The sequence below is a fragment of the Rhodococcus sp. KB6 genome (genome assembly GCF_001445685.1).
Classification (GTDB): Bacteria; Actinomycetota; Actinomycetes; order Mycobacteriales; family Mycobacteriaceae; genus Rhodococcus_F; species Rhodococcus_F qingshengii.
Window position 1 is genome coordinate 745,154 of sequence record NZ_LNAK01000043.1, and the last position, 56,381, is coordinate 801,534.

General features: G+C 62.7%; 55 protein-coding genes (2 of these 55 running past the window's edge). 31 read left to right on the forward strand and 24 right to left on the reverse strand.

What is annotated here, in order from left to right; all coding sequences use genetic code 11:
* The 4 genes from ASU23_RS10640 to ASU23_RS10655 all read left to right on the forward strand — a co-directional run.
* On the forward strand, positions 1-195 hold the final stretch of the coding sequence (locus ASU23_RS10640; protein ID WP_030534908.1) for a class I adenylate-forming enzyme family protein. The gene continues 1,527 nt to the left of window position 1, outside the view; the window shows 195 of its 1,722 coding nt (coding positions 1,528-1,722); the start codon falls outside the window, past its left edge; it ends in the stop codon at positions 193-195.
* On the forward strand, positions 192-593 hold the full coding sequence (locus ASU23_RS10645) for a nuclear transport factor 2 family protein (RefSeq protein ID WP_021345212.1): 402 nt from the start codon (positions 192-194) through the stop codon (positions 591-593). The genes ASU23_RS10640 and ASU23_RS10645 overlap by 4 nt, the downstream gene beginning before the upstream one ends.
* On the forward strand, positions 574-1,578 hold the full coding sequence (locus tag ASU23_RS10650; protein WP_231917386.1) for an LLM class F420-dependent oxidoreductase: 1,005 nt from the start codon (positions 574-576) through the stop codon (positions 1,576-1,578). The genes ASU23_RS10645 and ASU23_RS10650 overlap by 20 nt, the downstream gene beginning before the upstream one ends.
* Positions 1,579-1,643: 65 nt before the next feature.
* Positions 1,644-2,444 (forward strand): crotonase/enoyl-CoA hydratase family protein, encoded by an 801-nt coding sequence (locus ASU23_RS10655; RefSeq protein ID WP_037125543.1) that lies wholly within the window; start codon positions 1,644-1,646, stop codon positions 2,442-2,444.
* 46 nt (positions 2,445-2,490) lie between these two features.
* On the opposite strand, the gene ASU23_RS10660 is transcribed toward ASU23_RS10655, so the two are convergent.
* Both ASU23_RS10660 and ASU23_RS10665 read right to left on the reverse strand, forming a co-directional pair.
* A complete protein-coding gene (locus ASU23_RS10660; protein WP_007727683.1) occupies positions 2,491-3,792 on the reverse strand; it encodes an MFS transporter in 1,302 nt (433 codons plus the stop codon).
* Positions 3,793-4,059: 267 nt separating this feature from the next.
* On the reverse strand, positions 4,060-5,247 hold the full coding sequence (locus ASU23_RS10665) for an ROK family transcriptional regulator (RefSeq protein WP_003946405.1): 1,188 nt from the start codon (positions 5,245-5,247) through the stop codon (positions 4,060-4,062).
* A gap of 194 nt (positions 5,248-5,441) precedes the next feature.
* Here ASU23_RS10665 and ASU23_RS10670 point away from each other — a divergent pair, with 194 nt between their 5' ends.
* The 3 genes from ASU23_RS10670 to xylB all read left to right on the forward strand — a co-directional run bounded on the left by ASU23_RS10670 (position 5,442) and on the right by xylB (position 7,481).
* Positions 5,442-5,672 carry a DUF3263 domain-containing protein gene (locus ASU23_RS10670; protein ID WP_020970382.1) on the forward strand — a complete coding sequence of 77 codons (231 nt, stop codon included), beginning with the start codon at positions 5,442-5,444 and terminating at the stop codon, positions 5,670-5,672.
* A gap of 69 nt (positions 5,673-5,741) precedes the next feature.
* Positions 5,742-6,059 (forward strand): WhiB family transcriptional regulator, encoded by a 318-nt coding sequence (locus tag ASU23_RS10675; RefSeq protein WP_003946343.1) that lies wholly within the window; start codon positions 5,742-5,744, stop codon positions 6,057-6,059.
* A 24-nt stretch (positions 6,060-6,083) separates the two neighbouring features.
* The gene (xylB, locus tag ASU23_RS10680; protein ID WP_058037866.1) at positions 6,084-7,481 is read left to right on the forward strand and encodes a xylulokinase; all 1,398 of its coding nucleotides are present in this window, start codon (positions 6,084-6,086) and stop codon (positions 7,479-7,481) included.
* A 7-nt stretch (positions 7,482-7,488) separates the two neighbouring features.
* Here xylB and ASU23_RS10685 read toward each other — a convergent pair whose 3' ends face one another.
* A complete protein-coding gene (locus ASU23_RS10685; RefSeq protein WP_007727677.1) occupies positions 7,489-8,205 on the reverse strand; it encodes an HAD family hydrolase in 717 nt (238 codons plus the stop codon).
* 142 nt (positions 8,206-8,347) lie between these two features.
* On the opposite strand from ASU23_RS10685, the gene cycA reads away from it, so the two are divergent.
* The 7 genes from cycA (at position 8,348) to ASU23_RS10720 (ending at position 16,554) form a co-directional block, all read left to right on the forward strand.
* Positions 8,348-9,811, forward strand: coding sequence for a D-serine/D-alanine/glycine transporter (gene cycA / locus ASU23_RS10690; RefSeq protein ID WP_030534902.1), 1,464 nt, complete (start codon positions 8,348-8,350; stop codon positions 9,809-9,811).
* A gap of 122 nt (positions 9,812-9,933) precedes the next feature.
* Complete coding sequence (locus tag ASU23_RS10695; RefSeq protein WP_003946431.1) at positions 9,934-10,704, forward strand: M23 family metallopeptidase; 771 nt, start codon at positions 9,934-9,936, stop codon at positions 10,702-10,704.
* Between the two features lie 125 nt (positions 10,705-10,829).
* On the forward strand, positions 10,830-12,335 hold the full coding sequence (locus tag ASU23_RS10700) for a glutamate-cysteine ligase family protein (RefSeq protein WP_050654664.1): 1,506 nt from the start codon (positions 10,830-10,832) through the stop codon (positions 12,333-12,335).
* A gap of 141 nt (positions 12,336-12,476) precedes the next feature.
* On the forward strand, positions 12,477-13,370 hold the full coding sequence (locus ASU23_RS10705) for a universal stress protein (protein ID WP_007727672.1): 894 nt from the start codon (positions 12,477-12,479) through the stop codon (positions 13,368-13,370).
* 176 nt (positions 13,371-13,546) lie between these two features.
* Entirely contained in the window at positions 13,547-14,587 is a 1,041-nt protein-coding gene (locus ASU23_RS10710; protein ID WP_007727670.1) for an LLM class F420-dependent oxidoreductase, read from the forward strand.
* Positions 14,588-14,945: 358 nt separating this feature from the next.
* The gene (locus ASU23_RS10715) at positions 14,946-15,839 is read left to right on the forward strand and encodes a universal stress protein (protein WP_003946389.1); all 894 of its coding nucleotides are present in this window, start codon (positions 14,946-14,948) and stop codon (positions 15,837-15,839) included.
* A 76-nt stretch (positions 15,840-15,915) separates the two neighbouring features.
* Positions 15,916-16,554: a response regulator transcription factor gene (locus tag ASU23_RS10720; protein ID WP_003946380.1), complete on the forward strand. Its 639-nt coding sequence runs from the start codon at positions 15,916-15,918 to the stop codon at positions 16,552-16,554.
* A gap of 3 nt (positions 16,555-16,557) precedes the next feature.
* On the opposite strand, the gene ASU23_RS10725 is transcribed toward ASU23_RS10720, so the two are convergent.
* From ASU23_RS10725 to ASU23_RS10745, 5 genes are all read right to left on the reverse strand, one after another.
* Entirely contained in the window at positions 16,558-18,249 is a 1,692-nt protein-coding gene (locus tag ASU23_RS10725; protein WP_042921348.1) for a GAF domain-containing protein, read from the reverse strand.
* Positions 18,250-18,276: 27 nt separating this feature from the next.
* Entirely contained in the window at positions 18,277-18,972 is a 696-nt protein-coding gene (locus ASU23_RS10730) for a hypothetical protein (protein ID WP_003946413.1), read from the reverse strand.
* 19 nt (positions 18,973-18,991) lie between these two features.
* Positions 18,992-19,324 (reverse strand): cupin domain-containing protein, encoded by a 333-nt coding sequence (locus ASU23_RS10735; RefSeq protein WP_003946336.1) that lies wholly within the window; start codon positions 19,322-19,324, stop codon positions 18,992-18,994.
* A gap of 84 nt (positions 19,325-19,408) precedes the next feature.
* Entirely contained in the window at positions 19,409-19,900 is a 492-nt protein-coding gene (locus ASU23_RS10740) for a dihydrofolate reductase (protein WP_003946393.1), read from the reverse strand.
* A gap of 2 nt (positions 19,901-19,902) precedes the next feature.
* Positions 19,903-20,703: a thymidylate synthase gene (locus ASU23_RS10745; RefSeq protein WP_003946427.1), complete on the reverse strand. Its 801-nt coding sequence runs from the start codon at positions 20,701-20,703 to the stop codon at positions 19,903-19,905.
* 87 nt (positions 20,704-20,790) lie between these two features.
* Here ASU23_RS10745 and cobF point away from each other — a divergent pair, with 87 nt between their 5' ends.
* The 4 genes from cobF (at position 20,791) to ASU23_RS10765 (ending at position 24,900) form a co-directional block, all read left to right on the forward strand.
* Positions 20,791-21,531 (forward strand): precorrin-6A synthase (deacetylating), encoded by a 741-nt coding sequence (gene cobF, locus ASU23_RS10750; RefSeq protein WP_003946376.1) that lies wholly within the window; start codon positions 20,791-20,793, stop codon positions 21,529-21,531.
* Positions 21,532-21,607: 76 nt separating this feature from the next.
* Positions 21,608-22,774, forward strand: a complete 1,167-nt coding sequence (locus ASU23_RS10755; protein ID WP_223304416.1) for a GGDEF domain-containing protein — start codon at positions 21,608-21,610, stop codon at positions 22,772-22,774.
* Positions 22,775-22,817: 43 nt separating this feature from the next.
* The gene (locus ASU23_RS10760; RefSeq protein ID WP_007727655.1) at positions 22,818-23,993 is read left to right on the forward strand and encodes a diguanylate cyclase; all 1,176 of its coding nucleotides are present in this window, start codon (positions 22,818-22,820) and stop codon (positions 23,991-23,993) included.
* 40 nt (positions 23,994-24,033) lie between these two features.
* A complete protein-coding gene (locus ASU23_RS10765; RefSeq protein WP_050655571.1) occupies positions 24,034-24,900 on the forward strand; it encodes an Fpg/Nei family DNA glycosylase in 867 nt (288 codons plus the stop codon).
* On the opposite strand, the gene ASU23_RS10770 is transcribed toward ASU23_RS10765, so the two are convergent.
* A complete protein-coding gene (locus tag ASU23_RS10770; RefSeq protein WP_007727651.1) occupies positions 24,893-25,768 on the reverse strand; it encodes a LysR family transcriptional regulator in 876 nt (291 codons plus the stop codon). The genes ASU23_RS10765 and ASU23_RS10770 overlap by 8 nt on opposite strands.
* Positions 25,769-25,840: 72 nt before the next feature.
* Here ASU23_RS10770 and ASU23_RS10775 point away from each other — a divergent pair, with 72 nt between their 5' ends.
* The gene (locus ASU23_RS10775) at positions 25,841-27,073 is read left to right on the forward strand and encodes an MFS transporter (RefSeq protein WP_058037867.1); all 1,233 of its coding nucleotides are present in this window, start codon (positions 25,841-25,843) and stop codon (positions 27,071-27,073) included.
* Positions 27,074-27,103: 30 nt separating this feature from the next.
* Here the strand turns inward: ASU23_RS10775 and ASU23_RS10780 are convergent, their stop codons facing one another.
* The 6 genes from ASU23_RS10780 to ASU23_RS10805 all read right to left on the reverse strand — a co-directional run bounded on the left by ASU23_RS10780 (position 27,104) and on the right by ASU23_RS10805 (position 33,066).
* Positions 27,104-27,883 (reverse strand): DUF427 domain-containing protein, encoded by a 780-nt coding sequence (locus tag ASU23_RS10780; RefSeq protein ID WP_047272578.1) that lies wholly within the window; start codon positions 27,881-27,883, stop codon positions 27,104-27,106.
* A gap of 57 nt (positions 27,884-27,940) precedes the next feature.
* A complete protein-coding gene (locus ASU23_RS10785) occupies positions 27,941-28,417 on the reverse strand; it encodes a nitroreductase/quinone reductase family protein (protein WP_003946395.1) in 477 nt (158 codons plus the stop codon).
* 199 nt (positions 28,418-28,616) lie between these two features.
* On the reverse strand, positions 28,617-30,425 hold the full coding sequence (locus ASU23_RS10790) for a DEAD/DEAH box helicase family protein (protein WP_058037868.1): 1,809 nt from the start codon (positions 30,423-30,425) through the stop codon (positions 28,617-28,619).
* Positions 30,425-31,285 (reverse strand): SDR family oxidoreductase, encoded by an 861-nt coding sequence (locus ASU23_RS10795; protein WP_058037869.1) that lies wholly within the window; start codon positions 31,283-31,285, stop codon positions 30,425-30,427. The genes ASU23_RS10790 and ASU23_RS10795 overlap by 1 nt, the downstream gene beginning before the upstream one ends.
* A gap of 59 nt (positions 31,286-31,344) precedes the next feature.
* Entirely contained in the window at positions 31,345-32,247 is a 903-nt protein-coding gene (locus ASU23_RS10800) for a dihydrodipicolinate synthase family protein (RefSeq protein WP_058037870.1), read from the reverse strand.
* A gap of 33 nt (positions 32,248-32,280) precedes the next feature.
* Positions 32,281-33,066 carry an aldolase gene (locus ASU23_RS10805; RefSeq protein ID WP_030534888.1) on the reverse strand — a complete coding sequence of 262 codons (786 nt, stop codon included), beginning with the start codon at positions 33,064-33,066 and terminating at the stop codon, positions 32,281-32,283.
* Positions 33,067-33,232: 166 nt separating this feature from the next.
* Here ASU23_RS10805 and ASU23_RS10810 point away from each other — a divergent pair, with 166 nt between their 5' ends.
* Together ASU23_RS10810 and ASU23_RS10815 are read left to right on the forward strand one after the other, a co-directional pair.
* A complete protein-coding gene (locus tag ASU23_RS10810; protein ID WP_003946400.1) occupies positions 33,233-33,823 on the forward strand; it encodes a helix-turn-helix domain-containing protein in 591 nt (196 codons plus the stop codon).
* On the forward strand, positions 33,820-34,245 hold the full coding sequence (locus ASU23_RS10815; protein WP_003946354.1) for a hypothetical protein: 426 nt from the start codon (positions 33,820-33,822) through the stop codon (positions 34,243-34,245). The genes ASU23_RS10810 and ASU23_RS10815 overlap by 4 nt, the downstream gene beginning before the upstream one ends.
* Positions 34,246-34,252: 7 nt before the next feature.
* Here ASU23_RS10815 and ASU23_RS10820 read toward each other — a convergent pair whose 3' ends face one another.
* The 3 genes from ASU23_RS10820 to ASU23_RS10830 are packed head-to-tail and all read right to left on the reverse strand — an operon-like array spanning position 34,253 to position 38,690.
* Positions 34,253-35,725 (reverse strand): carboxylesterase/lipase family protein, encoded by a 1,473-nt coding sequence (locus ASU23_RS10820; RefSeq protein WP_058037871.1) that lies wholly within the window; start codon positions 35,723-35,725, stop codon positions 34,253-34,255.
* Positions 35,722-37,251: a carboxylesterase/lipase family protein gene (locus ASU23_RS10825; protein WP_058037872.1), complete on the reverse strand. Its 1,530-nt coding sequence runs from the start codon at positions 37,249-37,251 to the stop codon at positions 35,722-35,724. The genes ASU23_RS10820 and ASU23_RS10825 overlap by 4 nt, the downstream gene beginning before the upstream one ends.
* Positions 37,252-37,280: 29 nt before the next feature.
* Complete coding sequence (locus ASU23_RS10830; RefSeq protein ID WP_042449247.1) at positions 37,281-38,690, reverse strand: NAD(P)/FAD-dependent oxidoreductase; 1,410 nt, start codon at positions 38,688-38,690, stop codon at positions 37,281-37,283.
* A gap of 82 nt (positions 38,691-38,772) precedes the next feature.
* Between ASU23_RS10830 and ASU23_RS10835 the strand changes: the two genes are divergently transcribed.
* Positions 38,773-39,525 (forward strand): SDR family oxidoreductase, encoded by a 753-nt coding sequence (locus ASU23_RS10835; protein WP_019744767.1) that lies wholly within the window; start codon positions 38,773-38,775, stop codon positions 39,523-39,525.
* Positions 39,525-40,847, forward strand: a complete 1,323-nt coding sequence (locus tag ASU23_RS10840; RefSeq protein WP_003946361.1) for an NAD(P)/FAD-dependent oxidoreductase — start codon at positions 39,525-39,527, stop codon at positions 40,845-40,847. Before ASU23_RS10835 ends, ASU23_RS10840 begins: the two co-directional genes overlap by 1 nt.
* Before the next feature lie 3 nt (positions 40,848-40,850).
* Here ASU23_RS10840 and ASU23_RS10845 read toward each other — a convergent pair whose 3' ends face one another.
* Entirely contained in the window at positions 40,851-41,354 is a 504-nt protein-coding gene (locus ASU23_RS10845; RefSeq protein WP_007727629.1) for a hypothetical protein, read from the reverse strand.
* A gap of 125 nt (positions 41,355-41,479) precedes the next feature.
* On the opposite strand from ASU23_RS10845, the gene ASU23_RS10850 reads away from it, so the two are divergent.
* From ASU23_RS10850 to ASU23_RS10860, 3 genes are read left to right on the forward strand one after another with little or no spacing between them, the layout of a single operon-like run.
* Entirely contained in the window at positions 41,480-41,950 is a 471-nt protein-coding gene (locus ASU23_RS10850; RefSeq protein WP_058037873.1) for a MarR family winged helix-turn-helix transcriptional regulator, read from the forward strand.
* Between the two features lies 1 nt (position 41,951).
* Entirely contained in the window at positions 41,952-42,803 is an 852-nt protein-coding gene (locus ASU23_RS10855) for an ABC transporter ATP-binding protein (RefSeq protein ID WP_058037874.1), read from the forward strand.
* On the forward strand, positions 42,763-43,581 hold the full coding sequence (locus ASU23_RS10860; protein ID WP_058037875.1) for an ABC transporter permease: 819 nt from the start codon (positions 42,763-42,765) through the stop codon (positions 43,579-43,581). The genes ASU23_RS10855 and ASU23_RS10860 overlap by 41 nt, the downstream gene beginning before the upstream one ends.
* A 26-nt stretch (positions 43,582-43,607) precedes the next feature.
* Here ASU23_RS10860 and ASU23_RS10865 read toward each other — a convergent pair whose 3' ends face one another.
* Both ASU23_RS10865 and ASU23_RS33920 read right to left on the reverse strand, forming a co-directional pair.
* Complete coding sequence (locus tag ASU23_RS10865; protein WP_003946341.1) at positions 43,608-44,051, reverse strand: helix-turn-helix domain-containing protein; 444 nt, start codon at positions 44,049-44,051, stop codon at positions 43,608-43,610.
* A gap of 566 nt (positions 44,052-44,617) precedes the next feature.
* Positions 44,618-44,764 carry a hypothetical protein gene (locus ASU23_RS33920; RefSeq protein WP_156423122.1) on the reverse strand — a complete coding sequence of 49 codons (147 nt, stop codon included), beginning with the start codon at positions 44,762-44,764 and terminating at the stop codon, positions 44,618-44,620.
* Positions 44,765-44,973: 209 nt separating this feature from the next.
* On the opposite strand from ASU23_RS33920, the gene ASU23_RS10870 reads away from it, so the two are divergent.
* Positions 44,974-45,786 carry an FAD:protein FMN transferase gene (locus ASU23_RS10870; RefSeq protein WP_007727618.1) on the forward strand — a complete coding sequence of 271 codons (813 nt, stop codon included), beginning with the start codon at positions 44,974-44,976 and terminating at the stop codon, positions 45,784-45,786.
* 1 nt (position 45,787) lies between these two features.
* On the opposite strand, the gene pgi is transcribed toward ASU23_RS10870, so the two are convergent.
* Complete coding sequence (gene pgi, locus ASU23_RS10875) at positions 45,788-47,443, reverse strand: glucose-6-phosphate isomerase (protein WP_007727615.1); 1,656 nt, start codon at positions 47,441-47,443, stop codon at positions 45,788-45,790.
* Between the two features lie 92 nt (positions 47,444-47,535).
* On the opposite strand from pgi, the gene ASU23_RS10880 reads away from it, so the two are divergent.
* Positions 47,536-48,990 (forward strand): NAD-dependent succinate-semialdehyde dehydrogenase, encoded by a 1,455-nt coding sequence (locus tag ASU23_RS10880; protein WP_007727613.1) that lies wholly within the window; start codon positions 47,536-47,538, stop codon positions 48,988-48,990.
* 74 nt (positions 48,991-49,064) lie between these two features.
* On the opposite strand, the gene ASU23_RS10885 is transcribed toward ASU23_RS10880, so the two are convergent.
* Entirely contained in the window at positions 49,065-49,391 is a 327-nt protein-coding gene (locus tag ASU23_RS10885) for a chorismate mutase (RefSeq protein WP_003946362.1), read from the reverse strand.
* Positions 49,392-49,707: 316 nt separating this feature from the next.
* On the opposite strand from ASU23_RS10885, the gene pcrA reads away from it, so the two are divergent.
* Positions 49,708-52,200, forward strand: a complete 2,493-nt coding sequence (gene pcrA, locus ASU23_RS10890; protein ID WP_003946394.1) for a DNA helicase PcrA — start codon at positions 49,708-49,710, stop codon at positions 52,198-52,200.
* Between the two features lie 78 nt (positions 52,201-52,278).
* On the opposite strand, the gene ASU23_RS10895 is transcribed toward pcrA, so the two are convergent.
* Entirely contained in the window at positions 52,279-53,301 is a 1,023-nt protein-coding gene (locus ASU23_RS10895) for a M23 family metallopeptidase (protein ID WP_030534879.1), read from the reverse strand.
* 232 nt (positions 53,302-53,533) lie between these two features.
* On the opposite strand from ASU23_RS10895, the gene ASU23_RS10900 reads away from it, so the two are divergent.
* Both ASU23_RS10900 and sucC read left to right on the forward strand, forming a co-directional pair.
* Entirely contained in the window at positions 53,534-55,375 is a 1,842-nt protein-coding gene (locus ASU23_RS10900; RefSeq protein ID WP_253741274.1) for a hypothetical protein, read from the forward strand.
* 179 nt (positions 55,376-55,554) lie between these two features.
* A protein-coding gene (gene sucC, locus ASU23_RS10905; protein ID WP_003946426.1) for an ADP-forming succinate--CoA ligase subunit beta crosses the window boundary here: on the forward strand, positions 55,555-56,381 show its 5' portion. Its footprint extends 343 nt past the window's final position; 827 of the gene's 1,170 nt are visible here — the first part of the coding sequence; the start codon lies at positions 55,555-55,557; the stop codon falls past the right edge of the window.

The window sequence follows — 56,381 nt, forward strand, 5'->3', positions numbered from 1 at the left end:
GGTGAGCGCGTCGCAGCAGTGGTCACGCTGCGGCCCGAGACGGAACTCGAGCTGGACGCTCTGGTCGCGTTCCTGAAGGACAAGCGCATTGCGTCGTACAAACTTCCCGAGCGGCTGGAGATTCGGAAAGAACTGCCGCGCAATTCGACCGGAAAGATCCTCAAGCGTGAGCTTCGACAGAAGAGTGTGGCATGAGTGTGATGAACGACAGTGACAAGCTTGCGTTGGCGCGTGAGATGTTCCAGGCGTGGGACGTCATGGACTGGACACGCGTCGTCGACTTGTTCGCCGAGGACGGTGTGCTCCACAGCGTCATGCAGGAACCTCTTGTCGGCAAGGAGGCCGTTGCGGGCCGAATTGCGTTACTGGCAAGCAAGTGTGAACGGATCACACTGAAGATCGAGTCTCTCGGCGTGATCGACGGAAGGGTATTTGTGCAGCGAGTGGACGACTTCCACTTCGACGGTACCCATGGCGTCGTTCCTGTTGTCGGAATCCTCAGCATGGCAGACGGACGGATCACCGAGTGGCTCGAGTACTACGACCGTCCGACACTGTTGGAGGGAATGGGTCTTGTCTCCGACTTCGAGTAGAGGTTTGCCGACCATCGACATCTCCCTGGGGTTGTGGCAGGACCGTCCGCCGCAGGAGGTGACCGCTACTGCACGCCTCGCCGACAGACTCGGGTTCGGCCGAGTGTGGGTGGGGGAGATGGCGACGTACGACGCCTTTGCTCTGGCGACGTCAGTCGGCACCGGATTCGAGCACTCCGAACTAGTGGTCGGCCCGCTCGCGGTGACGGTTCGTGATCCGGCGATGATCGCGATCGGGGCGGCGTCGGTATCCGACCTGACCGGGCGTGACGTATCGATCGCGTTGGGTACTTCCAGCACTGTCGTGGTCGAGAAATGGCATGGGCGAAGCAGATCCGGGGCGGCACGTGCACTTGCGGAGTCCGCCCGCGGTGTGCGAGCGCTCATGAACGGCGAGCGGGGTGAAGTCGCCGGCACGGTGATGCGGACCAGTGGATACCGGCTGCGACTTCAACCGCCGGGCGGCCGGCTGATCGTTGCGGCATTCGGGGACAAGGCGCTTCGGGCCGCGGTGGAGTTGGGCGACGAACTGGTGCTCAATCTGGTCAGCCCGGAGCAAGCGGGGCGCCTGATCACACGGTGCAAGGAAATCGCTGCCGAGTTGGAAACCGGCATGCCTTTCGTGTCGGTGTGGGCACCGGCTGCCGTCGCCGAGAATGGACCGTCACAGGTGTCGATCGATCAACTTCGACGCGGGCTCGTACCGTATCTGGCTGCTCCGGGGTACTCGGACATGTTCGTCCGCGCGGGCTTCGCTGATGTGATCGAGGCAGCCAGGGCCGGGGCCGCGCCGCGCGAGCTCTTGAGCCAGGTCTCGGACGCGATGGTGGCAACGGTGGGAATCGTCGGGACTCCGGCCGATGCCCGCGAGCAACTCGAGGCGTACCGAGCGGCGGGAGTGGACTCCGTCGTGGCCGTGCCTTCATCCACTGATTCGGATCCTGCCGGCAAAGTGACCATGGAACTTCTTGCGGAGATGGCATGACGGACCCCCGACGAACTTACTCTCAGGTAAGTTCGTCGGGGGTATGTCTAACCGAAGGAGTAGCCGTGAGTGATCGCGTTCGTGTCGAGGTAGTGCAGTCGGTGGCGTACGTGACGCTCAGCCGACCGGAGAAACTCAACGGTCTCGATCTGGACATGCTCGACGCCCTGGTGGACGCCGCTCGAACTATCGAAGCTGATCGTTCGATTCGGGGCGTGGTTCTGCAAGGCGCGGGTGACGCATTCTCGGCCGGGTTGGACTTCGCTTCTGCGGGCAAGCAGCCGAGGCGGATGGCGAAGGCCTTCGCGAAATTTCCCGGTCAGAAGACCAACCTCTTCCAACGCGCGTGCTGGGTGTGGCGCGAATTGCCCGTGCCGGTCATCGCGGTCGTTCACGGGCACTGCTTCGGCGGGGGACTGCAATTGGCGCTCGCCGCAGACTTTCGATTCACCACCCCCGATTGCACGTTCTCGGTGATGGAGGCGAAGTGGGGATTGATCCCCGACATGACCGGAACGGTCACGATGCGCGAACTCGCGGCAATGGACGTCGTGAAACGCCTCGCCATGACTGCTGAACTGTTCGACGGAAATCAGGCTCTCGAGTGGGGGTTCGTGAGCGGAGTCAGCGACAATCCGATCAAGCCGGCACAGGAACTGCTGTCGCAGATCGCGGTTCGCTCGCCGGACGCCGTCGCAGCGACGAAGACGTTGCTGCACAAGACCTGGAACCGCTCGCCTCGCGGCGCGTTCTGGATCGAATCGCGGATCCAACTGGCGCTGATGCGAGGCAAGAACCACAAGATCGTGCGTACAGCGAATGCTGCGAAGAAGTTGCCGGAGTTCGCCTTTCGAAAGTTCGGCTGACAAACTCCGGCATCGCGACGCCGTTGGGCGTCCACATTCAGGTCGATCACACCATCAGGTCTCGTCCTGATCGATCCTTGATGAGCATCGTGGCGACGAACGAGACCGCCGCCAGCAGGGCGAGGTAGATCGAGATGGCAAGGGTGCCACCGGTCTTGCCGAGGAGCCACTGTGCGACGGTGGGAGCAAAGGCGCCGCCGAAGATGGTGCCTACCGCATAGGAGATCGACGCACCGCTGTAACGGATCGAAGCCGGGAACAGTTCGGCGAACAACGCGGGTTGAGGTCCGTACGACAGCCCGAGTCCGACCGAGAACAGGATCATCGCCACGTAGATCCAGCCGAGATTCCCGGTGTCGATGAGGAGGAAGAACGGCACCGCGAAGAGGACCATTGCGAGGTTGCCCACGTTCATCACCGTGGTGCGGCCGCGTCGATCCGACCAGTAGGCGCCGATCATGGTGAAAACGCCCCACGTGACGGCACTTGCGAGCGTGGCAATCAGTAGTTCGGTCTTACCCAGGCCATAGGTCTTGGTTGCGTACGCGACGATGAATCCGCCGATCACCATGTAGCCGTTGCCGTTTGTGCCGATGAAGGACAGCGCCGCGAGTACGACCTGCTTCGGGTGTTTCTTGAACAGAGTTCGGATAGGCGTGTTGCTCTCGGTGCGGCGTTCCTTGAGTTCGGCGAATACGGGTGATTCGCTGACCTTGCTTCGAATGTAGAAGCCGACGCCGATCAACACGACGCTGAGCAGGAACGGCACTCGCCATCCCCAGGTGGTGAACTGTTCGTCCGTGAGGGTGAACGTGCACAGTGCCAAAACGCCGGTGGCGAGCAACATTCCGAGCGGTACTCCCATCTGTACGAACGCTCCGAAGAATCCTCGACGCTTGGTGGGTGCGTGTTCGACGGCAAGAAGAGCGGCCCCGCCCCATTCGCCGCCCGTCGAGAATCCTTGGACGACGCGAAGCAGGATCAACAGGATCGGTGCCCAGATTCCGATCGATGCATACGTCGGCAGCACGCCGATGAGAACCGTCGCGGCACCCATCATCGCCAACGTCGCGACCAGGACACGTTTGCGGCCGAGCCTGTCGCCGAGATAGCCGGCCACGATGGCACCGAGAGGACGGAAGACAAAGCTGATGCCGACCGTGACGTAGGAGACGATCTGGCCTGCCGAGCCCATCGGCTTGAAGAACAGGTCGGCAAAGATCAGGGCTGCAGCTTGGGCGTAGATGAAGAAGTCGTACCACTCGACGGTGGTGCCGACCATCGACGCCATCGCGGCGCGGTCGTATTCCTTCGCGGCGGGCTTGGTGCCAGTTCTGGTTGTGGTCATCGAGCTACTTTCTGCCAGTCACGTGGTTCACCGACACGGTGAAACTGCGAAGTCGGAACAGGGGAGAAACGCTGTTCGATCTGCGACGTTGCCGGTGTGCTCGGTGCATGCTTTTGGCTGACTCGGAGCGTTCCTGCGCGATCTCATCGTCGATATCGACAACCGAATGATCGGTAGGTAATGAATTATGCAGAAGTGTGAGCGTCAACACAAGCGATGCCGGAAAAGTCTGATTGTTTGATGCGGAGCGTGCGAGAAGTCAGCGACTCACGTGTGGAGTGACGCCGCGATCCGCAGATCGATTTCCCTGGCGCTGAGCAGATGGTCGAGGACGAGAACCGCACAACCGAGGATGCCGGATTGTGCGCCGTGGCTGACCGAAGCGATCTGAAGCTTTCGGGTGGCAAGCGCCGTTGCGTTGCCGTAGACGGACTCCCGAAGCCCGGCGAGGAAGAGTTCGTCCGCCTCGGCCATGTCGCCGCCGATGATCAGGACCTCGGGATTGAGGAGATTGACCGCGCCGGAAATGACGTCGCCGATCAGTCGGCCGCTGCTTCTGATGAGCCGGCGGGCTTCGCTGTCGCCGTCCAGGGCGAGGCGGACGACATCACGCACGTGACCGACGCTTCGGCCCTGATCTCGGAGGGCGTGCACGAGAGCCCAACCGCTGGCGACAGTTTCGACGCAGCCGACGTCGCCGCAGCGACACTTCATGCCCCGCGCTGCAGCGGTTTTGGTATGCCCGATCTCGCCGGACGCTCCGAGTGAACCGCGTTGGAGGACTCCGCCCATGACGATTCCTGCGCCGAGGCCGGTTGACGCCTTGATCATCAGGAGGTTGGGCGCACTCTCGCGTCGCTCGCTCAATTCGGCCAGAGCCATCACGTTGGCATCGTTGTCCGCGAACAGCGGAGCCGTGGTCACCGATGCCAGATAGGGGGCAAGCGCGACTCCGTCCCACCCCGCCATCATCGGAGAGTCGAGGCTTGCTCCCGCGGCGACGTCGACCGTTCCGGGAATGCTCAGTCCGATTCCGATGACCTCGGTAGACGCGCGGTGGACCTGGGCCAGTAGTGACGAAAGATGCTCGGCAATTTCGGGCATCAGTTCGTCGGGGCCGACCCCGACCGACTTGTCGATGTCTTCTGCCGCGAGGATCGTGCCCGCCAGGTCGGTGACGGCAAGTTGTGCCCGCGATCGACCGATTGCCACGACGAGAACCACGCCGGACGAGTTCGCGAACGTGAGAGTGGACGGCGGCCGACCGCCTGTCGACGGGCCCTCGTCGTCATCGGCAATCAAACCAAGCGATTGAAGTGCTGCAACCCTGGCCGATACCGCCGTCCTGGACAGGCCGGTGAGCTTCCCGATCTCGCTGCGCGTGGTTGCGGAACCGCTGCGTATCAGCGTGAATACCTCTCCCGCAGTAGCCGGAGTCGTGGACGGTCGGGTCATTGTCCTATTCAAGCATTCCTCGTCGGTAACTTCAGCGTGCGAAAGTTGGCATACTTTGTTCATAAAAAGACGTAAGTAGGTCTTGTGAAAAAGCAGAAGTAGGCATAGTCTGTGTCTTGACTCACTGCCACGGGCGTCCGAGGAGACGAGTCGCAGTTTCTGTGAAGCAGGGCGCACAAACAGGGGAGAACCTGATGAGCCGCACCGATACACAAGAGATCGTCGAGTTCGCACGTAAGTGGCAGCAGTTCGACGGTGGACCTGACGAAGAGATCTTCGTAACCTTCGGCCTCGCCCCGGACGAGTATTTCCGCAGGCTGCAGGCAATTCTCGACGACGGCGTCGTAGCGCTGACTCCGCCGGTCACCGGCGAACTCGCAACGGTCTGTGCACATCGACTCGGCCAATCGGCCAGGCGTAGATAAGTCCGACCCGGCGTCAGCCCAGAGTCACCCGAATCCGTGTCACCCGAGTAAGGAATTGAGGTCGCCATCATGCACAAGCACCTTCCGATGCCGTACCCGACCGCCGAAGTGTGGGACTGGCAGCTGCAGGGAGCGTGCCGCGGGCACGATTCCGCGGTGTACTTCCATCCGGACGGCGAGCGTGGACACGCCCGCGAGAACCGTGAACGCAACGCCAAGAAGGTCTGCGCGACGTGCCCTGTACTCCAGCAGTGCCGCGAACACGCACTCTCCGTCCACGAGCCGTACGGCATCTGGGGTGGAATGACGGAGACCGAGCGCGCAGAATATGTGCGATCGCTGCGTAAGCGCAGCAACCGGATGCCCGCGGTCGCCAACGCGAGCTGACGGTCCTTCGGAAAGGACGCCAGTGTGACCCTCGTAGCCGGTATCGATTCGTCTACCCAGTCGTGCAAAGTCATTGTCCGTGATGCCGATTCGGGAGAGCTGGTACGAGAAGGGCGGGCGGCGCACCCCGTCGGTACCGAGATAGATCCGGCATGCTGGCTCGAGGCGATGGACAGTGCAATCGCCGCGGCGGGTGGGCTCGGCGACGTCGCAGCCGTATCGGTCGGAGCTCAACAGCACGGCATGGTGTGTCTGGACAGTGGCGGCGAGGTTGTCAGACCGGCGTTGCTGTGGAACGACACTCGGTCGGCGAAGGCTGCGACCGATCTGGTCGAAGAGTTCGGCGGACCCAAGGCGTGGGCCGACGCAGTTGGTGTAGTTCCGGTCGCCGCGGTCACGGCAAGCAAGCTTCGATGGCTGGCAGATCACGAACCCGGCAATGCCGATCGCACTGCCGCGGTGTGTCTTCCGCATGACTGGTTGTCCTGGAAGTTGGGTGGGTCCGGCTCAATCGAGGAGCTTGCCACCGACGCGGGCGACGCCAGTGGAACCGGCTATTATGCTGCCTCGACGCGCGAATATCGTAAAGATTTGCTGGCGTTGGCATTTCGCGGTCGAACCCCGCATGTTCCCCGAGTTGCATCGCCGAACGAAAAGATCGGAAGTACACGTTCCGGAGGTATTGTCGGGCCTGGCACCGGTGACAATGCCGCAGCCGCACTGGGTTTGGGGGCAGTTCCCGGTGACGTGATCATCTCGATCGGAACATCCGGCGTCGTCTCGGCTGTATCGGCCACCCCCACGCATGATCCCGGCGGGAACGTGGCAGGATTCGCGGACGCAACCGGCCTGCACTTGCCGCTGGTGTGCACTCTCAACGGCGCGCGCATTCTTGATGCGACGGCGTCCATTCTCGGTGTCGATCACGCCGAACTGTCGCGGTTGGCGTCGACGGCGCCCCTCGGAAACGACGGGCTGGTCATGATTCCGTACTTCGAGGGTGAACGGACGCCCAACCGCCCTGACGCCACGGGGGCCATGCACGGATTCCGGCTGCAGAACTCGACGCCTGCGCACTTTGCACGAGCCGCAATCGAAGGGCTCCTGTGCGGCTTGGCCGACGGCGTCGACGACCTGGTTCGTCAAGGCGTCAAGGTGAAGCGAGTTCTCCTCGTGGGAGGCGGAGCGAAGTCGCGCGCTCTCTGTGAGATCGCGCCGGCAATTCTCGGAGTGCCGGTCGTGATCCCTGCTCCGGGTGAGTACGTCGCCGAAGGGGCATGCAGGCAAGCAGCATGGGCACTGTCCGGGGACACGCAGCCGCCGGTGTGGCCGAAACCGGAAGAGCGACGATTCGACGCCGAACCAGCTCCCCACGTGCGCGAGCGCTACGCGTCGTTGCGCGAACTCACCGAAGGTGTCTGAGCGCTCCCTACAGAAGCCCGAACTTCCGCACTGCGTCGAGTAGCGCGTGCGGGCGTTCGGTCGTCGGCAGGGGATCGACGAGTGCGAACTGGCAACCGACGTCACGGGCAGCGCCGTCGGCGATGTCGCTGTCACCGACCATCAGAGTCTGCGCCGCATCCACATCGAGTTGTGCGAGGGCGTACTCGAAGATCGCCGGTTCGGGCTTGACTGCACCCACCTCGAACGAGAGAACGAACTCGTCGACCCAGACGTCCCAGCCGCGGTCGGCGAACGCCGGACGGATGTCGAAGGCGATGTTGCTCAAGACGGCAGTGCGTATGCCCTTCTCCGACAGTGACTTCAGGACCTCGCCGGTATCCGGGTACGGCGACCACTGATCCGGATCGACCAGCAGGGCGTAGAAAGCTTCGGCCCGAACCGGATCGGGCACCCCGGACTTACTCAACACGTCGAGGTAAGCCTGACGATGCAACTTCGGATCCCGGTCGCGGTTCTCCCACGCGTAGATCCCCGCTTCGTCCATCTCCACGGTTCTGCCCACCGGCGCGGTCATCCGACGCATCAGCTCGGCTTGAGCGTGCACGTCGAGCGGATCGCCTTGGTGATCGACGAGGTGCTCGGTCCAATCGTCGCTCTCCTCCAAACGGAAGAGGGTTCCGGAGAAATCGAACAGCGTCGCGGCGATATGTCCGTCTTGATGGGCCGTGCTGTCAGTGTTCACCTCGACAGGTTATCGGCGTCCGCTTTCCGATGCGTGATGTGAGCCAGTGCACGCGTACTTTGAGAGAGCACATTTTCCGAGGTTCCCCCGACGGGCACGATTTCGATGCCCCGGATGAACCGTATGACGAGGGGGATCCTCCGTGTCCGACCACGCGAATACACCAGACCTGACGAAGCCGTCCGGCGAAGACCCCCACCTCTCACGTCAGCTGTCCAACCGGCATATCCAGCTGATCGCCATCGGTGGTGCCATCGGCACCGGACTGTTCATGGGATCGGGCAAGACGATCTCGCTCGCCGGGCCCTCCGTGATCTTCGTGTACATGATCATCGGATTCATGCTCTTCTTCGTCATGCGGGCGATGGGGGAGCTGCTGCTCTCGAACATGGCGTACAAGTCGTTCTCCGACTTCGCCGCGGATCTGCTGGGCCCCTGGGCGGGATTCTTCACCGGCTGGACCTACTGGTTCTGCTGGATCGTCACCGGCATCGCGGACGTCATCGCGATTTCCGGGTACTTCAAGTACTGGTGGCCAGGGCTCGCGGCGTGGATTCCTGCTTTGCTGACGATCGCGGCGCTGCTGCTCCTCAATCTCCCGACCGTTCGCGCCTTCGGTGAAACCGAGTTCTGGTTCGCGCTGATCAAGATCATCGCCATCGTCAGCCTGATCGTCGTCGGCATCGTCATGGTCGTCTCCGGGTTCACGGCGCCGAACGGTGCCACCTCCGGTATCGACAACCTCTGGAACGACGGCGGGATGTTCCCGACCGGATTCATGGGCTTCGTCGCCGGCTTCCAGATCGCCGTGTTCGCCTTCGTGGGTATCGAGCTCGTCGGTACGACGGCAGCCGAGGCGAAGGACCCGGAGAAGAACCTGCCGAAGGCCATCAACTCCATCCCCATTCGTGTCCTGCTGTTCTACGTCGTTGCACTGACCGTGATCATCGCGGTGACGCCGTGGCGTGAAATCAGCGCAGACAAGAGTCCGTTCGTCGCCATGTTCACACTCGCCGGCCTCGGCATCGCTGCATCTGTCATCAACTTCGTCGTGCTGACCTCCGCTGCATCTTCGGCCAACTCGGGTATCTACTCCACCTCGCGCATGGTGTTCGGCCTTGCGCAGGAAGGCGACGCACCGAGGGCCCTCGGCAAGCTGAACTCACGCAAGGTCCCCGCGAACGCCCTGATGTTCTCGTGCATCTTCCTGCTGGCTTCGTTGATCCTGCTGTTCTCGGGCGATTCCGTGATCGAGGCCTTCACCGTCGTCACGACCATTTCGGCGCTGCTGTTCATGTTCGTGTGGACGATCATCCTGGCGAGCTACATGGTGTACCGGAAGCGTCGTCCGCACCTGCACGAGGCGTCGAAGTTCAAGATGCCCGGCGGCATCGTGATGTGCTGGGTCGTGCTCGCGTTCTTCGTCTTCATTCTCTGGGCACTGACAACCAAGGACGACACCCTGCAGGCACTTCTCGTCACGCCGATCTGGTTCGTGGTTCTGGGCATCGCGTGGGCGATCATCCGGCGTCGACCCGCTCACCGGGCACGATACGACGCATTCAAGTCAGAACTGGACGCCAGCCGACAGAACGGCGAGAAATAGTTTTGGTCAAGATCGGGTAACGGTGGCGGCCGCCTTGATCAAACTGTTACATTCTTCGGCAGACAGAGGAGCGGGCTTCATCAGAAGGACGCTGCACGCCGACGACTGACGGAGTACACACTGTGGGAAACCACCACCGCACGGGCAATGACGATGTTGTCTTCGAGATCGATCCCGAGGCAGCAAGCGGCCGCCACCGCACCCCGTCGGCTGGCCCTGGTGCCGGTGTCAAGGCAGGTGTCGTAGCTGCGGCTACCGGTGCGCTCCTCGTCGGTGCAGGCCAGATGGGTGCAGGAACCGCTGCTGCGGCGCCGGCAACACAGACCATCGCCGGCATCGAAATCCCGCAGGGTCTGCTTCCCGAGGGCGTTGTCGTTCCGGCTGAATTGGCGGCACTTCCGGCTCTCGACATCCCCGAGCTTCCCGATTTTGCTGCCGACCTCAACACGCAGGCACAGCAGTTCCTCGCTGGGATCAACCCCGGCACCTCAGCTCGTACCGTGCAGCCGGTGTCCGGAACGCTGACCTCCACCTTCGGTTCGCGCTGGGGAGCACACCACGGCGGCCTCGACATCGCGGCTCCGATCGGTACGCCGATTCTGGCTGCAGCCGACGGCCAGGTCATCGACGCCGGCCCGGCGTCAGGTTTCGGCCTCTGGGTCCGCGTCCAGCACGACGACGGCACGGTCACCACGTACGGCCACGTCAACGACTACCAGGTCAACGTCGGCCAGCGCGTCAACGCCGGCCAGCAGATCGCCACCGTGGGTAACCGTGGCCAGTCCACCGGCCCGCACCTGCACTTCGAGGTTGCCGAGAACGGCGCAAAGGTCGATCCCGCAGCGTGGCTGCAGGCTCGCGGCGTAGCTGTCACCTGGGTCGACAACTCGTAGAAGAAACTTTCGGAGAACTGCGGTGGCGTCGGGAAATTCTTCCCGGTGCCACCGCAGTTCTCGTTTGTCGGTGACACCGGACGGATAGCCTTCAGTGACGTTGATCGTCGAAGGGGGAATGCGCAATGGGTGCAGAGGTCACGGCGCGAGAATTCACCAGAGCCGACCGTAGGCTCTTTCGTAAGAAGGTGCGCTCGTGCGTCGACGCCATGAAGCAGATGCTCGACGGTGGTGACTTCCGAGACGCCGTCGACAAGCCCGCTCCGCTGTTGGGCATGGAGATCGAGTTCAACCTCGTGACCGGCGACATGACGCCCGCGATGTCCAACCGTGAAGTGCTCGAATCCATCGACGACTCTGCGGTTTTCCAAACCGAGCTCGGACAGTTCAACGTCGAGATGAACGTCGAGCCCGGCCCACTCACCGGTGATGCGACTTTCGAATTGGAGAAGAAACTGCGGGCGTCCCTCGACGTCGCAGACGCGCGAATCCACGCGCACGACGCCGAGATGGTGATGATCGGGATGCTGCCGACACTGCAGCTCGAGCATCTCGATCGTGAGTGGATCACCGCCAACCCGCGCTACGAATTGCTCAACGAGCAAATTTTTGCCGCGCGAGGAGAGGACATCGAACTCGACGTCGAAGGTGTCGCGCTACCCGGTGGCGACGTGGAAATCCTTCGGGCCGACACCAATTCGGTGGTGCCGGAGGCGGCTTGTACGTCCATGCAGTTGCACCTGCGCGTCGCGCCGGAAGAATTCGCAGCGCACTGGAATGCCGCGCAGTGTCTGGCCGGAGTACAGGTGGCGCTTGCGGCCAATTCCCCTTTCCTGGCAGGGAAGGCGCTTTGGCACGAATCACGCATTCCGATCTTCGAACAGGCAACGGACACCCGAACTTTCGAGCTCAAGAACCAAGGTGTGCGACCGCGAGTGTGGTTCGGTGAGCGGTGGATCCATTCGGTTCTCGACCTGTTCGAGGAGAATTCACGGTACTTCCCGGCGCTGCTCCCTGATGTCTCGGACACCGATCCACTGGAAGTGCTCGCGGCGGGCGGGGTTCCGGAGTTGAGCGAGCTTCAGATGCACAACGGCACGGTCTATCGCTGGAATCGGCCTGTCTACGACTGCTCGGATGGCAAGCCGCACTTGCGTATCGAGAATCGGGTGCTGCCGGCCGGGCCGACCGTCGTCGACATCATGGCCAATGCGGCCTTCTACTACGGAACCGTTCGCGCATTGGTGAACGCGGAGCGGCCACTGTGGTCGCACATGTCGTTCCATGCGGCCGAAGAGAACCTGCACATCGGCGCCAAGTACGGACTCGACGCCACCCTGTACTGGCCGGAGATCGGTTGGGTCGGTGCCGACGAGTTGGTCCTGCGAAGGCTGCTGCCGTTGGCGGACGAGGGTTTGGCCGACTTCGGATTGTCCGCCGCGGCCCGCGATCGGTACCTCGGCGTGATCGAAGGGCGGTGCATGAATCGGCAGACCGGTGCCGCCTGGCAACGCGAGCAAGTGGCGCACGCGGAGGCCTCGGGCGCGGACCGCTCGACTGCGCTCACCGGAATGCTCCGCGGTTACGTGGAGAACATGCGGACGGGAGATCCTGTTCACACCTGGTCCTGATTGCTCTGCTAATTCTCCTATCCGTCAACAGTTTCGGGGACCTAAGTCCCCGAAATGAAGAGGGGGCGACCCCAAAAAAGCCGGACAAGTGGGATGGTTAGAGTGAAAGTGGCTCGGTTACTTCTTCAGGAAGGTGGGCACATGAGTTCACGCGAACATAACAGTGTTGTTGTCGGAGTCGAGGGTTCGGACACTGCGTCCACAGCGCTCCGCGAGGCCGCGAAAATCGCCGCCCAGCGCGAATTGCGACTCGACATCATCCACGCTCTCGACTTCGCGCCTTACGGTTTCGGCGGACCGTACGTCGACGCGGGTGGGGTGTACGAATGGGTCGAAGAGGCCGGAAAAGCGATCTTGGCGGAGGCGGAACAGTTCGCCCGTGAGATCGATCCGAAACTCGAAGTTCACACCGAAATCGCCATCGGCAGCGCAACTCAGTGGCTGATCGAGAGTTCGGCACAAGCCAGGCGGGTAGTCGTCGGAGCGTCGGCGTCAGGCAAGGCGGCGACAGCAGTCCTCGGCAATACCGCGGTCGGTGTGGCCAGTCACGGCAAGTGTCCGGTCATCGTCGTTCGGGACCGCGATGGTGCGGTGCCCTCGGAAGGACCCGTAGTGGTCGGCGTCGACGGCAGCGCGTTGAGCGCCCAGGCCGTCGGTGCGGCTTTCGAGGAAGCGTCGTTCCGCGGAGTCGAGTTGGTGGCGTTGCACGTGTGGAGTGACCTCGGCAGTGCGGCATTCGAAGACCCGAGGGCCGCTGCGCTTGCCCCGCAGTCTCTCGAAGAGGAAGAGCACGCGGTACTCAGCGAGAGCTTGGCCGGATGGTCCGAGCAATACCCGGACGTGAAGGTCCGGCGCGAGGTATACCTCGACAACCCACGCGGACGGCTGCTGGACTGGTCGGCAAAAGCGCAGCTCGTCGTGGTCGGAAGCCGTGGTCGCGGTGGATTCCGCGGCATGTTGCTCGGCTCGACCAGCAACACCCTGATCGCTTCGGCCAAGTGTCCCGTCATGGTGGTTCGCCCCGAAGAATCCTGACCCTCGACAGGCTCTCCCATTACCCCGTTCATTTCGGTCATCGAATATGAACGGGGTAGTCACATGAATGCGGACTCAGGTTCCGTAGTGTTCGATGTGAGTAAGTGTTCGATGGGAGTACCACTGCTCGTGTGCGCGTCGCACACGGCAGCAATCGTCAGGATTGGGGTTACAACGTGCGTATCGGTATGGGTTTGAACTACAGCGGCGGGTTCGCCGAAACCGTCGAAGAGGTCGGTGACCTGGAGAAGGCGGGCCTCGACATCGCCTTCGTCCCGGAGGCGTATTCCTTCGACGCCGTCAGCCAGCTCGGTTACCTGGCGGCCAAGACGTCGACCATCGAACTCGCTTCGGGAATCTTTCAGATCTACACCCGTACCCCTTCGTTGACCGCCATGACGGCGGCTGGCCTGGACTTCGTCTCCAACGGTCGCTTCGTGATGGGACTGGGCGCTTCCGGACCGCAGGTGATCGAGGGGTTCCACGGCGTCAAGTACGACGCTCCGCTGGGACGCACACGTGAGGTCGTCGAGATCTGCCGTCAGGTATGGCGCCGCGAGAAGGTCGAGTACCAGGGCAAGTACTACCAGGTTCCCCTCCCCGCCGAGAAGGGCACCGGACTCGGAAAGCCGCTCAAGCTGATCAATCATCCTGTGCGTGAGCGCATCCCGATCCTGATCGCTTCGCTCGGACCCAAGAACGTCGAGCTGACGGCGGAGATCGCCGAAGGCTGGGAACCTATTTTCTTCCATCCAGAGAAGGCAGCAAGCGTGTGGGGTGAGCCGATCGCCAAGGGCAAGGCCAAGCGCGATCCGAGCCTCGGTGAGCTTCAGGTGTACGCGTCGCCGGCACTGGCCATCGGTGACGACGTCGACCACATGCTCGACTGGGTACGCCCGAGCCTTGCGCTCTACATCGGTGGCATGGGCGCCAAGGGCAAGAACTTCTACAACGATCTCGCGGTGCGCTACGGCTACGAAGAGGCCGCCGAGAAGATCCAGGATCTCTACCTCGCGGGCAAGAAGGACGAAGCCGCCGCAGCAGTGCCGGACGAACTGGTTCGCGCAGTGTCGTTGATCGGTCCCGAGAGCTACGTCAAGGAACGCGTCGCAGCCTTCGCCGAAGCCGGTGTCACGACGCTCAACGTCACGCCGTTGGCGGCCGACCGCAACGGCCGAGTGCAGCTGATCGAGAAGTTCCGCAAGATTTGTGACTGACCCTGCTGTGCGCCTTTATTAACCGCCGGCGGTTAACAAAGGCGCACAGCAGAGCAGGTGGTTCGGGATCTCCTGCGTACGAAACCCGATTTTGGGCGCTTGTTGACAGGACTTTTTTCACTTCTGACCGGTCGGGTTCTTCACCTAACGTGGATCGAGTAGCCAGGGTTTGCGTGCGAATCCGGCACCGGTGGCCTCGTTGACGCCCGAAAGGGATGTTGGCGGGGCCGTTGCCGCAGTCCACCCGAACACCCAATGTCCGATTCGGGACTCGCGTCGGCTGATGAATCCTTTTTGCCGTCATTGGGCAATAGTGTGAGGGCGAAGAGATTCTGTGGTCGATTGTGGAGGGACGAACATGAGTGCAACCAAACCCGTCGTCGTAGCGGTAGACGGTTCGGAATCGGCGTCGTCGGCTGTCGTCTGGGCGGCGAGGACCGCGGTGGCGCTCGGTCGACCGCTCCACATCGCGACGGTGGTGCACATCCCAGCCTTCTACTACTCCGAGCCTTACCTCGCCGAGAGCTTCAAGGACGAACTGCGGCGCACTGCCACCGCTCGTCTGGACAGCGCACAGATTCTCGCGCGGCAAAGCATCGACGACGACCTCGAGATCGTCACCGAACTACTCGACGGCAGCGTCTCCGATCGCCTGATCGAATTGTCGAAGGGCGCGTACATCATTGCGCTCGGCCCTCGCGGGCACGGCGAATTCACCGGATTGGTCGTCGGTTCTGCGACGGTCTCGGTTGTCTCGCACGGCGAATCTCCGGTTGCAGTTGTCCGAGGACGGACGCTCGACGGTCGGCCGCCGACCGAGGGCCCCGTCGTCGTCGGTGTCGATGGATCCGAAAGCAGCATCGAGGCAGTCGAGCACGCTTTCGAGCAGGCCTCCGCGCGGGGCGCCACCTTGATTGCCGTCAACGTGTGGAGCGACGTGAGTGTGCAGCCCTCGTTGGGCGCCACCCCCGACGACCCACTGTGGAGCAGCATCCAGACGGGTGAGGAAGTTGTCCTCGCGGAGCAATTGGCCGGATTCACCGAGCGTTACCCGGACGTCGTCGTCGAAAGAGTCGTCGCGCGTGACCGTCCCGTCCGAGTCCTGAGCGAATACGCGGAGACGGCGCAGTTGATAGTCGTCGGCAGTCGCGGGCGCGGCGGATTCGCAGGAATGCTCCTCGGATCGACCAGTCGGGCGCTCCTGCACACCGCGGATTGCCCGGTTCTCATCGTCCGGCACGTCAACAAGTGAAGAGAATGCATTCCATGAGTTCTGAGTCCACCGTCTCCGGTACCGTTCGACGTGAGATGTCTTTTGGAGGGGTTCGATGACAACGCGGATATTCCTGGTCGACGATCACGAGATCGTCAGACGCGGATTGTTCGACCTACTCGGTGGGGTCGAGGACTTCGTGGTGGTGGGCGAGGCGGCGTCCGTGGGGGAAGCGCTGGCCGCGGTACCGCAGAGCAACGCCGACGTCGCTGTTCTGGACGTACGCCTGCCTGACGGCAACGGCGTCGAACTGTGCCGAGAACTCCGCTCGATGCTTCCCGACCTCCGCTGCCTGATGCTCACGTCGTACGCCGATGACGAGGCGTTGCTCGACGCGATCATGGCGGGCGCCTCGGGATTCGTCCTCAAGCAGATTCTCGGAACCGATCTGGTCGCTGCAGTCCGCACAGTCGGGCGCGGCGGTTCACTGCTCGACAGTCGTGCAACCGAGGCGCTGATGCAGCGGATCCGCAGCGACCGTACAGCTGATCCGTTGGCCGAACTTTCCGATCAGGAGCGAGCAGTCTTCGACCTCATCGGAGAGGGGCTCACCAACCGGGAGATCGGCGCGCGATTGTTCCTCGCGGAGAAGACGGTCAAGAACTACGTGACGCGTCTGCTCTCGAAGCTGGGCATGCAGCGTCGTACTCAGGCTGCGGTGCTGGCGACCGAAATCCGTAGCGGCAGTCGCTAGGATCTAACGACCGGATTTCGGTCGATTCGAGTTGGTGCGACCGAGCGGTACTCGCCAGAGCAGGCGTGCACCGCTCGGATCGTGATTGACGATCGTGCACGTACCGCCGCAATGTTCGGCGCGGCGCTCCAGATTGTGCAGTCCACTCTTGTGGAAGTCGGAGGGGAGTCCGACGCCGTCGTCCTCGATCGTGATCGCAAATTCGACGTCCGCGGTGACAGCGATGGTGATGTGGCGTGCGTGTGCATGCCGAAGGACGTTGCTCAACCCCTCACGCAGCACGGCTTCGGCGTGCTGGTGGATCCCGGGATTCACCAGAGTGTCGATGGCGCCGGAGAATTGGACGCTCGGGGTCACAGCGGACTGTGCGGTAGCGTCGCCGATGACATCGAGGAGGCGCCGGCGCAGGCTCGACGAATCGGTGGCCGTCGGAGTCTGCAGATCGAAGATGGTTGTCCGAATCTCGCGGACGGTCTTGTCGAGCTGTTCGAGAGATCGTTTGACAATCGCGCGCGCCGACTCCGGGAGGGTCTCGTCCGGAAGCGTGCTCTGCAGGCTCATTCCGCTCGCGAACAGTCGCTGGATGACGTTGTCGTGCAGGTCTCGTGCGATGCGGTCGCGGTCGGCGAGAACGGACAACAGGCGTTGCGCCTTTTGTTTCTCGTCGAACTCGATTGCAACGGAGCCGAGTTCGGCCATCGACTCGATCCGGGTCAGTTCGTCGTGATCCCAGTGTGTGTTGGTGGAATTCGACGCCACGATGACCGCGCCGACTACACCCGAGGCGACGCACATCGGTGCCACGACAGCACTCCCAGCGGACGGCACCAGTTCGGTGAGTGCGCCTAAAGTGGTGAGTACCTGTAGCTTTCGAGTGCTCCGCACCACGTCGAACGGATAGGTGGTCGCCGGAATTCTGACTCCACGTGACGTGGTCCGGGCGCTGGCCGCGGCGTGAACCTGTGCGTAGCCGTTCTCGCAGATCACCACGATCACGTCGTCGACGCCGGTCAGGTCCCGAACGCGACTGGCAAGAAGTTGCAGACCGTCCTCGAGCGAGTCACCGGCCAGCAACCGCGAGCGGATGGCAGATGTTGCGGTGAGCCATCTTTCACGAGTTCGTGACTGCTCGAACAGTCGGGCGTTTTCCACAGCGATACCGGCTGCGATGGCGAGGGCTTCGAGAATGACCTCGTCTTCCTGGGTGAACTCGGCCTGTCCCCGTTTCTCGGTCAGGTAGATGCTTCCGAACACCTTTCCCCGCATCATGATCGGCGCTCCGAGGAAGCTCTCCATCGGTGGATGATTTGCGGGGAATCCCACCGATTCGGGATGGTCGCCGAGATGGGCCACACGCAAAGTCTGCGGGTGATTCATCAGAACACCCAGCACGCCATGACCTTCGGGGAAATGTCCCATGGTCGCGCGTTGGGACCCGGAGATTCCCTCGTACACGAATTCCGAGAGCCCGCCCCCCGGCGCCGCGACCCCCAGGGCGCCGTAGCGGCAATCCAGAACCGTTGTCGCAGAGGTGATGATCCGTTGAAGCGTCAGGTCGAGGTCCAGGCCGGAGCCGACCACCAGGACCGCCTCGAGCAGGCGGTGGAGTGTCGGTATGTCGGCATTGGAATCGCCCAGGCGGTCGAGCAACTCGCCGAACGTACGTGCCGGACTGTGACCCGAAGCTTCGACCATGGTCGAAGCATATCGCCTCACCGAACGTCAGCTCTCCTGGCGGCGACCTTCCCACCACGACGACCAGTGATGCTTGATCTCGTCGAACTCGTCATCGCTCAGGTCGTAGGTGGTCAGCAGGATGGACATGCCTCCGTCGGGCCGCTGCGCCGTCACCGACTGGGTGGCGACAGACAGCAGGCCAGGGCCGAGATCCTCGACTGTCAACCCGAATTGGTGGTCGGTGACGTAGTCGACGACGCCTTCGAAATAGTCGCCGGGAGCGATTGTCACCGCGTACCGACTTCCCGCTTCCAATTCGATTTCGGTGAGCCCGAGGACGCTTGCCACGTTCTCACCGGGGAGCAGAAGGCCGTCGAGATAAATGGTTCTACGCTCGGCCAGTCCGTGGTGCTCCACTGCGAATCTGAGCAGCTGGAGGAATGTCGTCCAGCCCTCGGTGATGTCGTTGTACCAGTCGTCGTCGGCAGATTTGGCCGGTCGGTCGATGCGGACGACCGTCTTGCCGTCCTGTTCGCGAAGTGAGAAACGGTCGCCGTTTCCGAGTTTCAGCGTCAACGCTTCGGGGTCGGCCTCAGCGGTGGAGTAGATCTGGGTGATTTCGTCGTCGAGTCCGTCGTACTCCCAGCCGAACCAACGTCGAATCAGCGACGGGTCGCGCAGCGCGGGCCAGAGTACGGACGGGGCTGCGACGATGGACACTTCGATCACGGTTTCGCTCACGCGGAAGACGCTACCGATTTCAGCCCTTCATGGCGACGGTCAGTAGAAATGCAACGTCTTCGAGCGCTTCGACGCTGTGCCGGTCGGCCGGGACGGTCAGGAAATCACCCGTGGATCCTTTCCACTGGTCGCTCCCACATACAAGATTCAGCTTCCCGCTCAGGACCAACAACGTGGCTTCGCCCGGACTGTCGTGTTCGGCGAGGCTCTTGCCGGCGCTCAGCGCGATCACCGTCTGTCGCAGGCTGCGCTGGTGGCCGCCGTAGACGGTTTGTGAACTGCGACCGCTGGTCGCCGAGCCCGCCAGTTTCAACTGTTGGCGAGCGAGAGCGGTCAGTGACTTCTTGTCCATCGAAGACCTCTCGGAAGCGGTGAATGTCCTTCTTGGAGTATGACCGACTCACTCGCGAGGTGCCTCGTTATCGGCGGAAGTCGGTCAGCGCGTGTACTCCAACCAGCGGAAGCGCAGGCCGCTCTTCTCCGAGGTCTGCCAGGGCTCGTCGGATTTCAGGTTCCATTCGGGGCCGATCTCGGGAGCAAAAGCATCGCCGGCGATGTCGAGGTCGATCTCGGTCACCAGTAGATGCGTTGCGAATGGCAGTGCAGCCGAATAAATTTGCCCGCCACCGACGACGAAGACGTCACCGTCCGGCAACGCCAGGGCGTCGTCCAGACTGCGGACCACCTCGGCGCCTTCGGCGTGCCATTGCGGATCGCGTGTGACGACGATGTTCCGACGCCCGCTGAACGGACGGAACTTCGATGGAATGGAGTCCCAGGTGCGCCGCCCCATGATTACCGGATGGCCCATGGTGACGCGTTTGAAGTAAGCCATGTCCTCGGACACGCGCCACGGGATCGAGTTGTCGGCGCCGATGACGCCGCCGTGGGCCTGCGCCCAGATGAGGGTGACTGTGCGATCGGTCATCGTCAGACCGCTACCGGGGCTTTGATCGCGGGGTGGTGCTGGTAGTCGACGATCTCCACGTCCTCGAAGGTGTAGTCGAAGATGGAGTCGCGCTTGTTCAGCTTCAGGGTCGGCAACGGCAGCGGTTCGCGGCCGAGCTGCTCGGTCACCTGGTCGACGTGATTGTCGTAGATGTGGCAGTCGCCGCCGGTCCAGACGAACTCGCCGACGTCGAGTCCGGCCTGCTGGGCCATCATGTGGGTGAGCAGCGCGTAGCTGGCGATGTTGAACGGAACGCCGAGGAACATGTCGGCGCTGCGCTGGTACAGCTGGCAGGAGAGCTTGCCGTCGGCGACGTAGAACTGGAAGAAAGCGTGGCACGGCGCCAGGGCCATCTGCGGAATGTCGGCGACGTTCCACGCCGAAACGATGATCCGCCGCGAATCGGGGTTGGAGCGCAGAGTCTCGACGGTCTGCGTGATCTGGTCGATGTGCTCGCCCGAAGGGGTGGGCCAGCTACGCCACTGGACGCCGTAGACGGGGCCGAGTTCACCGTTCTCGTCGGCCCACTCGTCCCAGATGGAGACGCCGTGCTCGTGCAGCCACGCCACGTTGGAGTCGCCGCGCAGGAACCACAGGAGTTCGTTGACTATCGACTTGAGGTGGACCTTCTTGGTGGTGACGAGCGGAAAGCCGTCGGCAAGATCGAAACGCATCTGGTGACCGAAGATGCTGCGGGTGCCGGTTCCGGTTCGATCGGATTTGGCGGTACCCGTCTCCATGACGAGCCGGAGGAGGTCTTCGTAAGCAGTGGAGACAGTCACGGGAATCAGTCTAGGGCCTGCCCTGCTGTGCGCCTTTTATTAACCTCCGGCGGTTAATAAAGGCGCACGGCAATATAGCCTCGGCACATGCGCGAACTCTTGGTGATCGGTATCGGTGCTGGTGATCCCGACCAGGTGACGGTTCAGGCGATCAAGGCTATGAACAGGGCCGATACCTTCTTCATCATCGGAAAGGGTGACGAGAAGCAGGCCCTGGTCGACTTGCGCACCGGCATTCTCGACGAGCACGTTCACCTCGACTACAAGGTGGTCGAGATCACGGACCCGCCGCGGGACCGAACCCCCACCGATTACGAGGGGGTTGTCGAGGACTGGCACGAGCGTCGGGCCGCGAAATTCGAAGCGGAATTCGCGGCCGAACCTGGCGTCGGCGCGATTCTCGTCTGGGGTGACCCTTCCCTCTACGACAGCACTCTGCGGATCGTCGAGCGTGTGCTCGCTCGCGGGAGAGTTTCGTTCGACTACTCCGTCATCCCGGGAATCACCAGCGTGCAGTCGCTGGCTGCACAACACCGGATCGTCCTGAACCGAATCGGCGAACCCATCCACATCACGACCGGCCGCAAACTGGCCGAGGGATTGCCCGACGGCGTGGACAATGCCGTCGTGATGCTCGACGCGCATTGCACCTTCACTCAGGTAAGCGAAAACGACGCCGAGATCTGGTGGGGCGCGTACCTCGGGACCCCGGACGAGGAGTTGATTTCCGGCAAACTGCGTGACGTCGAAGATCGGATCGTCGCTCGCCGGGCGGAGTTGCGTGAGAAGCACGGTTGGATCATGGATACGTACCTCGTTCGGCGCTGACAACCGACCCTGAATTTGCCGCCTCGATCCTGCACTCTTGATCCCGAACGACGGTCTGCGCACCTATGATCTGCGCATGACATCGTTCGGGCAGGACCGACTGCAGTCGATTCTGCCCGCGCCGCGTGGCCGTGAAAAATCAGCTGTGAAGTCGGCTTTCGACCTTCTGGTTCAGTGGTATCGGCGTCCTGATCAATTCGACAGTTTCAATCGATACCTCGCCACGAAGGGCCTGGAGCTAGCTGTCCGATTGCTGGTCATCGGCTCGCTGACGACGGTCATCATTGCGATGACTCTGCTGCGCTTCAGCGACGCGGGCGTGCACAACCACGTCACCAGCGTCGTCAACGCCGTTATCATCGCCGTCACGATTGCGGTGATCGTGCTCTTCTGCCTTCTGCCCGAAATCACGCGTCGGTGGTCGTACTTCTTTGTCGCCTACTGCGAGGTCGGCGTATTCGTCGGTGTGTTCTTGAACAACGACCCTTTCATCGGGTTGATCCAGTGTGTGCTCTTCGTACTGATCGGTGGTTACATCGCGTACTTTCACAACGCGAGACTCCAGGCGGTTCACATCGCGCTGTCCATCGTGGTTCTGGCAGTGGTCGGCCGAAAGGTTGCGGTCTACGCGGATCCTGCGTTGGCCACCGCACTGTGTCTGATCATCGCCACCGGGATCGTGGTCATCCCGTTCGCCTGCCAGTTCGTCCTCTCACTTCTCGGCTCCGACGCGGACAGTTCGGACGTGGATCCGTTGACAGGGCTTCTGAATCGGCGCGGGCTGCAGCGAGCTGTTGTCGAAATGGGGGCGACGGGGCATGCGTCGAGCAAGTCGTCGTATGTCGTCGCGATTGTCGATGTCGATTCGTTCAAGAGCGTCAACGACTCACAGGGGCACGAAGAAGGCGATCTCGTACTTCGCCAGATTGCTGATCGACTGCGGTGGTGCGGCGGCGAGAAGGCGCTCTTCGCCAGATTCGGTGGGGACGAGTTCGTGTTGGTAGACACGATAGACGTCGGCGCAGCGCCTGCGTTCGAAGACAATCTGCGAAGGCACTTGCGAATCGACGATCGTGATCCGGTAGTGACCACCAGCGTCGGAGTCGCGATCACCTCTGCCGAATGGTCGTCGATTATTTCCGACGAGGAGTTGACGGAACTGTTTCGAGTAGCCGATGCCTCGATGTACCGCGCGAAGGCCGCCGGCGGCGATCAGGTTGTGATGTGGGACGGCAAACAGTGAAAATTGTCTGATTGCGGGGAGTTGACTGGATTACCCTGACCCTATGGAATCTGCCGAGAGTGTTGAGCGTTCGGACGCCGTGGCGTCTCGACGACCGCTCTCGGGTCCCGCGTTCCGGCTGATCTCTTCTCAACTTGTCGATTGGTATCGGCGTCCGGACCAATTCGACACCTTCAATCGCTATCTCGCGGACAAAGGGTTGACCGTCGCCTCGCGGTTTCTCGTCGTCTGCTCGTTGGTGCTGGTCACCGTGATCATGTTCCTCACTCGCTTCAGTCCACAGGGACCGACCACTTCGCACGCGCGCACCGCGAACGCAGTCATCATGGTCATAACCGTGATGATGGCCGTCGCCCTCTCGACGAGGCGCAATCTCTCCCGTTCCTGGTCTTACGCCTTTGTGCTCTACTCGGAAGTGGGAATAGCGGCCGCAATGCTGCTGTACTCCAATCCACTTGCAGCACTGGCACACGCCGTGATGTTCTCGGTGATCGGCGGATACATCGCGTTCTTCCACAATGCTCGAATACAGAGCCTTCACATGTTGTGGGTACTCGTCGTGGTCATCGGCATCGTGACACGTACGGCGGTGGTCGAAAACGATGTGGATGCTCCGGTTCTGGTCGCGTTGGTAGTACTGGTCGGCGCGGCAATCTACGTGATTCCCTTTGCCTGTCAGTTCATTTTCTCCATCCTCGGCACCGACGCGTTGAACTCGCAATTGGACCCACTGACCGGACTGCTCAACAGGAGGGGACTGGCCGACGAAGTGCGACTGTTGCTGGAGCGGTCGTACACGCACTCGGCGCTCTTGGTAGTCGCCGCCGTCGACATCAATCGATTCAAGGCCATCAACGACGAGTACGGACATACCGTCGGTGACGCCGTGATCGAAAAAGTCGGATCGAGACTGGTCGAATGCGCCGGCCCGGCGGCCTTGATCGCACGGATAGGCGGCGACGAGTTCGTCATCGTCGATTCGGTCGATCAACGCTCGTTCCATCGACTCGAACATGAGCTACTCCGTTCGACGATCACCTCGCCCGATCATCCCGAGGTGGCGATGAGCGTCGGAATCGCGAAGATCGCAGGGCCTTTCGAATCAGCGGATGATGCGCTGGTCACCTACCCGACTCTGCTGCGGCGAGCGGATCGGGCGATGTACTCCGCGAAGGCACGCGGTGGGCATTCGGTGGTGCTGCAGACGGAAACGGACTGAGCGCGCTGTGAGTGTCCGTGGTCGGCGTTAGTCTGTTGCCATGCCTGAACTACCCGAGGTGGAAGCGCTGGCAGGGTTCCTTCGTCAGCACGCGGTCGGCGCAGTGGTGGGACGCGTCGACATCGCTGCATTGAGTGTGCTCAAGACCTTCGATCCGCCGATCACCGCTCTGCAGGGGCGTGACGTCACGGGCGCCGCCCGCTTCGGGAAGCATCTGGCTCTGGATTGCGACGGGTTGTGGTTGGTCACGCATCTCTCCCGTGCCGGCTGGATGCGCTGGCTGGACAATCCATCGGCGACGCCGCCGAAGCCGGGGAAGGGGCCGTTGGCGCTGCGCGTTCATTTCTTCACACCCGAAGGGTTGACGCCGGCATTCGATCTCACCGAAGCCGGCACCAAGAAACGCCTCGCCGTCTGGGTCGTGAACGATCCGCAGGAGGTTCCGGGCATCGCCCGGTTGGGGCCGGACGCGATGGCCGTGACCGAAGCCGAGTTCGCACAGATTCTGGGCGGAACGTCGGCGCGGATCAAGAACTCGATAGTCGAGCAGTCGTTGATCGCCGGTATCGGGAACGCCTACTCGGACGAGATCCTCCACACCGCGAAACTCTCGCCTTTCGCGACCTCGTCGCGGCTGACGCGGGATCAGATTTCGACGTTGTATGCCGTGATGCGATCTACGCTGGCCGACGCGATCGAGCGTTCGGAAGGTCAGGACGCGGCCCGGCTCAAAGGTGAGAAACGCTCGGGGATGCGAGTGCATGCTCGTACCGGACTTCCGTGCCCGGTGTGCGGTGACGTCGTACGCGAAGTGTCGTTCGCGGAGCGCTCTTTTCAATACTGCGCGACGTGCCAGACCGGCGGTAAACCGTTGGCGGACAGGCGAATGTCGAAACTGCTCAAGTAGCGAACTGCGCTGCGAGTAGTTCGACGAACTCGCGGGCGAGCGCCGACGAATGGGTGGGTTCGGTGATTGCGTGGACGATCCGATGCGGCGCATCGGTGATCGGAATACAGACCAATTCGGGGTGCAGGGCGCTCATGGACTGGGGGAGCAAACCTACGCCCAGGCCGTTGGCGGTCAGTGAACAGATCAGGTCTACCGAGTTGGCTTCAAGTGTTTTTCCCCGAGGGACCTGTGATTCGGCGAAGGCTTGGTCGGTTTGGACACGGGCCTCGCTGCCGGAGGCGAAGTCCACGAGAGTGTGATCGCGTAGGTCTTCGAGCCTGATCGACGAAGCCTGGGCGAAGGGATGGTCAGGAGCAACGAACGCTGCGGTGGGTTCACTCCACAGCGGTGCGGCGGCAAAGCTCTTGGGTAGGCGACCTGCGGCCAATCCGACAATGCCGACGTCGATTGCACCGGACCGGACTCCCTCGATAACTACTTCACTGCCGTACGGTCGCGCGGTGATGTTGATTGCAGGGTGGCGCCGTGTCAGATCTGCCAGCGCGCGTCCGACGTCGACGCGCCCCGCCGAGGTGATGGTGCCGACCGTCAACCGCACTTGCTCGTTGCTCCGTGCCGAGACATCACTGACGAGTCTCGACACGGCGCCGAGTACCTCGCGGGAGCGGGCGACAAAAACCTCGCCTGCAGCAGTCAGGCCGACGTTTCGGCTGTTCCGGTTGAACAATTCGACTCCCAGTTCCTTTTCGAGGTCTCTGATCTGGGCACTCAAGGCGGACTGGGAAACGTGCAACCGCGACGCTGCTCGGCTGAAGTGTCTGTCTTCCGCGACTGCCAGGGCGTAGCGGATGTGACGTAGTTCCATTGCACCAATCTATCGTTTCTGGAGATAGATCATGCATATCTATCTATTGGACGCGCGTCGGTGTAGGCGGTCATGCTTGACGACATGATTTCAAGCGACGCGCGTCCGAGGCTCGGACTACCGATAGTGCTGCTGATGGCTGCAGCGACGGGCCTGTGCGCGGGCGGTAACTATTTCAACCAGCCACTCCTCGATTCCATCGCAGATCACCTGAATGTGACGGCCTCCGCAGCGGCCGCGACGGTGACCATCGCGCAGGTCGCGTATGCACTCGGATTGATACTTCTGGTTCCGGTGGGCGACATGGTGGACCGACGCAAGCTGACGGTAGGGCTCATGCTGCTGGCGGCGACCGGTCAAGCGGTCAGCGGATTTGCGCCCAACTTTGCCACGCTGGCAGTGGGAATCGCTGTCGCTGGCGTCTTTTCGGTCGCCGCCCAGGTGCTGATTCCGTTTGCCGCCTCGCTGGCCGAACCTGAGAGGTCCGGTCAGGTGGTCGGCACGATCATGAGTGGACTGCTGATCGGAATCCTGCTGGCGCGCAGCGTTGCCGGCGTCCTCTCCGGATTGGGAGGTTGGTCGACGGTATACAAGGTTGCGGCGGTGCTGATGGTGGTGATGGCCGTGGCATTGTGGCGATCTCTGCCTTCCGATTCCGCAGATCGCCCGAAGGCAAGCTACCGCGCAACGCTCGCTTCGGTAGGGAAGTTGGCTGCGACCTTGCCGCGCCTGAGAACCCGATCGGCCATGGGCGGACTGGCTTTTGCTGCTGTCAGCACCGTCTTCACGACGATGGCCTTTCTTCTGTCCGGCGAATTCGGCTACAGCGACACTCAAATCGGCTTGGTCGGACTACTCGGTGTGGCGGGAGCTTTGATGGCGACGGTGGCGGGCAGACTGGCCGATCGGGGATTGGGTCAGCTGGCGACCGGCGGCGCCATCGCGATTCTCTTGGTGTCGTGGCTTCCCTTTGTTGCCGGTGCCACCCACGTGGTGTGGTTTCTCGTTGCCATCGTCCTTGCCGACCTCGCGCTGCAGGGAGTGCACGTCAGCAACCAGAACGTGATCTACGCCCTTGTCCCCGAAGCACGTTCGCGTGTGAATTCCGTGTACATGACCACCTACTTCGTCGGTGCTGCCGTGGGCTCGGCGGTGGGGTCAGTGGTGTGGAAGTCGTACGGCTGGAACGGAGTATGCATCGCCGGGTTGGTCTTCTCCGTTGCAACGGCGATGGTGTGGGTGCATGATCGCCGACTGGAGACGGCTGAACTGCGAATCCCGGAATCCCCTGTTGCAGTGGGGTAGGCACCCACACCTTCTCGGCTCCAGCACCTTTCAGATTTCGGCACCGTCCACCAGGATCTTGCCGACGCGTTCGGGATAGAACGACACGTGGTCGTCGATCCCGGACGCTTCGGCGGTAGTGAACGGATAGAACCACGCCAGATCCTCGATCGGAGCGAGTTCGGTTGTGCCGGTGAACGACAGATACGACGCAGTGCCCTTGTAGGGGCAGGCCGTGGTGGTCGGGGACGGCGCAAAGTACTCGCTGCGAACGTCGATTCTCGGAATGTAGTACCGCGTGGGCAGTCCGGTTTCGAAGAGCAGTCTGGGTCGTCTCGTCTCGGCGACCAGTACGTCGCCGACAAAGACCTGGACGTGGCGGGACGAGGGGAGTGCGTCGATACGTACGTATGGATCGCGGGCGTGGACAAAGACCTGTTGATCCTCCTCGTACCAGGCGTCCATGCGATCCCAATAGAATGCGACGTACTCACTCAGATCCAGGGAACCGTCGAACTGTTCAGGGTAGGTCCAGACGGCGTCCTCGGCCCGGCGATCCCCGATCTCGATCGTCCAGTAGGTGGCGTCACCTTTCCATGGGCAATGGGTGGTCGTCGACGTCGGGACGAGGAATTCGGTACGAACGTCCGCGAGGGGGATGTAGTACATCGGCAGGCGGCCGCGTTCGAAAAGGTATACCGAACGAGTGGTGTCTGCGACGGCGTGACCAGCGAAGAAGGCTCGAATTCGGCGGGGGTTCGGCTCCAGTGCGATCCGCCCGTTGGAAGCTGTGATCTGTGTGTCTTCTGCGTGAGTCAGTGCTGTGGACATTCGCGAATGCTCCTGAGATCGGCAGGGTGGTCCTTCCCATCCTGCGCCCGGCAGCAGTTATTTGACAGGTTGGAGTCGAAATACGCGGATCTGGCGCCCGAATGCTCGATCGGCGTAGGTTTCGTACGGCGGCCACGTGGTGGTCGCGAGCTCCCACAGTTTCTTACGCGTGGCGCCCTCCGCCAGACTCGCACCGACCGGTATTTCGACGCCCTTCACTGTCACGATCGCGGTGGGGTTTGCCATCAAATTGAGTGTCCATGCTGGATGCGTATCCTGCCCCCAGTTCGAACCGACGACGACAAACGCATCGCCGTCGGGTGCGTACAGGAGTGGCGTGGTGCGAGAACGGCCGGTCTTACGGCCCGTCGTGGTGAGCAGTAGCTGAGTCACGGTGTTCTCTCCGACCAGCGAGAGCTTGCCTCCCGACACTCTCTGCACTGCTCGATCGAGCGGAACCAGATCCTTGCCGAGATCCGAGAACCATTGTGTATGGCCGACATTGCGCATCAATGACCGGTAGATATTGCGCATCGGACCCCTCGCATTCTCGGCACTGTTTCGAGGCTGGTGCACCTCGACTCGGAAGAGTCTGCCACGTCAGGTCACAGATACCTGAGTCCCAAGGTCCCGAAAGGAATGAAGCGGTCAGCCGAATTCGGTTTTGGTGGAGTGGAATTGGGGCATACCGCCGAAACCGTTCGTTTGTGCGCGTTGGACGGTCGTTGGAAGATCAACCCTCCGAGGTCAAGACATCAGGCTCGAGCCACTCGACGCCGAGCAGTTCGGACAGCGACCGCAGACCGGATCGATCACCACCTTTCAGACCTGTGACCGAATTGAGATTGCGCAACATGACCGTGGCGACGTCCTCTTCCTTGGTGCCCACGCCGAAGGGTATGACCCACGGGCACGTCTGGTAGTCGCGATGCGACCGACCGAACGTCTGTTCTGCCGCGATCCCTGAGTATCGCGGTTGATGAAAGATTCCCGTCCGTGGCAACGGGGACGCGTGAGTGCCGTCCGGGAGTGCTTCGTTGGCATGGAGCGAGATCGAGGTCGTGACATTGAAGACGATGACCGGTGCGTCCCCGCGTTGAAACCGCAGACGTTGACCCTCCTTGTCCGGCACCGCACCGAACAGTTTTGCCACCGAGATCCCGGCGTCTTCGATCATCTCGACCAGTGGATCACCTGCCGTGGAGACGAATTCGACGGCCGCCAACACCTGCTTGCCTGCCTTGACCTGCGCCTGCGCCCACTGGGCCGTCGACTCGGCGCGGATCATGCCCGCTTTCTGTCGGTAGCGCAGAACCAGCGCACGGCCGCGCGCGATGTTGCGACTCTTGCGGGCCAATCCCATTTCGTAGGCGTACTCGGCCCACTCCGTCTCGTACTCGGCGCGCTGGGCATGGGTGAGGTCGATCGGCATACCGTCGAGCGGAACAGGTCCCCACGGAGTCGGTCGATGAATCATCAAGGGCGGTTTGCTGTTCGACATCCACCCACGCACGGTCTCGAGCGCGCGAGATTGCAGCGTAGGTGATTCCTTCGCCTCTGCGCTCCACGTCCACTTCCCGTAGGACTTGTCCAGCGGAAGGCCGGACTCGACCAGCCTGGCGCCCAGGTCGGACCAGTACTCCGAAGGTTCTGAATGCAGCTGCGCGAAAAGCGGTGCCAGGTAACGCTGGTCGGCCGGCGTGTGTCCCGGTGTTGCCGTCACGGACAGGACGAACGGCGCTTGCTCGTGAGCATTCGAAAAGCGCGCGACCTTCTCGAATGCCGCCGTGCGCTGTGTGTCGTTGCTGTACAGCTGGGCCTCGTCGGCAATCACCACACCGAACGTGTACTTGGGGCGGCCGTTTCGCGCGATCAGCTTCTTCAATTGGTCAGGCGACATGATCAACCAGCGGAATCCACCGTCGCCCACCGAGGCGATGGAATAGCGCCAATGCGGAATGGTGATCTGTGCGGGTCGATCGACGAGGACGAGGATGTTGGTTTCGCCGCGCTCCTCGGCAATCGTCTTGGCAGACATCACTGCGATCAGCGTCTTACCCAGGCCTGCATTGTCTGCCAACAGAAATCCGCGTTTGCCGGCGCGAGCGGCATCGACGACGGCTGCAGCCCCCGAAACCTGCTCGGGCCGAGGAATTTTGGGTGCAGCAACGGGACGTTCACCGGTGCTGTCATTGATGTCGTCCTCTACCCACTGCTGATAAGAGAAGGGGAGTGCCTTGAATGGAGCGAGTTCTACGGGCAACTCCGCACCGACCCACGCGTAGCTCTTCCATTTCTTGACGAACTGCGCACCAGGCGCCGGCGTCCGAAAGGGAACGTCGAGGAGCCAGACTCTCTCACCAGGGCCGGCAGTCGGCACATCCGGCATCGTCGCGCGTGAGCTCTTCTTTGCGACAGTCTTCTTCGGGGCGGTCTTTCTGGTCGTGTTCCTCTTGGGTGCAGCCTTCTTCGGTGCAGCCTTCTGCGGTGCAGCCTTCTTTGCGGCAGCCTTGCGTGCCGTGGTTGCTTTGCGTGGTGGCATCAGGCGGTTTCTGCTGTGAGGAATTCACGCAGCGTGAGCGCAGGCCGGCCGACAAGGTCCTCCACGGTGCCCGTGATCAGCGCCAATTCACCCTGCGCGATTGCGGTGTACGTCGACACCCATGCGTCGAGTTCCCAAGCGGGTGCGTTGTACGACGCCCGCGATTCGTAAGCTTCCTCGAGCGTTTCCTCGACGTACGTGGTCCGCTTGCCGGTGACTTCGGTGATGATGCTCGCGGCCTCGGAGAGCGTCAGTGCCTCCCGTCCGGTCAGGTTGTACGTCTGTCCGACATGAGAATCCAGATCCTGCAGAACCGACACAGCGACGGCAGCAATGTCGGAGCGCGCTACCGCGCCGACGAGACCGTCCCCTGCGGGTCCGCGGATCACACCGTCTTCACCGGCGAGAGCGGGTAGGAAATCGAGGTAGAAGCTGTCGCGCAGGAAGGTGAATGCGAGCCCGGAAGCGCGGATATGTTCTTCGGTGACCCAGTGATCGCGAGCGAGCGTGAACGTCGCGTCCGGAGCAGCGCCGAGGAAAGACGTGTACACGATGTGCCTGACCCCGGCCTCCGCTGCGGCGTCGATGAAGGTGCGGTGCTGATCCAGACGATCTGCGCTTTCGGCCGCCGAGACCATGAAGAGGGTGTCGATTCCGGCCAGAGCCGCGAGAGCGCGCTTCTGATCCCCGTACGTGGTCTCGGCCGAATCGGCACCGGGGAGCTGCGGTAATCGGTTGACCGACCGTGCGATCAGCCGCTGTGGGACACCGGCGTCGGCCAACGACCGGGCCGCCAGTCCGCCGATATGACCGGTCGCGCCGGTGACGGCGATCCTCGCAGACCGTGAATCTACGGACATGGTGCCCCTCCTTCGGTCGGTGTGCATCCCATCTTGCCGGAACCCACTCCCACGTCAGGTCACGACGCGACGATTACACCGCGAGCCACCGACAGAGCGTCGGACAAAGCTGTCCTGGTGTTGTCGTCGAGGGACAGCAGGGGCCGGCGGGGAAGGCCGGCGTCGACGCCGAGAGATTCCAACCCGGCTTTGACCGTCGACGGCAGTCCGCGACTGACGAGGACCTTCAGTAGCGGCTCGATCTGTTCGAACACAGCGGCGGCACCCGACCGATCACCGGATTCGAGTAGACGCCAGAAGTGCACCACCTGTTCGGGGGCCAGACACGGGGCTGCCGTGCACCATCCGCTTGCACCGGCAGAGAAAGATTGCAGTGCAAGAGGATTGCTGCCGTTGAAGAAGGGGATCGTGCCACCGCTCAGTTCGTTGATGCGGTTCATCCGGGTGATGTCGCCGGTGGATTCCTTGATCATCGTGATGCCGTCGACGGTGGAGACGAGATCGACGAGAAACTCCGGCGACATGTCGATCCCGGTGGTGGCCGGATTGTTGTAGATCATCGTGGGAATGTCGACGGAATCGGCCACCGCGGTGACGTGTTCACGAATCTCCTGCTCACCCAGATGCCAGTACGACGTGGGGAGGAGCATCATTGCGTCGGCTCCGGCGTCTGCCGCGATCGATGCTCGGCGGAGTGCTCCCGCCGTCGTCAGATCCGACACTCCGACGACGGTGGGGACTCGGCGGTCGACGTAGTCGACAGTCTCCCGAGCGACCGTCTCCCACTCTGCATCGTCGAGATAGGCGCTCTCGCCGGTACTGCCGAGTGGGGCTATCGCGTCGACACCACTGCTGATCATGCTGTCGAGGAGCGTGTGTAGCGGCTTGGGGTCGAATGCTCCGGTGTCCCGGTCGAACGGGGTGATGGGATAGGCGACGATTCCCTTGATGGTGCTGCTCATGAGGCTCTCAGTTCTGTTGGTGGGAAACAAAAGTCAGTTGGTCAGTGTGTCGGGATGATTGCGGAGAGCGCGACGGGCGTAGTAAGCGAAGTTCGCCTCGCTGCGCCGAGGAGTCAGTGTCCAATCGTGTGCCTCCTTCGCCAGGCGAGGCGGTAGCGGCTTGATGTCTCCGGCAGCCATCGCCAGCAACTGCAGTCTGGCCGCTCGCTCGATCAGATGCCCGAGAGAGCATGCCTCTTCGACCGTGTTGCCGACGACGAGTTGGCCGTGGTGGGCGAGCAGAATTGCCCGCTTGTCGCCGAGTGCAGCCGAAATGATCTCGCCCTCCTCGTTTCCCACGGGAACCCCGGGCCAGTCGGCGAGAAATGCGCAGTCGTCGTAGAGCGGCGCGATGTCCATTTGGGAGACGACGAGGGGAATCTCGAGCATCGACAGCGCCGTCGCATGTAGTGGGTGTGTGTGGACGATGCAGTTGACGTCGGGTCGTGCGCGGTAGATCCAACTGTGGAACCTGTTGGCGGGGTTCGGCATGCCCTCCCCGTCGAGGACTTCGAGATCCTCGTTGACGAGCAGGAGGTTGTCCTCGGTGATCTCGTCGAACCCGAGGCCGAGTCGCTGTGTGACAAACGTTCCCGGCTGCCCACCGCGGGCGGAGATCTGTCCGGCAAGGCCGGAGTCGTGGCCGGCGTCCGACAGTGCCCGGCAGGTCAGTGCGATCTTCTGTCGAAGAGTCCAACTACCTGTCGTTACTTCGGTGAGCATCTTCGTCTCGGCGGTGGCCATGAGTTCCTGCTTGCTCGCATGCATCGTGTCGGTCATGGGGTGTGCCTTTCTCGGGACCCGGAAATCAATGACATTCAGTCACCTATAAGACACAAAGTGTCATATAGGACGGAAATGTGCAACCTTCGATTCCTGCATCGCTGATCGCCGCAGGTCAATGTATTGGTAAGGTGATGACACAAAGTCTCGTGAGGGGAACCGAATGGCAGCGTTTTTGCGAACACATCGGCGTCGCGCCGGTCTGACGCTCGAGGGCCTGGCCGAGCAGACCGGTCTGACGAAGAGCTATCTCTCCAAGGTCGAGCGGGGTATCAGTACCCCGTCGATCGCGGTGGCACTCAAGATTGCGCGTGTGCTCGACGCCGATGTGGGGCAACTGTTCTCGGACAGTATGGAGGGAAATGCCATGACGATCGTGCGCGCGAAGGACCGCGTGATCGACCCGGCCAACTCCGTGCAGTCTTCCGTCTACGATCCGATCGCGCCCTCACTGGTCGGAAAGGCCATGCAGCCGTTCGTGGTTCATCCGGCCTCGGTGATGGGTCCCAAGTTCATGGACCACACGGGAGAGGAGTTCGTGTTCGTGCATTCCGGATCCGTAGAATTCGAAATCCCCGGGCAGACGATGCACCTCGACGCCGGCGACAGCTTGTACTTCGACGCGAATACGCCGCACCGGATGCGGTCGGTGTCGGCGGATCGTGCGGTGGTGCTGGTTGTCGTCTACGACAAGCCTTCGGCTGGATCACCCAGCGGTGACTCGCTGGAAACGCACTGCGGGGTGGGCAGATGACGCTGGGGATCGACACGACACTGACGCTTCTCGCTGCCGGTCTGATCTTCCTTCTCTCCCTGTGCCTGGGAATCTGGAAATACCGACAGATGGCCACTTCGGACAATCACCTCGCCCATCCGTATGTCGACATCGCACACCGCGCTGCCCTGATGTACTCGTTTGCGACGCTGCTGATCGCGGTGTTCGTCGAACTCAGTGCGTGGCCGACGTGGATCAACCTGACCAGTGCCGCAGTGGTCGTGTTCTTCTTTCTCGCAGCGATATTCAGCTACATCGCTCACGGTGCGATGAAGGACACCGACAATCAGTTCGAGTCCGCCGGTCCGCCCCTGCACCTCGGGATGTTTCTGCTGATCCTCGGTGAGGTGGGCGGATTTGCCGTCCTACTCGCAGGTTTCGTGAAAGGTCAGTTCTTCTGATCGGGCTTCAGCGCCTGTGCTCGTAGCCGATCCAAGCCCGTCGACGCTCACCCATCGGGTCGTTCTCCACTCGGGACGTCTCGTCGAAGATCATTGTTTGCCGCTCCGGTACGGAGTAGGCGGGCCAATCCCGGTCCGGCACTCCGTGGCGGGCGAAATGGATCCAGTGGCGCTGCATGGTGGAGGTCACCGCAGTCAGTCCGCGGCGCCCACCGACCGCGGTCAAGGCCGCGGTGAGTGCATCCGAACGCCCGAAGACCGCAAGCAATTCGGTGGCGTGGGTAGCGCCCATGCCGATGAGTCTGAGCAGGCGAGGCGCAAAATCGTAGCGGTAACTGTAGGTAGGAGCTACCTGGCAATGACCCTGTGCGCAGAGTATCGCGGGCTCCCAGAACGTGATGTCGCCGCCGAGATCTGCGGCAGCAAACCGGTGCGGATACGTGGGATACGCCGCGAGCGCACGTGCTTTCACTTCAGGGGTGGTGTGGGAGAACATCTTCTCGATCCGAACCGGGTCGGTAGGCAAGATGTCGAGAACGCGCGGGAAGATTCTTCCCTCGTGGAGATTCGAACCGACGAGCAGCGGAACGGGGTGGGCGCGTCCGGCGGCGAACACGTCGAGCGGGTGTTCGGGAAGGACGTCGTCACCCACCACGGGGGCAAATGCCCGCGTTCCGGGTTCTTCGTCCGCGCCGCGGCGCGCAAGTTCTTCGCCGGCATCGACCAGGTCCTTCACCGAAGCGGAGCGCAGCCACGATGCCGGATCGGCGTCCGGAGCCTGTGCGATCTCGAGGAACTCGCGTGCCCAACGGTGCGCTCGCTCTTTTCCGTATGCCGAAGCAGCCGGCGGACTTTGAGCGATGGCCTGGGCGAACAGCCCTCGTGCCGCCGGCGTTGCCATCAGAGTGGTGACCGCGTTGGCGCCGGACGATTCACCGAAGACGGTGACGGCGTTCGGGTCGCCACCGAAAGCGGCGATGTTGCGTTGGACCCACGTCAGCGCGGCGATCTGATCGCGCAATCCGAGGTTCGTCTCGAATGATCTTTCCGCAGTGGAATATTCACTGAAATCGAGGTAGCCCAACGCGCCGAGACGATATTGGATCGAGACGTAGACGATGTCGCCACGTTCGACCAGGCTCGTTCCGCGGTACATGGGCGTCGACGGATTCCCGCCGTTGTACGCGCCGCCGTGAATGAAAACCATGACCGGTCGCAACGAATCCGACGGTACCTGCGGAGCCACGACATTGACGAAGAGTGAGTTCTCGTCGAAATTGCTCTTGCGCTGCGGAGACGGAGAGCCGAATGCTTCCGCCGGGCGGACACCATGCCAAGCCTCGACCGGCTGCGGTGCGCGAAATCTCCGAGGACCGGTCGGGGCCGTTGCGTAGGGGATTGCTCGCCAGGTGCGCAGTCCTCGATCGAGGCGCCCGCGTACGACCCCGGAATCGAGAGTGATCTCGAGGGGGCTCGTCACGGTAGGGAGATGTCGGTGCCGTGGCTACGGTAACCGCTGTATCCCGCCCAGGCCAAGCGTTGTTCACGTCTGGGATCGTTCTCGACGCGGACGATCTCGTCGAAGATCATGGTCCGACGCTCCTGCCCCTCGTAGCGCGGCCACGATCCGCGCGGCGAGCCGTGCTCGGCGAAGTGAAGCCAGTGTCCCTGAACAGATTCGGTGACTGCGCGCAGTCCGCGTCGACCGCCGGGAAGGGTGAGGCCGCGCCCGACAAGGGTGTCACCGATGCCGAAGACTGCAAACATCTCGAATCCGTGTGTGGCGTCGAGGCCGAGCCAGCGCATCATCGTCGGCGCGAAGTCGAATCGGTAGGCGTACGTCGGCGCCGATTGTGCGTGCGCTTGCATCAACTCCACGGACGGGTGCCAGAACGTGACGTCTCCGCCGACGTCGATCGCGGACTGCTCGTCCGGGTAGCCGGGATAGGTCGCGAGGATGCGCTTCCCGGCCTCGGGATCGGTGAGGGCAAACATGGTGTCGATGCGCGACGGGTTGGTCGGAAGTGCGTCGAGCACCTTCGGGAACAGCGTCCCCTCCCGTCTGTTGGTGCCGATGATCATCGGCACCTGGTGTGCCGATCCTTCTTTGAATGCGTCCAAGGGGGAGCGCGGCAGGAAGTCGCCGTCGACGACCGGTCCGAAGGGATGTAGTCCAGGTGTGTTCGCGAGTACCTCGGCGCCCAGTCTGCTTCCGGCTCTGCCCAATTCGACGGCTGTCGCCGAGGTCAGGGCCTTCGCGGGTGGTAGGCCGGAATTGAGGATCTCGACGAAACGCGCGCCCCAGGCATGCGATCGCTGCGTGCTCGAGACCAGATCCGGAGCCGAACTCTCGGCGATAGCGCCGGCGAAGAGTCCCTTGGCGGCCGGAGTCGCCATCAGGGTGGTGACGGCGGTGGCTCCGGCGGATTCACCGAAAATCGTGACTTTTTCAGGATCCCCACCGAAGGCGGCGATGTTGCGTTGCACCCACTGCAGGGCCGCGACCTGATCGCGCAGTCCGAGGTTGGAGTCGAATACGCGCTCGGATGTGGAGAACGGGGTGAAATCGAGGTAGCCCAGAGCGCCGAGTCGGTAGTTGATCGAGACGTAGACGACGTCGCCGTGTTCGACGAGGGACACGCCCGAGTACAAGCCGGTGGCCGAGGTCCCGATGGTGTTTGCCCCACCGTGGATGAAAACCATGACGGGACGCGGAGTATTGCCGGTGTTCGCGGGGGCGAGCACGTTGAGCGTCAGGCAGTCCTCGCTGCTCGGCTGGTACTTCCCGGGCGCGAGCAACAGCCCCTTCTTGTGTTGGACAGACGCGTCGCCGAACCTGGTCGCGTCGCGTTCTCCGGTCCACGGCGTGACCGGCTGGGGTCGCGTCAGACGCAGTGTTCCGACCGGCGGCCGGGCGTAGGGAATTCCGCGCCAGGCACGAAGTTTTCCCACCCGGCGGCCGCGCAGGGTGCCGTCGGCCGTGGTCACAAGTATGTCGGACGCCATGTCGCGACTATACGTACTTCGGGAGCGCGTCAGCGGCGAGCCTCCAGCAATCGAAGCCAGACTTCACTGACCGTCGGATACGAGGGCACCGCATGCCAGAGAGTTTCCAGTGGTACGGCGCCGACGACCGCGATTGTCGCCGCATGCACCAGCTCGGATACTTCGGGCCCGGCGAAGGTAGCGCCGAGGATCACGTCGGTGGCCTTGTCGATCACCAACTTCGCGCGCCCCGAGTAGTCGTCGCGCAGCAGCGAAGATCCCGCGACGGCGAGTTCGATCTCCACGACTTCGACGTCGTAGCCGTCGTCGCGAGCTTTCTTCTCGGTGCGTCCCACCCAGGCGATTTCGGGTGAGGTGAACACCACCTGGGGGACCTGTCCGTTGTCCGCCGACGCCGTGTACCGAGGTCCCCTGAGTCCGCGGCTCTCGGCCCGCGCGGCGATGACGTCTCCGCAGACTCTCGCCTGATACTTGCCCATGTGGGTGAGGGGAGAACGACCGTTGATGTCGCCGACGGCGTAGAGCCACTCACCTTGGGCACAGAGGTGATCGTCAGTGGTGACGTACTTGCCGTCCTCGAGGCCGATGACGGACAAGCCGAGATCGGCAGATGTCGGCCCGCGGCCCGCCGCGACGATGACCTCGTCGACTTCGATCACGCCGGACGATGTCTCGATGCTGACGGGTCCACCGTGGATGTGACCTTCGCCGGTGTCCTTGGCATCGGGGCGTGAGACCGAGTTGACGGCAGTGCTCAGTCGAACGTCCACACCGCGGGCGCCGAGTGCTTCGGCCACCATCGTTCCGGCAAACGGTTCTGCTGATTTCAACAGAGCATCGCCCCTCACGAGCAACGTCACGTGAGCGCCGAACGACGACAACCACGTTGCGCACTCCGTTGCGACCACTCCGCCGCCGATGACCGCCACTCGCGACGGAACCTCGTGCAGGTTGGTGGCGTCGCGCGAGGTCCACGGGAGTGCCTCGCGCAATCCCGGTGTCTTCGGGACGGTGGCGGTCGTTCCCGTGGCGAGTACGACGGCCTGGCGGGCACGGAGCTTACGGGTCCCGTCGACGGTCACTGCTCGCTCGCCGTCGATGACCCCGTGGCCTTTGATCACGGTGATGCCCGCGGAGGTTGCCCAGTCGACCTGGGACGAATCGTCGTGGTTGTGGGTGAACGAGTCGCGCCGTTTCAGAATGGCATCGACGTCCAGCGGTCCGGCCGGGATCCCGGGCAAGGCGTCGGCCGCCTCGAGGACCTGCCCCGGGCGCAGTAGTGCCTTGCTGGGCATACAGGCCCAATACGAGCATTCACCACCGACCAGTTCGTGTTCCACGATTGCGGCGGTGCGATTACTTCCGGCGATGGCGTATGCGGCGGCGTTCTCGCCGGCGGGCCCACCGCCGATCACGATGACATCGAATTCGTCGGTCATTGCTCCACGGTATGCCGGATCGGTCCGAGTTCGCTCGGTTACTGCCGGGTACGAGAGCTCGATGGTGGCTACAGTTGCACCCATGACGCGGCAGAAGATTTTGATCACCGGTGCCAGTTCGGGTCTGGGGGAGGAGATGGCCAGGAGATTCGCCGCGGCCGGTCGCGACCTCGCGCTGTGTGCCCGGCGGACGGATCGTCTCGACACGCTGCGAGGGGAGTTGGTGGCGCAGTACCCGTCGATCAGCGTCGCAGTGCGCGAACTCGATGTGACCGAACACGATTCCGTCGTCCGGGTTTTCGGTGAGCTGCGCGACGAGTTGGGTGGCCTGGACCGGGTGATCGTGAACGCCGGGCTCGGCAAGGGCGCCAAGATCGGAACCGGAAAAGCGCACGCGAATCTTGCAACAGCGCAGACGAATTTTGTCGGCGCGCTGTCGCAGTGTGAAGCTGCGCTCGAGATCTTCCGCGCGCAGGACGCCGGACACCTGGTTCTCGTGTCCTCGATAAGCGCGGATCGGGGGCTACCCGGGCCAAAAGCGGCCTATTCGGCAAGCAAGGCCGGGGTAGCGGCTCTGGGTGAGGCGCTCAGTATCGAGTTGGCGCGCACACCTATTCGGGTCACCACCCTGCTGCCGGGCTTCATCAAGACCGACATGTCCGCCGGCGCCGGCGACGACGCAGCGCTCATGGCCAGTCTGGACGAAGGCGTCAGTGCCATGGTCGACGCCATCGAGAAGGAAACCACACGAGCGGCGCTACCCGGCCTCAAGTGGCAAGGGATAGATGCGGCCCTACGATTCCTGCCCAACTCCGTGACAGCGAGGTTTGTCTGATGAGCATCCACATCTCGAACGGTAAGCCCCGCGTAGTGATCGTCGGTGGCGGCTTCGGTGGACTGTACGCAGCGAGACGGCTCAAGAAGGCCGACGTCGAGGTGGTTCTGATCGACCGAGGGACCAGCCACGTCTTCCAGCCCCTGCTATACCAGTGCGCCACGGGTCTGCTCTCCGAAGGGCAGATCGCAAGTCCGCTGCGACATCTGCTCGAGGACAACAAGAACACGAACGTCGTTCTGGGCGAGGCCAAGTCGGTGGACGCCGACGCCGGGATACTGACTGCCAGTCGCTTCGACGGGTCGACCTTCGAATTGCCGTACGACTACCTGATCGTGGCGGCTGGAATGCGCCAGTCCTACCACGGCCAGGACGAGTTCATCAAATGGGCGCCCGGCATGAAAACCCTCGACGACGCTTTGGCGATCAGGCGCAGTCTCATTGCTGCGTTCGAGATGGCCGAATCGCTCCCGACTGCGGAAGAACGTCGACCGTGGCTGACATTCGCCGTGGCGGGCGGCGGACCCACCGGCGTCGAATTAGCCGGACAGATCCGCGAATTGGCGATGCACGCGCTCACCAACGAGTTCCGGTCCATCGACCCTGACGAGGCAAGGGTACTGCTCTTCCACGGCGACGATCGGGTGCTCCCTTCGTTCAGTCGCAAGCTCTCGGCCGCCGCCAAACGTACTCTCGACGGGATCGGCGTCGAGACTCACCTCGGCGTGCACGTCACCGACGTGTGCGAGACCAGCATCGAGACGACGGACAAGAAGACAAAAGAGAAGCGGCAGTACGAGACCCGCACGATTCTGTGGACCGCGGGCGTCGAAGCAGTGCCGTTCGCCGAGGCACTGGCCACGGCGCTGGGTGTGAAGCAGGTCGGCGGTGGCCGCATCGAGGTGGAAGCCGATCTGACCGTTCCCGGCCACCCGAACGTCTACGTGGTGGGCGACCTCATGTCGCGGGACAAACTTGCCGGGGTGGCCGAGGTCGCGATGCAGGGTGGTCGGCACGCCGGTGCCCGGATCGCTGCAACCGTGGAAAACGGAGTGCCCAGCCGAAAACCGTTCAAGTACCGCGATCTTGGAACCGCGGCCTACATTTCGCGACGCCACGCGTTGCTTCAGGCAGGGCCGGTCCAGTTGTCCGGGTTCATCGGATGGGTGTCATGGGGAATCATCCACATCGCGTTCCTCGCGGGGTTCCGCAATCGCGCCAGCACGGTGCTGAACTGGGGCGCAACCCTGGCGTCGAAGACGCGTCGGGAACGGGCAATCACGTACGGCGACCCCGAAACCGCTCGGCAGCCGTACAACTGAGGGTTACTCGGTCTTGAATACGGGGTTTCCGGCGGTGTCGATCATCCACCACAGGCTGCCGACGCTCTGTCCGAGCATGTCGCCGGGAACCTTGTCGTCGAGGTACCGATAGACGGGCTTGCCGTTGACGGTGATCTGGAAAGATCCTTCCGGCCCGTCGATGGTACCGATGACAGCGTCGATTCCTTCGACGATCGGCGAATCCGTGACCGAGGTGACCGCCGGCCAGTAACGCAGGCACGCTTCGTCGCACGACCCGGCTTGTGAGTTCTCCTCGTCCGGGTTGTAGACGTAGACGGTCATGCCTTCGCCGTCGACGGCGATCGTCCCGAGTGGGGAGTCGGCGGTCTTCAGCAGGGGTGCATCAGCGGCGGCGGGTGGCGACAGCGACGTCGAAATGGCAGTGACGTTGTCTGCGCTGTCCCCGGAATCGAGGGCGTCGGGCGAGCAACCGGTGAGGATCAGGGCGGTACTCGCAACTGTCGCGAACAACCACTGTCTGCGCATGACGTCTCCGTTCTGGGCGGGAGTGCTCGGGACAAGCAATCGGGGATACCCGTTGCGGACGAGCTGAAAACGCCGGGCGTCCGGATTCCTCGACAATAGCTCTGTTACAGAGCTATTGTGAGGTTGTGGATGGAAGCGGAGCAAATCTTGCGGATGACGTCCTGGAGACGCTCGGACAATTGCGCCGGGGCACGAGGAAGGCGTCGGGGCGGCCGTTTGCGGAACGACCGCTCGCCGGCGCCCAGATCGAACTCGTCAGGCTGCTACGACGCAACCCGGGTCTGTCGGTGGCCGAGGCTGCCGGGCGATTGGGTGTCGCGGCAAACACGGTGTCCACCTTGGTGCGGCAGCTCGTCGACGATGGAGTGATCGAACGCGTTGCCGACGAGGCCGACCGCCGCGTCGCGCGATTGGTGCTCGCGGACGAGGCGCGCGCCCGCGTCGAGGTGTGGCGTGATCGCCGGAGTGTGATTGTCGGTCAGGCATTGTCGACTCTGACCGCAGAGGACAGGGCAAGTATCGAGGCTGCTCTACCGGCCCTGTCTCGATTGGCGAGCGCTCTGGCAGCAGCCGGATCGGAAGGCGGGGGGCAGTGAGATGCTGACGCAGTGGTGGAGGAGCCGAGCAGTGCACATGCCTGACCCTGACGCACCCGCGGTCGAGATCGACTCGGTCACATACAAGTTCGGCGGTCATCGGGCGGTGGACAACCTGAGTCTGGTCGTCAACGCGGGGGAATGCTTCGGCCTGCTCGGTCCCAACGGTGCAGGAAAGACGACGACGATCAGATTGCTCAACACGTTACTTCCTCTGCAAGAGGGTGACATTCGAATTCTCGGTCGCTCCGTTCGCAGCGAAGCGATGACCATTCGGCGCTACCTCGGGTACGTGCCACAACAGCTCTCGATCGAAAGCGCATTGACCGCACGCGAGAACGTGACCTGGTTCGCGCGCCTGTACGACGTTCCGCGGTCCGAACGACGCGAGCGCGTCGACCAGGCGCTCGAGATGGTGGATCTGCTCGATTCAGGTGAGCGTCTCGCGTCGAGCTTCTCCGGCGGTATGGTGCGACGGCTCGAACTTGCGCAGGCACTGGTGAACCGACCGTCGCTGCTGGTGCTCGACGAACCGACGGTGGGGTTGGATCCCATTGCCCGCGAATCCGTCTGGAAGCGAGTGGCGGAGATGCAGAAGCGATACGGCATGACCGTCCTGCTCACGACGCACTACATGGAAGAAGCCGAGGAGTTGTGTGATCGTGTTGCGTTGATGCATCACGGTGCACTTCGTGCAGTGGGCGAGCCGAGCGCGTTGGCCGCCGAACTGGGGCCGGAGGCCACTCTCGAAGACGTGTTCCGTCACTACACCGGCGACGACCTCACCGGCGGCAAGTCAGGAGGTCTCCACGATGTCCGCAGTGCCCGTCGCACAGCGCGCCGCTTGGGCTGATCCCACTACCAACAGTCTTGCTCGATTGCTCTCGAGAATTTACACATTCCGCCTCGTGGAAGTTCAGAAGTTGCGGCACGACCGATCTGAATTGGTCACGCGCGCAATCCAGCCGATCCTCTGGTTGGTGATCTTCGGTCAGACGTTCAGTCATATCCGAGCGATCCCGACTGGCGACGTACCGTATCTCGACTTTCTCGCGCCGGGCATCATTGCGCAGTCCGCGCTTTTTGTTGCGATCTTCTACGGAATCCAGATCATCTGGGAGCGTGACGCGGGAGTCCTCACCAAACTCATGGTGACGCCGACGCCACGAGCCGCGCTGGTCACCGGAAAGGCATTTGCAGCCGGTATCCGTGCGGTCGCCCAGGCCGTGGTCGTAGTCGTTGTAGCGGCGCTGCTGGGCGTGAGCATGACGTGGAACCCGATCAAGCTGCTCGGCGTCGTGGCTGTCGTTGTCCTCGGCTCGGCGTTCTTCGCCTGTCTGTCGGTTGCGATCGCGGGGATCGTACTCAAACGAGATCGATTGATGGGCATCGGGCAGGCAATCACCATGCCGTTGTTCTTCGCGTCCAACGCTCTGTACCCGGTCGAACTCATGCCGACGTGGGTTCAGTGGCTCAGTCGCATCAATCCGCTGAGCTACGAGGTGTCAGCGCTGCGCGGTCTGCTGATCGGAATGCCGACCGACTACCTCGTCGACTTCGGCGTGCTGATCGGTGCCGCGCTGCTCGGAATCATCACAGCTTCGGCACTATTGGGCCGCTTGACTAGCTGATCTGACTCGCTGATCTTCGCTGCGGACTAGTCGCGAGTGAACGGTGGGGTGTACGTGCTGCAATCCGGAGGGACGGCCGGGAGTCCTTCGGACGAGCGAAGTTTCTCCGCAATCGATGAGAGCAAGTCCTGCGATTCAGGGGAGAGATCGACCGCTTTTATGGCCAGAGAACGTAATTCGCTGTCGTGGAACTCTTCGACAACCGAACGGTCTTCTTCCGGAATCAGTTCGGGATCTTGGCGAGGTGTCGGGCCGAAGAAGTACTCTGCTGCCACGCCGAAGTAATCGGCCAATGCCAAAACGACTTGCTCCGATGGATTCGTGCGCACACCGCTCCGGAGTTGCGAGAGGTACGGTGTCGAAATCTTGCATCCACGTTGCGAAAGGGCTTCCACAACTTGTGCGTTGGTGAGTCTCGGTGCTGTGGCCGGGTACAAGGCGTTCAAACGGTCCTTGAATGAATCGGTCACAATTCCTCCCTCGAGCGTGACCCAGCGTCACAGCTACTTCGCAGTTTTCACATAGTAGACGACACGGTTATTCTGGACTCTGGTCGAAAGTCCTTTCACCTGCGGATATTTGGCGCAGAAAAATTCCAAAGACTTTGTAAAGTATGTGATTTTCGCCGCGTACTGACCGTTCGTTTTGCCAAGGTGTACGGCGGTAGCGTATAAGCCGAACGGTGGTGGTTACGCCATTGTGCTGCAGGTTCTTTCAGCCGGTCCTATCCATTTTGTGTCGATGCATTCCTGCTCGGTCTGTAACGTGCGAAGCGCTGCCGCCGGGCACCGGGCGTCGTCGTGCCGGCGGTTGGCGCGCCGCGTGTTCGGGACTTCTTCTCGGTGCTCTGCTCGACGCTCGCGCGCAGTGATGGGCCCGTATTTTTCTGCACTCGAGAGTGAGCGCTCAGGTGTGTCCACCTGCGAAAGTGACGCGCATTGAAAGCGGCCGATTGGTATGTCATCGACGTTGGAACACAGCGCTTCTCGTCGGTCCCCACTTTTTCATGCGGTGACATAAGGTTCATGCGGTGACATCAGCGCCGCCCGGGCGTGTTGCTGCGGCGGACCGGGCTCGAAGCGCAGCCGGCCCGGCCGGACATGTCGAGCGTCGACTCTGCGTCTTTCGGATCGGAATTGCCCGCTGCGCCAGTAGTAGTCGACGTCGTCGCAGTCAGGTGCATGTCAGAACCATGTGGAGGATTACACGTCTTGCACACGGAGGGCGACAGTCCGGGCGGCAATTCTGTCGCACAGATCTACCATCCAGTCCCGCCGTGCGCTGCTCAACCTGCGGCATGTGTGCCTCGGCCTCGGAAGCGCTTTATGGCACGGGGGTTGCTGACCGGCGCATACTGGTTACAACACAGTGTGTTCGAAGGGCAGGACTGACATGGTCAGTGTCGAGAAGTGGGCGATGTGGGATTCCGCCGTGGAGGTGGACGTCACCGAGGGCGCTGCGCTGCCTACTGCGCACGCGTTGATCGCAGCTGCCATCGACGAAACCGAAGCGGTCTGCGACCTTCGCCGGGGAGACGCCGAGATTCACGCCGTCAACCTCGCTCAGGGAACTCCGGTCAAAGTGACACGACGTATGTCGGCTCTGCTGCGGTCGGCGCTGTGGGCTGCCCGTATGACCGGCGGTGCAGTCAATCCGCTTGCCGACAACTACTCCGAGGACGAATCCATCCCTCCGGTGCACCCGACCCCGACGTTCGAGGACGTACAGCTCGACGGAGACGTGGTGTACGCGCCCTGGGGTGCGTCGTTCGACATCACCGGAGTTGCCAAGGCCGACACCGTCGATCGCGCCGCGCAGATCGTCGCCGCCGAATTACAATGCGGCGTTGCTGTGCGGATCGGCGACGTGATCGCCACGGCCGGCCATGCACCGGCTGGTGGCTGGCAGATTCCGGTGCCGGACAGCGAAGAAGTCGAACTGATCAACGGAACCGCGATGGCGACGGCGCGGGCGCTGGAGCTGCCCTCCTGGGAGCCGAACCAGGAGCGGCCCTCCACGGAATGGGCACAGGTCTCGGTGATTGCTGACGACGCGGTGTGGGCGTACGCCGCGAGCGAAGCTGCGTTGATCCGGGGGATAAGCGCCATCAAATGGGTTGAACAGCAAGAGCTTCGGGCTCGGCTCGTCGACCGATCCGGACGCGTGTACACAACGGAAAGTTGGTTCGGCCCGGCGGCCGCGTGAGTCAGGCCCGTCCGCGCTCTCTGCGGTACCACTGCACCAGAGCATCTGTGGATGTGTCGCCGAGGTCGCCGGGTGCTGCTTCGGAAGAGAGCGCAGGCCCCAGTTCCATGGCTTGTGTCTTGCCGAGTTCGACGCCCCACTGATCGAACGGATTGACACCCCAGACAGCACCTTCGACAAATACCTGGTGCTCGTAAAGTGCGATCAGCTGACCGACGACCGAGGGGGTCAGCTCCTTCGCCAAGATAGTGCTCGACGGTCGGTTGCCTGGCATCACCTTGTGTGGCACCAGCTCCGGAGCAGTGCCCTCTGACGCGATTTCTTCGGCAGTCTTCCCGAACGCGAGAACCTTTGTCTGAGCGAAGAAGTTACTCATGAGCAGATCGTGCATTGATCCCGTGCCGTCCGCAGTAGGCAGATCGTCGGTGGATTCCGCGAACCCGATGAAATCGGCAGGCACCAGCCAGGTGCCCTGATGCAGGAGTTGGTAGAAGGCGTGTTGGCCGTTGGTTCCGGGCTCGCCCCAGAAGATCTCACCGGTGGACGTGGTCACCGGTGAGCCGTCGGCGCGAACCGATTTGCCGTTGGACTCCATGGTCAGCTGCTGCAGGTAGGCGGGAAAGCGCAGCAAGTCGTTGGAGTAGGGCAGAACTGCGCGGGACTGTGCGCCGAAGAAGTTGGAGTACCAGAGCCCGATGAGGCCGAGGAGGACCGGCGCGTTCTGCTCGAGCGGTTGGTTTCGGAAGTGCGTGTCGATCTGGTGGAAACCGTCGAGGAACTCCGCAAAGCGAACGGGTCCGACGGCACACATGACCGACAAGCCGATCGCCGAGTCGACGGAGTAGCGCCCGCCGACCCAATCCCAGAACCCGAACATGTTCGCGGTGTCGATGCCGAACTCCGCCACGCGGTCACCGTGGGTGGAGACTGCGACGAAATGCTTGGCTACGGCCGAGACGTCTTCGCTGCCCAGACCGGCGAACAGCCAACGCTTTGCCGCTGTCGCGTTGGTGAGGGTCTCGAGGGTGGAGAACGTCTTGGATGCGACGATGAAGAGCGTCGTCTCCGGATCGAGGTCGTCGAGCTGTCCGACCAGATCGACAGGGTCGATGTTGGAGACGAACCGGACGCTGATTCCGGCGTCGGCGTAATGCCGTAATGCGCGGTAGACCATCACCGGCCCGAGGTCGGAACCGCCGATGCCGATGTTGACGATGGTGCGGATGCGCTTGCCGGTAGCTCCGGTCCACTCGCCGCTGCGCACACGATCGGCAAAAGCGCCCATCGCGTCCAGAACTTCGTGAACGTCGGCGACGACGTCTTGACCGTCGACGGTCAGCGCAGAATCCTTGGGCAGACGCAGCGCTGTGTGTAGTACGGCGCGGTCTTCGGAAGTGTTGATGTGATCGCCCGCGAACATCGCGTCGCGTCGTGCCTCGACGCCGGCCTCGCGGGCCAGGTCGACGAGCAGCGCGAGAGTCTCGCGGCTGACGCGATGCTTGCTGTAGTCGATGTGAAGATCACCGGCGTCGATCGTCAGCTCTCGCCCGCGGGCTGGATCGTCCTGGAAGAGTTCTCGCAGGTGAACGCCTTCGATGTCGGCGTAATGAGCGCGCAGTTTCTGCCAGGCTGAGGTTCCGGTGATGTCAGTGCTCACGATCATCGACTTTAGTGGCACAAGCTGGAAACTTCCGCGTGAGTCTCGCTCGCGGGCAGACGGACGCGGCTCCGACGAGCATCATGGAACCCATGGACACATTCGAATTCATTCGATCAGTTCCCACCCAGTTGTTCGTCGGCGGTCGGTTCGTGCCCGCGGAGAACAACGCGACCTTCCCGGTGGCGGATCCGGCGACCGGGAAATCGTTGACCGATGTCGCCGATGCGAGCCCCGCGGACGCGCTGCGCGCTCTCGACGAAGCCGTCGCCGTCTCGTCGAAGTGGGCGAGCACACCTGCGCGCGAGCGTGGTGAAATCCTGCGAGCCGTTTTCGAGAAGATCACCGAGCGAGCCGAGGACGTGGCGCTGCTGATGACCCTCGAAATGGGCAAGGCACTCGCCGAAAGTCGCGCCGAGGTGAAGTACGGGGCGGAGTTCTTCCGGTGGTTCAGCGAGGAGGCCGTTCGCATCGGCGGGCGCTACACGCCGGCGCCGGCGGGCAACGGCCGGATCCTTGTCACCAAGGCGCCGGTCGGACCGTGTCTGGCCATCACTCCCTGGAATTTCCCGTTGGCGATGGGTACCCGCAAGATCGGCCCGGCGTTGGCCGCCGGCTGCACGATCATCGTCAAGCCCGCCTCGGAGACCCCGTTGACGATGTTGTTGCTTGCTCAGCTCATGGCCGAAGCCGGGTTGCCCGACGGAGTCCTCTCGGTGTTGCCGACATCGAAATCCGGTGAAGTGACCGGCCCTCTCATCGACGACCCTCGACTGCGCAAGCTCACCTTCACCGGGTCCACCGGCGTCGGCAAGATGCTGGTGGAGAAGTCCGCGAAGCGATTGCTCCGCACGTCGATGGAATTGGGTGGCAACGCACCCTTCGTGGTGTTCGACGACGCGGACGTCGACAAGGCAGTCGAGGGCGCGGTACTGGCGAAGCTTCGCAACGGAGGCGAAGCATGCACCGCCGCCAACCGGTTCCACGTCGCCAACGCCGTGCGTGAAGAGTTCACGACCAAGCTGACCGAGAAGATGGCGACTTTCACGATGGGACCCGGTACCGACCCGGAGACGAAGCTCGGCCCGCTGATCAACCAGAACCAACTCGACACGGTCGCGGAGTTGGTTGCAGATGCGGTGGATGCCGGGGCGAAGGTGCGACTGGGCGGCGAAGCGCCGGGTGGTGAAGGGTACTTCTATCCAGCCACGGTGTTGGCAGACGTTCCGGCCAGCGCGCGGATTCTGAAAGAAGAGGTGTTCGGACCCGTCGCCGCGATCACCGGCTTCGACACCGAAGCCGAGGGAATCGCAGCCGCCAACGACACCGAGTTCGGACTGGCCGCGTACATCTTCACAAGGGATCTCGACCGTGCGCTTCGGGTTTCCGATGCACTGGAATCAGGAATGATCGGCGTCAACCGCGGAGTGATCTCGGACGCGGCAGCGCCGTTCGGTGGCGTGAAGGAATCCGGATTCGGCCGCGAGGGCGGGACCGAGGGGATCGAGGAATACCTGAACACGAAGTACATCGCGCTCGAGAGCTGATACACACGCGAACGGCCACATCGGGACTGCCAGAGGCATCCGATGTGGCCGTTCGCAAGTGAACAGGTCGTGCGCTAGTGGCCCAGGCGTCCGCGGCCCAGGCGCAGGAGCAGCATCGCGAGGGTGTGGCCTTCCTGGCCCAGCTCGTTGAATCGTTCGAGGACCTTCATCTCGCGGCTGTGCACCAGACGCGGACCACCCGATGCCATCCGGGTACGGCCGATGATCTGGGAGACCTCGGAGCGACGTTTGATGGCCGCGAGGATCTCGGCGTCGAGACGGTCGATTTCTTTCCGTAGTTCGTCGATCTCCGCCTCACTCTGGGGGATCTCGACGTCTGTCGGAGCAGTTTTTACAGTATCGACAGTATTTCCATGGGGGGCTGCAGCCTGGGTGCTCATTGCTATTCGTCTCCTCTTCCTACTGCGTGGATCGTGGTCTCGGCTCGGGTCGTTACCGATCCAGGCACACTGACGAAAATGCCCCGGATCCGATTCGGACCAGGGGCGGGTGAGCTGTTCAGATCACGTGCACCGAGGTCCGGGGCACGTAAAGTAACGCCACAGCGGGCCGACGGGGTCGGCCGTGTTGTCGCGAACGGAAATGCTGAACATAGCGTCCAGTTTGCCATGCTCGACACAGGTAATCCAAGTGCCTCTACCAGCAGGTGGACGCACTGACGACCGTGTCGGTGGACGCCGGTAGCGTGGACAGGCGATGAACACGTACCCAGCACTCGGTGAGCACGACGGACATTCCCAGCACGACGGGGGCGGCGCGCGGGGACACGACGCGGGTTCGGACGCCCTCCTCGAGGGTCTCAACCCGCAACAGCGCGAGGCCGTGGTCCATGCCGGTTCGCCGTTGCTGATAGTCGCGGGCGCCGGCTCGGGCAAGACTGCAGTGCTGACGCGTCGTATCGCCTATCTGCTGGCCGAACGGGGTGTCACCCCCGGTCAGATCCTGGCCATCACGTTCACCAACAAGGCTGCGGCCGAGATGCGCGAGCGTGTGGCAGCTCTTGTCGGACCGCGTGCCAACGCCATGTGGGTCTCGACGTTCCACTCCAGTTGCGTGCGGATTCTGCGAGCACAGGCGGCGCTCCTACCCGGTTTGAACTCGAATTTCTCGATCTACGATTCCGACGATTCGCGTCGACTGCTGACGATGATCTCGAAGGACCTCGAGCTCGACACCAAACGATTCTCCGCGCGGCTTCTCGCTACGCATATCTCCAATCTGAAGAACGAACTCGTCGGACCGGAAGAGGCGGTTGTCGCAGCCGATCAGGATCCGGCCGAACTTCCGCGACTGATCGCCAAGGTCTACGGCCACTACCAACAGCGGCTGCGTGCGGCGAACGCACTCGACTTCGACGATCTCATCGGTGAGACCGTCGCGCTTCTTCAGGCGTTTCCACAGATCGCCGAGTACTACCGCCGCCGCTTCCGTCACGTGCTCGTCGACGAGTACCAGGACACCAACCACGCGCAATACATGCTTGTGCGTGAACTGGTCGGTGGAGCCGGCGAGTCCGACCACGCCGTTGCCCCGGCCGAACTGTGCGTCGTCGGTGACGCCGATCAGTCGATCTACGCGTTCCGCGGAGCCACTATCCGCAACATCGAAGAGTTCGAACGCGACTACCCGGATGCTCGGACCATCCTTCTCGAACAGAACTACCGTTCGACGCAGAACATTCTGTCTGCGGCCAACTCCGTGATTTCCAAGAACACCGGCCGACGAGAAAAGCGTCTGTGGACCGATTCGGGTGAAGGCGAACTGATCGTCGGCTACGTTGCAGACAACGAGCACGACGAAGCATCGTTTGTCGCCTCGGAGATCGATCGGCTGGTGGACCAGGGCGAGACCAAGTTCGCCGACATCGCGGTGTTCTACCGGACCAACAACTCCTCGCGCGCGCTCGAGGAGATCTTCATTCGACTCGGAGTGCCGTACAAGGTGGTCGGCGGCGTTCGCTTCTACGAGCGCAAGGAAGTTCGGGACATCGTCGCGTATCTGCGCGTCCTCGCCAACGAGGACGACACCGTGAGCCTGCGACGCATTCTCAACACGCCCCGACGCGGTATCGGTGATCGAGCCGAAGCCTGCGTCGCCGTGCACTCCGAGCATCGCAACATCAGCTTCGCCGCCGCTCTCCGTGACGGCGCGGAAGGCAAAGTGGCGCTGCTCAATACGCGGTCACAGAAGGCCATCGCGTCGTTCCTCGAGATGATGGACGGGCTGCGGGCCCTGCTACCGACAGCGGCCGCCGACGAGGACGAACCGTTCGAGCTCGGTGACATCGGTGAGGTTGCCGAGGCGGTGCTCGAGCGCACCGGCTACCGCGCCGAGCTTGCGGCGAGCAGCGATCCGCAGGATGGCGCGCGACTCGACAACTTGAACGAACTCGTCAGCGTGGCAAGGGAATTCAGTTCCGACGCGCGAAACGCGGCCGGGCTGATCGATCCGGACGACGAGGAAACCGCAGCAATGCGTGAAGGTGAACCCGATCCGGGTTCGCTTGCCGCCTTCCTCGAACGGGTATCGCTTGTCGCCGACGCCGATCAACTGCCGGACTCCGACGACGGCGTCGTGACCATGATGACGCTTCACACCGCCAAGGGCCTCGAGTTCCCGGTCGTCTTCGTCACCGGTTGGGAGGACGGGCAGTTCCCGCACATGCGCGCCCTCGGCGATCCGGCGGAGCTGTCCGAAGAGCGTCGACTTGCTTACGTCGGCATCACCCGTGCCAGGCAGCGCCTGTACCTGACGCGCGCGATCATGCGTTCGGCGTGGGGGCAACCGATCCAGAACCCGGCGTCGCGGTTCATCCAGGAGATCCCGGAGGACCTGATCAACTGGCGCCGTGAGGATCCGGGCACCGGTGGCGGATTCGGAAGCGGCAGGCCGGGTTACGGCAGCGGAAGCCGCTACGGCAGCCAGGGCGGCCAGGGATACGGCGGCGGGCAGAACTACGGGGGAGGGTCCGGCAAGGCCGCGTCGACTCCCAGTTTCGGGGCCGCGCGTGGCCGCAACAACGTTCTGGTCCTCGCCACGGGTGACCGCGTCAGTCACGACAAGTACGGTCTGGGCACCGTGTTGGAAACCAAGGGCACTGGCCCCACCGCGACGGTCACCATCGACTTCGGTAGCGCGGGCAAGGTGCGGTTGATGCTCATCGGCGGTGTGCCGATGGTCAAGCTGTAGAAGACAGGCAAAAACTTCCGGCCCGTACCTGGAAAGGTGCGGGCCGGAAGTTTTTCATCAGAAGCGTTGGGCTTGCGATCAGTCCTGCTCGACGCCGAGGCTGATGCCGCGTGAGGCGAGCCAGGGGAGGGGATCGATCTTGTTCTCGCCGGCGAGATGAACCTCGAAGTGAAGGTGCGGGCCGGTGGAGAAGCCGCGGTTGCCGACAGTGGCGATCTGGTCGCCGGCCATGACCTGCTGACCAACCGTGACGGTGGACGTGTCGATGTGGCCGTAGACGGTGATCGTTCCGTCTGCGTGCTGTAGGCGTACCCACATGCCGAACCCGGAAGCCGGACCTGAATCGATGACCTTGCCGTCGGCGACGGCGACGATGGGCGTCCCGATCGGGGCGGCGATGTCGACGCCGGCGTGCAGGGTGCCCCAGCGGGTGCCGAAGTTGGACGTGAACGTGCCCACTGCCGGCAGGACGAACAGCGGGCGACGGGCAGCGGCTTCGCGTGCTGCGCGCTCGTCACTGAAACGCTGGCCCTTGGCAAGCAGGTTGCTGAACTGGGAGAGGTCGGTCGGCGCTGCGACGTTGAGGACCTGCGGAGCGTCGGCCTCGGTGGTGGCTGCCGTGGAGGTGGCCGGAGCGAACTGAGCGGCCTGCGGTTCTGCGGTGGTACCGATCGCGGAGGACTCGTTGGCGAGTGCAACTTCCGAGTGGTCGGCGGCAGAAGAGGAACCGTCGTTGACAACTGCCTGGCCCGCGGCGACAACCGCGCCGGCTGCAACTGCCAGAACGGCGGCGCGGCCCTTGAGAGCGGAGGGAGGGGTGGGGAGTCGGTGAGCACCGCTGCGGCGAACCGGAGATTCGACATCGACTGTCGGTGCGGAGGAGGCGTAAGTGGGGGTGCTGATCACGTCGGACTCGACGAACTCGTGAGAGTCGGAATCTGACGACGTGGAGGATGAATTTCGAGTGAACATATCGGTAGAGATCTCAGAACTTTTGGTCTCGGTGTAACGCCTGGCCGAGTGCGTTGGATAAGTGGTCGTGACCTCGTCTGGAGCTGAGTTCGAGAACCTACTAGCGGTGAACTGGCTGCGGTGATGCATATGCCGGTTCTCTCCTCGAGTTCGTGATCAGCCCGTGACTTAGACCGACTGACGGTAACGAAATGATTGCGATGGGCGCAAGCCGTAGCGGAAACCTGTCCGATTATGTGACGTGCCTCACAGCTTGACCTGGGAATATGTCGATCCGGGCAAAACGGACGAATCATCTCGTTTCGTGATCGCGCGTGTCACAACCGGATCACCGGTCCATTCAGGCACTACCGTCGATCGAGTGTCCACAACACCTGGAACTACGTCGCAGGCGCGTATCGACGACCCCGGAGTGAAGTCCGGGGCGCCACTCGCGGCGGTAATCGGACTGCTCGGTGCCGTCGGAGTGGCAGCCAGTCCCGTCGTCGGAGTCGGGAGTGGCCGCGGGGTCGACACGACGGGGGCTCTTGCTTCCGCCGCTCTCTTCGCTGCCGTCTGCACGATCGTCGTGCCGCTGGTTGCGGTGCTCACCTCGGGGCGCAGGCCCGCCTTCGCAGGTGGACTCCTGGCAGGTATCGGCGCGGTGTCCCTCGGCGCGGCGATCCTCGACGTTCAGTTGTTCGTCGACGCAATCGATGCAAACCGCTTGGACCTTTTCCGTCCGATTTCGGCGGGTTCGATCGATGCGGGTCCGGGCGCTTATCTCGCGCTCGCGGGCCACGGACTTCTTGTGGTGTCCGGTGTCCTCGGCTTCATGGTCGTCCATCGTGAATCGGAGCGGGACGGATACGGCAGCGCTCGCGCCGCGGAATTCGACGGGCGATCGGTTGGCGGGCGGATCGGTGGGTGGCCGACAGCGCTGCTGATTCTGGCCGCGGTGGTGTTCGTGCTCTCCCTGTTCGGTCCTTCCTTCAGTTCGCAGGATCCGATCTTTCTGGTCAAACCGCTCGTCGACTCGGCGGCGGCCACCGCCGTCGGTACGGGATTGGTCGGCGTCGCGGTACTCGTTGCGGTCGCGGCGGCATTGACGTCCATCTCGCTACCGGTGGGCTGCGGCGCCCTGATCGGTGTCGGTCTCGGCGCACTCGCAGTCAGTGGAACCAGGGTGATGGCTGGGTTCGCGGCCGGCGATCGGATCGGCGTCGGTTCGGGATCGGTGGTCGGGGCGCTGGCCGCCGTGGTCATCGCCGTGATCGGAGTTTCAGCTCCCTACCTCGCATCCAGGCGTGAAAGAGATGCGATTCCCGCTGAAAGTGTGGTTCGCGCACCCGCGAAGACGACAAAGGGTGCGCTGAAAGCGGCGATGGTGGCTCAGTCCCGGGCGGCGCAAGCGCGGGTGAACAGACTTCACCGCGTTGCCGGTATCGGCGCAGTTGTCACCGCAGCAGTGGCGGCCCTGGGGGTGGCACTTCCGGTCCTGTCGTTGCCGGAGAACATCCCCGAACCGTCCATGCTCTCGTCTCGAGTTGTCCTGCTCGCGGCTGCTGTACTGCTGGTCGCCGGTCTGGGCTTGTTCGCCCCGGGCCGCGCCGCGGTGGTGCGGCCGGCCGTCGGCGTGTTGTGGACCACGGTCGTGATGGGAGTCGCCGCTGTCATGCAGTCGGCTGTCATCGCCACGGACGTACCGGGCGTCGGGTTGGGGGCCGGTGCCTTCGTGCTCTGCGGCGCGGCTTTCCTCGCTGCGGCGACGGGACTGCTCGTCTGGCTGGCGGGAAGCGCCGAGCGTGAGGATGTCGACACGTCGGTAGGTGGCGGTTCGCGAGGGCTGGTGCTTATCGTCGGTGGGATCGGCGCCGTCGCTGTCCTGATCGGAACCGCGCTTCCCCTCTATCAGGGCGACGCCTATACGGCGGCCTCAGTTCTGGAGTGGCCGTGGGGAATTGACGTCTGGGGTCAACTGCTCGTCGGCGTCACCGTCGTGATCGCCGCTGTGATCGCAGCGTCCGCGCGGCCGTCGCGGGGCGCGGCATTGCTGATCGGATCTGCCGTGGCAGCTCTGGTGTACGTCGGTGAGTGGCCACTCACGTCATCGCGCATATCGGACGCAACCGTGGGGGTGGGTGCGATCACAGCGGCCACGGGCATAGTGTTGCTTCTCGTTGCAGCGTTCTCGAGCGCAAGAATCAGTGAGACTGATGCTTGACAAATTCGGTGTGGCCACCTTGCCGAATCGGTGAGGCGTGCCTCATCGGGCAATTGCGCGTGACTTGGGCCACATAGCATCAATGCGGGCGCAAACCGAACGCGGCAACTGGTTAAAGTCCAGAACAGACCCGCTCCTACCCCTCGAGCGGGTGACAACGCAGACGAGACGGTGAGCAGATGGATCTCTTCGAATACCAGGCGAAGGAACTCTTCGCCAAGCACGGAGTGCCGACTTCGGCTGGACGTGTTACAGACACAGTCGCCGGCGCACGCGAGATTGCCGAAGAAATCGGTAAGCCCGTGATGGTGAAGGCACAGGTCAAGGTAGGCGGCCGCGGCAAGGCCGGTGGCGTCAAGTACTCGCCCGACGTGGATGCCGCAGTGGCAAACGCCGAGGCAATCCTGGGCCTGGACATCAAGGGCCATGTCGTCAAGAAGCTGCTGGTCGCAGAGGCAAGTGACATTGCCGAGGAGTACTACATCTCCTTCCTGCTCGACCGCACCAACCGCACCTACCTGGCCATGTGCTCGGTAGAGGGTGGCGTCGAGATCGAGGTCACCGCCGAGGAGAACCCCGACGCTCTCGCCAAGATCCCCGTCGACGCAGTCAAGGGCGTCGACCTCGCGTTCGCGCGCAGCATCGCCGAGGCAGGAAAGCTGCCCGCAGAGGTGCTCGACGCAGCGGCCGTGACGATCCAGAAGCTGTGGGAGGTCTTCATCGGCGAAGACGCACTCCTCGTCGAGGTCAACCCCCTCGTTCGTACGCCTGACGATCAGATCCTCGCCCTCGACGGCAAGGTCACCCTCGACGAGAACGCAGCGTTCCGTCAGCCCGGCCACGAGGCATTCGAGGATCGCGACGCTACCGATCCCCTCGAGCTCAAGGCCAAGGAAAACGACCTCAACTACGTCAAGCTCGACGGTGAGGTCGGAATCATCGGCAACGGCGCAGGCCTGGTCATGTCCACGCTGGACGTCGTCGCATACGCCGGCGAGAACCACGG

What these genes read in the sequence shown, in the direction of transcription:
- ASU23_RS10860 (WP_058037875.1), top strand. Translation starts at nt 42,763, where the DNA reads ATGTCCGCAGTGCCCGTCGCACAGCGCGCCGCTTGGGCTGATCCCACT.
- ASU23_RS10735 (WP_003946336.1), bottom strand. Translation starts at nt 19,324, where the DNA reads ATGGACAAGAAGTCACTGACCGCTCTCGCTCGCCAACAGTTGAAACTG.
- ASU23_RS10675 (WP_003946343.1), top strand. Translation starts at nt 5,742, where the DNA reads ATGCACAAGCACCTTCCGATGCCGTACCCGACCGCCGAAGTGTGGGAC.
- ASU23_RS10790 (WP_058037868.1), bottom strand. Translation starts at nt 30,425, where the DNA reads ATGCCACCACGCAAAGCAACCACGGCACGCAAGGCTGCCGCAAAGAAG.
- ASU23_RS10715 (WP_003946389.1), top strand. Translation starts at nt 14,946, where the DNA reads ATGAGTGCAACCAAACCCGTCGTCGTAGCGGTAGACGGTTCGGAATCG.
- ASU23_RS10870 (WP_007727618.1), top strand. Translation starts at nt 44,974, where the DNA reads ATGGTCAGTGTCGAGAAGTGGGCGATGTGGGATTCCGCCGTGGAGGTG.
- ASU23_RS10660 (WP_007727683.1), bottom strand. Translation starts at nt 3,792, where the DNA reads ATGACCACAACCAGAACTGGCACCAAGCCCGCCGCGAAGGAATACGAC.
- ASU23_RS10765 (WP_050655571.1), top strand. Translation starts at nt 24,034, where the DNA reads ATGCCTGAACTACCCGAGGTGGAAGCGCTGGCAGGGTTCCTTCGTCAG.
- ASU23_RS10840 (WP_003946361.1), top strand. Translation starts at nt 39,525, where the DNA reads ATGAGCATCCACATCTCGAACGGTAAGCCCCGCGTAGTGATCGTCGGT.
- ASU23_RS10855 (WP_058037874.1), top strand. Translation starts at nt 41,952, where the DNA reads ATGCTGACGCAGTGGTGGAGGAGCCGAGCAGTGCACATGCCTGACCCT.
- ASU23_RS10720 (WP_003946380.1), top strand. Translation starts at nt 15,916, where the DNA reads ATGACAACGCGGATATTCCTGGTCGACGATCACGAGATCGTCAGACGC.
- ASU23_RS10705 (WP_007727672.1), top strand. Translation starts at nt 12,477, where the DNA reads ATGAGTTCACGCGAACATAACAGTGTTGTTGTCGGAGTCGAGGGTTCG.
- ASU23_RS10805 (WP_030534888.1), bottom strand. Translation starts at nt 33,066, where the DNA reads ATGACCGACACGATGCATGCGAGCAAGCAGGAACTCATGGCCACCGCC.
- ASU23_RS10800 (WP_058037870.1), bottom strand. Translation starts at nt 32,247, where the DNA reads ATGAGCAGCACCATCAAGGGAATCGTCGCCTATCCCATCACCCCGTTC.
- pcrA (WP_003946394.1), top strand. Translation starts at nt 49,708, where the DNA reads ATGAACACGTACCCAGCACTCGGTGAGCACGACGGACATTCCCAGCAC.
- ASU23_RS10835 (WP_019744767.1), top strand. Translation starts at nt 38,773, where the DNA reads ATGACGCGGCAGAAGATTTTGATCACCGGTGCCAGTTCGGGTCTGGGG.
- ASU23_RS10845 (WP_007727629.1), bottom strand. Translation starts at nt 41,354, where the DNA reads ATGCGCAGACAGTGGTTGTTCGCGACAGTTGCGAGTACCGCCCTGATC.
- ASU23_RS10815 (WP_003946354.1), top strand. Translation starts at nt 33,820, where the DNA reads ATGACGCTGGGGATCGACACGACACTGACGCTTCTCGCTGCCGGTCTG.
- ASU23_RS10645 (WP_021345212.1), top strand. Translation starts at nt 192, where the DNA reads ATGAGTGTGATGAACGACAGTGACAAGCTTGCGTTGGCGCGTGAGATG.
- ASU23_RS10885 (WP_003946362.1), bottom strand. Translation starts at nt 49,391, where the DNA reads ATGAGCACCCAGGCTGCAGCCCCCCATGGAAATACTGTCGATACTGTA.
- ASU23_RS10830 (WP_042449247.1), bottom strand. Translation starts at nt 38,690, where the DNA reads ATGACCGACGAATTCGATGTCATCGTGATCGGCGGTGGGCCCGCCGGC.
- ASU23_RS10775 (WP_058037867.1), top strand. Translation starts at nt 25,841, where the DNA reads ATGCTTGACGACATGATTTCAAGCGACGCGCGTCCGAGGCTCGGACTA.
- ASU23_RS10670 (WP_020970382.1), top strand. Translation starts at nt 5,442, where the DNA reads ATGAGCCGCACCGATACACAAGAGATCGTCGAGTTCGCACGTAAGTGG.
- ASU23_RS10770 (WP_007727651.1), bottom strand. Translation starts at nt 25,768, where the DNA reads ATGGAACTACGTCACATCCGCTACGCCCTGGCAGTCGCGGAAGACAGA.
- ASU23_RS10760 (WP_007727655.1), top strand. Translation starts at nt 22,818, where the DNA reads ATGGAATCTGCCGAGAGTGTTGAGCGTTCGGACGCCGTGGCGTCTCGA.
- ASU23_RS10895 (WP_030534879.1), bottom strand. Translation starts at nt 53,301, where the DNA reads ATGCATCACCGCAGCCAGTTCACCGCTAGTAGGTTCTCGAACTCAGCT.
- ASU23_RS33920 (WP_156423122.1), bottom strand. Translation starts at nt 44,764, where the DNA reads ATGCACCTGACTGCGACGACGTCGACTACTACTGGCGCAGCGGGCAAT.
- ASU23_RS10880 (WP_007727613.1), top strand. Translation starts at nt 47,536, where the DNA reads ATGGACACATTCGAATTCATTCGATCAGTTCCCACCCAGTTGTTCGTC.
- ASU23_RS10725 (WP_042921348.1), bottom strand. Translation starts at nt 18,249, where the DNA reads ATGGTCGAAGCTTCGGGTCACAGTCCGGCACGTACGTTCGGCGAGTTG.
- ASU23_RS10700 (WP_050654664.1), top strand. Translation starts at nt 10,830, where the DNA reads ATGGGTGCAGAGGTCACGGCGCGAGAATTCACCAGAGCCGACCGTAGG.
- ASU23_RS10780 (WP_047272578.1), bottom strand. Translation starts at nt 27,883, where the DNA reads ATGTCCACAGCACTGACTCACGCAGAAGACACACAGATCACAGCTTCC.
- ASU23_RS10755 (WP_223304416.1), top strand. Translation starts at nt 21,608, where the DNA reads ATGACATCGTTCGGGCAGGACCGACTGCAGTCGATTCTGCCCGCGCCG.
- ASU23_RS10825 (WP_058037872.1), bottom strand. Translation starts at nt 37,251, where the DNA reads ATGGCGTCCGACATACTTGTGACCACGGCCGACGGCACCCTGCGCGGC.
- ASU23_RS10810 (WP_003946400.1), top strand. Translation starts at nt 33,233, where the DNA reads ATGGCAGCGTTTTTGCGAACACATCGGCGTCGCGCCGGTCTGACGCTC.
- cobF (WP_003946376.1), top strand. Translation starts at nt 20,791, where the DNA reads ATGCGCGAACTCTTGGTGATCGGTATCGGTGCTGGTGATCCCGACCAG.
- ASU23_RS10665 (WP_003946405.1), bottom strand. Translation starts at nt 5,247, where the DNA reads ATGACCCGACCGTCCACGACTCCGGCTACTGCGGGAGAGGTATTCACG.
- ASU23_RS10785 (WP_003946395.1), bottom strand. Translation starts at nt 28,417, where the DNA reads ATGCGCAATATCTACCGGTCATTGATGCGCAATGTCGGCCATACACAA.
- ASU23_RS10795 (WP_058037869.1), bottom strand. Translation starts at nt 31,285, where the DNA reads ATGTCCGTAGATTCACGGTCTGCGAGGATCGCCGTCACCGGCGCGACC.
- ASU23_RS10740 (WP_003946393.1), bottom strand. Translation starts at nt 19,900, where the DNA reads ATGACCGATCGCACAGTCACCCTCATCTGGGCGCAGGCCCACGGCGGC.